Genomic DNA, 57,671 nt, shown 5'->3' on the forward strand with positions numbered 1-57,671 from the left:
ATAATACTTCAACCTAGTGTTTTTGATTTCATAAAAAGAATCTTGGGCTAAGTTATGCAGTTAAGGTTCTCTTGACTGCTTAAACAATCTACAAAATCTACAAAAAACAATAAATTTCCCCACACTTTTAAATAATCTTTCTTAAGTTATTAGAATCTTTCTTTTTTTCTTAGTTTGAGCTTTAAAAAAATGTTAAATGGGGTTTATCGTTATAAAATGAATAATATTAATAAAAGAGAATATGACTTGAGACAAGTTTTATTTAGCTTCAAAGAAGCTTTAAAAAGTATAGAGGAAGTAAAGGTTGAGTTGCCTAAATTAGAAAAAAGACTAAAAGAAATTTTAGAAAATTCTAAAGATATGGTTACTCTTGATGAATTTCAAAAAAAATATTGCAAGACTAGCAAGGATGTTCCACACTTTGCACACAATGTAAGTGGGTTTATCAGTGAGTTTATAGATTGTATATATTATTTTAGTGATGATATATAAGGAGTAAAAATGGGTAACAGGTGTTTAATTACAAATAAAGATAAAAAAATAGCTATTTATCAATCTTGGAATGGCGGTAGAGATTCTATTGAGCCTTTGTTGAGAGTAGCTAAATATGAATATAAAAAGAATCCACACAAATTTGGATTTGAAGAGTTCAAAGCCATACTTGATATATCAAAAAAAGTTTTTGATGGTGAAATATGCGATTATAAAAGCAATCAATATATTGCAAGCGATAATGGTGTATATGTCATTGAAAACTTTCAAATTATAGAAAGGCTAAATAATAGATATTCCGAACAAAGAGGACACAATCCTTTGCAAATGGAACTCTATATCAGCCTTGGATATAATTTAGGTAAAGAGGAGGCTGAAAGACTAATGGAAAAAATAGAAGATTTCTCAATGAAAGAGGAGTTATCTCAGCTCTATGAGATTTCTATTTACAACATTATAAAAACCTTTAATGCCACAAATAAAAAAGAAGAATTTGTTTTCTATTATTCAAGTGATTCTGAAAACAAATTGTCTTTATGTGTAGATTATGAAGACAAAAAACAAGAAGCGGTTGTATTCAAAATATTTATATATGAATATAGCCCAGAAAATCAAGATTGGAATATTGTCCAACAAAAAAGAGTTGGGCGATATGATAAAGCAGAACAAAATATCCAAATGATTAAAGAAAAGATGATGAAAGAAGTTTATCATCTTAAAGAAATTAAAAAATAAAAATAAGGATAGAAAATGAAAATTGAAGCTTTAAAGAATATTTGGGACAAAGCTTTTTTAGATACTTTGTCTGAAGAAAGTGTAAAAAGTTTGGGCGATAGAAGTCTTTATATCGGAAGTTCTGATATAGGCTCTTGTCCTAGAAGAGTCTTCTTAACTAAAACACAGCCAAATGCTCATTCTATCGAGCAAGGGATTGTGTTTCAAAGAGGACACTTAGCAGAGAAAATTGTCAAAAAGGGATTGATGGGGCTAAACTTCAAAGAGCAATTTGAAGTGCAAGATCAAAGTGGCTTTTTAAAAAGTCATATTGATTTTTTAATTGAAAATGAGGATTCTATTAACATTGTTGAATGTAAGAGCATTCAATCTCCAATAGAAAATCCTTATGATTCTTGGATTTTGCAGGTTCAGTTTCAACTCTTTTTGTTGGAAAAATGTTTAGGTGATAAAAAACCTTTAAAAGCTTTTGTCTTTGCTGTAAATGTTAATACAGGATTTCATAAAATCTTTGAGATTGAAAAGAATCCTTTATTGCAAAATATGGCATTAGAAAAAGCTAGGATTTTATATAAAGCTTTAAAAACAGGTGTTGAGCCTGAGGCAGAAGAACAATATTGCTCAAGTTGTGCTTATAAAAACTCTTGCCCACTTATGCAAAAAGGTGTATCCAATGATATTGCCCCTGTAGAAATGCTAAAATTAGGCGAGCAAGTCGTTTTATTACAAAAAGAAATAAAACCTCTTGAAGTCAAATTAAAAGCGTGGAAAGAGAAACTTTTAGAGGAAATGCGAACTTCACAAATTCGTAAAATACAAGTTGGTGATAATTTTGTATCTGCCTTAAGTGGCACTAGCTATGCGTCACTAGATACAAAGACTTTTAAAGAAACAGAGCCTGATTTATATGCAGAAGTTTTTGAAAAATATCAAAAAACAACCAATAAATCAGGTTCAATTCTAATTAAATAAGGAGTAAGATGAGCTTAAAACTTGAGAAAAAACTTGTAGAAACTGTCTATAAGTTTTGGAATGAACAAGAGATGGAATCCTTTGTTATTAAGGATTCCTATTGGGATTCTCAATTAAAGTCAGATAGGATATATACTCTATCTTTCAACGCTAATACATTGAGCTTTAATTATAGTGTTGGTGCTAAGGATAGAGTAAATTATTCTTGCTCTAATTTGAGAGTAGATAAATGCGGTGGGCTTCTTTATACTCTCTCTTATTTGCATAATAAGATAGAAAGCACAAATAATACCTTTGTATTTTATCTATCAAAAGGCAAAGATATGGAAAAAAAAAGATAAATAAAAGTATGGTATAATTGCCATACTTTTAGAAATAAAGAGCAAAAATGGAGGCTGTTAAAATAACTTTTAATGCAGATTCAGATTTCAGACAAATGCTTGATGAAATTAAGCGTGATTATGGAATGAAATCAGTTTCTGAGATTATTAGAAAAGCGGTTAGAGAGTATAAATATAAATTGGAATTAGAAAATTGGCATAATGCTATAAAAATTGTAGATAATGACCCCAAACTGAGCTCCATTCTTTATGAGGACTTAGAAACAGGAGAATTATTGGTTAATTAAAATACAACCAAATACCACAAATGGACTAGCTAATATATCAGGTTTTAATATCCAACAAGCAAGATATTCATCTACAAATCGCTTTCAAAATAAAATTGGCATTATAGATGATGTTACACTTATAACAGTCCAAAAAGCATTAATCAAATTTATTAACCCTAATCTCCATAAACTTATCTAATCGCTTCATTATTTTTTAAAGGAGCTAAATGAAAATTTTACTTTACTTTATATCCATATATTTAATATTATCCTTAATTTGTGGAAGCATAATTATAGGCATAATGATTAAAAAAGGCTATAAAGTTCCAAAAAGCCTCTTAGAACTTGCAAAAGTCTTTTTTCTTTCACCTATTATATGGTGCAAAGAAATTATTTCTGTTCTCTTGGAGGAATTAAAAAAATAGTTTAGCCTTTAGCTTTAAAGGTTTCAATGTTCTCTACAATATACAATAAATCCCCCCTCTTTTTTCTTTTTTAAAATTTTTTTAAATTTTTAGAATCAAAATACTTAAAAGGGGCGATTACTATCTATTTTAAAGGAAAATCAATGAATACACATTTAACAACAAATAACACAAATAAAAGTTTAAGCACAACAAGTGCTTTAGATTTAGAGTTCATCAAAAAACAATTCTTTCCTATTGGTGCGACAGCACAAGATATGGAGTATTGCTTAAAAGTGGCTAACATTTATGAGCTAAATCCAATTACACGAGAGATATTCTTCGTGGAAAGAAATGCCAAAATTAATGGGCAATGGGTCACCAAAGTTGATCCTCTAGTAAGTAGGGATGGACTATTAAGTATTGCCCATAAAAGTAGCAAGTTTGGAGGGATTAAATCAGAATCCTTCTTAAAAGAAACACCCATCTTAGTTAATGGACAATGGGAAGTTAAAAAAGACTTATGTGCTATTGCACAAGTGTATAGGACAGATACAAAAGAAGTCTTTTCTTCTGAAGTCTATTATTCTGAGTATGTTCAGAAGACTAAGCAGGGAGAAATAACAAGGTTTTGGGCTGAAAAGCCTAATACAATGTTAAAAAAGGTTGCAGAGTCACAAGCTTTGAGAAAAGCTTTTAACATTAATGGAATGTATATACCTGAGGAAATAGGAGTTGTTAATTCTGTTGGCGGAGGCTCTGAAAATCTAGGTGATATTGATATTGTAATTGCTGATGATGAAAGTATTGAAGCTGAAATTCCTGAAAGTTTTAATGATGTTGAAGTTCCAAACAATTTAAAAATGGAACTCAAGGCAATAGAGGCTTTAGGATTAAAAGCTATAGAAAAAAATGGCTTTTTGAAAATTGAGGGCAATACTTTCAAAAAAGAAAAGCAAATACAAACCTTAGGTTTCTCTTTGCATACTAGTGCAGATGGAGAAAAAATTTGGGTTAAAAAAATCGCATAAAGGAATAAAAAATGAATAATATCTATGAAATCAAAAAACTATATGCACTCATCATTTATTGTGACAACTATTTAGAAAATCATTACAGATTAAGGGTATTTAATACCCTCAATCAAGCAAAAAACTTCTGCAAAAAAACTTTTAAAACTCCTAATGGACAATATGAGTTTTTTGAAGTAAATAAAGGCAGATTTGCTTTTTACCCTGAAGAAAATGATTATGAAATTGAATCAATTGATAGGGTTGGGCAAAAAGTTATGAATGTTTTTGATGTTAGAGAAGTTGAAATCAGGCAAGAAACTTTTATTATTAATAATGAGGGACAAATTGCAAAATTTGATAACTTCTCTGATAGGGAATCAATAAAAAATTTAAAAGAAGTTATTTAAAAGGAGTTAAAGTGGTAAAAATTATTCCCACAAAGCATTTCTTAGAAAGATGCGAAGAAAGAAAATTAGAGCTAACTCTCATTCCTCAAATTTTAAATGAAATCAAAAATAAGCCCAACATTAGAACATTTGAGGTTACTAATGGGGCTATGAGCATTATTGCCCAATATGACAAGGAAAGTAGCACTTGTATTCTTGTTACAGGTTGGACAGGAAATAGAAGTAAAAAAGAATATAAGGAGTGATAATGAAAAATTTGGCAGAAGAGATTGTTCATTTTCTTTATAATGCAAAATTACCGATAGAAAATCGTAATTTTTATCAATACTACTACAAGCAAAATCGTGATTTTTGTTGCAATTATAGTGAGCCAATTAAGGCTTTTATTGAATTTTTGGAATCTCTTGGGGGTTCGACATATCAAATTATATGTTGTGTTAAACTGTCATATCCGCCTACCTTTTTTATCTATATTGTCGATATTGATGAACACTCCAAATATAATATATCAATAGGTAGCATTGATTCTCCACAATCAAATGTTACAAGAGAAAGATTTTTTTATGATGAAATCGTAATAGTTCAAAGGGATATAGAGAAAAGAATAGGCTATGGAGAGATAATTGTTCAATATTATGCACTTAAAGAAAATAAAGTAGGCATTAAGTTTGCAAAAAAGTTTTGTAAGCTTGTAAAGCAGAAGATTTTTAAGCCCATAAAAAAATAATAAAAGGAATAAAAAGATGGAAAGAGATTATATAACTATTGCAGGGTTGCGATTTAGATTAAGAGGGGCAGAATCTTTGCCCTCCCATAAGCCTTTTAAAGATAGCGATGAGCTGTTTTCATTTTTAGTAAATGTGGTGAATAGGCATTTCGCAGATTTTAGAAGCTATGAACAAACAGAATATGGCGAAGAACCCGCCTTACAATTACATTATTCAAAGGCTTTCGATTTTATTTCTTGCCTAAAAGCAGAGCTTTATAATGGAAGTAATCCAAAACAACACGCCTTTAAAATCTCAAAGAATGAAGCTAAGATTATTTTGAAAATCCCATACTATAAAGCAAAAATCGAAATAGGATTTTTTGAATCTAAATGTAATGGTGAAAGTTTTAAATATTTAAGCCATACAGAAGCAGCCAAGATTATTAAGAAAATAAAAGATTGAATTTAAATATTTAAAGCCTTAAACCCTAAGGCTTTAAAATATTATTTTTAGTCACAATGTGACTTTATTAACACTCCATAAGGGGATAAACCTTTATCCCTTTGTGGATAATGCTGTTTGTTCTCTTGTGGATTGCCACGATAAAAGGAGAACAAATGGCAATAAATATTAAAGAAATTTTGGAAGTAAGTGCAGTTAAAACTGCAAAGGCATTGGCTTCAAAAGAAGCTAAAAAAACAAAGCAAAATGAGGATTTTGTAAGAAATTTACTTACAAGGCAAATCTCTGCTGGCTTGAAAGCTACAGAACATTTTGCAGAAAGATTCATTCAGCGTTTTACTGCCAATGAATCAGAAAGCCTCAGCTCTGCTATTAGTAGAGCTATTAGAAAAACGCAACCTCAAGAAAATGGTTGCAACCACAAAACGATTTCCCAAAAAATTGTTGATGAACCAACAGGAATTGTTACTATTTTAGAGCGTCAAGGAAGATTTGGGGCAGTTTTAGTCACAACTTATAAACTTGGTTGTGAAAATCTATTAAGCGATTCTGAGCTTAGAGATTTAAAACTAAGGGGGTTGTTATGAAAAGTGCTAACAATCGTTTTGCGGAATTATTGCTCCAAAACAACATATCCCCCAAAAAAATCAAACTCCATAAAAAGATAAATGCTTATGTTGCCTTTAATGAGATTAATAAGGTGTGGTGGAAATATTATAAGAATACTGACATTCTTTCCTTGTCTCATTATGCGGTGGATTATTTGGGTGATTGTTATGAAAAAAGCTTGAAAGAACAGCTTTATAAAATTTCAACTGATAGCTATGGGAACATAGTTGCAGTCAATAAAATTTAAAAAGGAATAATAATGGACAATATAAGCTATGAGCTTTGCTTGTATTGCGAATATGAAAATCCATTAGTTAATGGATTTGTTGCTCATATTTGCAAAAGTTGTGGTGAGGAAATATTGCCTTGCAGTATTTGCCCTGTATTAAAAAATGAAAACAATTGCACCAATTGTCCTTTTGAAATTAAAGGGGTTGTTGGCAATAAGGAGTAAATATGGAGTTAATTTTGGGTTCTATGAAATCAGGCAAATCTGCATTGCTCTTAGAAGTTGCTAATGATCTATCAAAAACTAAAGGGCAAAATGAAAAACTCATATTTATTCGCCCTAGTTGCGATAATAGAGATTTTATTTCAAGGGGTAGAGAGCCCGATATTCATTTAAAATTTGGAGATGAAAGGACTAATCTACAAAATTACGATTATATTTTTATTGACGAAATTCAATTCTTTAATAAACAATATATTCAATATTTAATTGGTCTTGAAAATAAAAAAGTATTAATGCTGGCAGGATTAAATGCCAACATTCATAATCAAACTTGGAGCAACATTACAACATTAATTCCCTATGCCTCTGCTATTGAATTTCTAAAAGCTAATTGTGATATTTGTGGTGCTAAAGAATCCGCAATTCATCACATTGGAGATGACAAGGTTGGAGATAATTATGTAGTAGTTTGCCCTAAATGTTATAAAAAATAAATAATAAAAAGGAGTAAAAATGGGTTATAGAGCCTATACCATAAAAAAATATGAAATTGAGTATGGAAATTGTTTAGGTTTCAATTATGACTATGAAGGTTGTATTAATTTTCTGCAATCTTTTGGTTTAGAAACTTATATTGACGAATCAGAGAGCTACATTGAAGTCAATAGCCAAAGCCTGATTGATTTAAATATTAAAGAGTTAAAGGCTTCAGATGAGAATAAAGTTCGTTTAATGGCTTTAAAAAGGGTTGCTTTAGAAAGCGATTATGCCAAAAATGGATATGTCCGAATCGAATGGCTGTAATTGATTTTTATTTTTCCTAACAGCAATGATTGCACTTATAGTTATTGTTTTTGTTTGTTTTGTTTCTATACTTTTTATTGTTAAAGCTATTGAAACTGCATTTTGTGATTTTTATAGTTCCATTCAAAATTTAATTAAGGAGTAAAAATGGCAACAAGAAGTTTGATAGGCTTTGTTGAAAATGGGAACATTGTGGCTAGTTATTGCCACTTTGATGGGTATTTAGAACATAATGGTAGAATCTTACTTGAATTCTATAATGATTATGCTTTAGCAAAAGAGCTAGTTTTAGGTGGTTGTATGTCTTCTATTGATCCAAATATCAAAGAAGTGAATTATTATAAACCCTATGAAGCTCCAAATACCTTTCCTTATGCCGAAGCCTCCAAGTCTTTTAAAAAAAACTATCTCAAAAAGAGTTCTGAACCTCCCTATATAGATATAGAATACATCTATTATCACAATGAAGAAAAATGGCTGTATAGGGAAGTCACTTATACTTACATAAGTAATAGAATCTCTTTTAGTGAGGAAAAAATTCTCCAAAACAATATTGCCCTAGATAAAAAAACTCAAGGCATATTGTTTTGATTATAATTTAGAGACTATGCCTCTTTGTAAAATTAAAATAAAAATAAAAAGGATAAATTATGAAAAAAAGAGATCTAAATATAGTTAAAAACTATAAGAGAGAGATTTCTCTGCAAACTAAGGTTGTCAGAGATAGGACTAAATACACCAGAAAGCAAAAGCACAAAAAAGTCAATCTTCATTATTAAATGGCATTTTAAGTCGCTTTGCGAATGTAATTAGTGGAAAAAAGTGTATTCCTTATATCAAAAAGAGGGATACTACAAAAAGGCACTCTAGCCTTAAATGTTTTTAAAAAAAAACAATATAAAGAAAACAATATGACAAATTTAGCACAAAAAGAAATTTTAATTGAAGTAGAGTTAGATGAGTTATTGGAAAATCCTTGGACTTATTTTGACTGCAATCTTTTAGTAAATGGAAAAGAGGTTAGAATCTCTGTTGATGAGTTCGCAGAGAATCCTCTTGAGTGGGATTGCAATCCAACATTGTTATCTCTTTTAAGAAGATATAACATTGGGGTTAAAACAATCATTGATAAAAATGGAGAGAAGGAATTTAGTGTTCCTGATGATTTCGAATCTATTGATGATATAGAAGCATTCTTAAGCAAGAATGACTATGTCTATAAAAAGGTTTATGCTTACATTCACAGTAACATTAGCCTTGCTTTAGAGGGAAATTGCTCTCCATTATTTAATTGCCCCTTTGATAGCGGTGTGGCAGGTTTCTTATTTGCTAGTAAAGCCAATATTAGAGAGTGGTATGGGGTTGATAGAATTACAAAAAAACTCAAAGATAAAATATTTCATAATTGGAATATTCTTATCAATGAGGTAACCAATTGGGCTAATGGAGAAGTTTATCGTGTGGAAATCAATGGAGATATTTATAGTTGCTATGGATATAGCTCCTTTGAAAAAACATTAAAGGAATATCTCTCAAACCAATCCCTCCTTACTTCTTTCTTTCTTGCAAATTAAAAATCCACTAAAAATTATTAAAAATTGTTTAAGAATAAAATAGCATATAAAGGACTATGGATATTCTTTTGTGTAAATTAGCTTTTTTTACAAAAAGGGCTTTAATAAAAAACAATAAAGGATAAAAATGGAAACTATGAATTTCCAAGAATTTTTAACTAACAATGCTGATACCATCAAGAATCAGCTAAACAAAATCGTAAATCCTGATTTTAAGGGGTTTGAAAATCCAAAGGCTTATAAAAAAGATTTAGAAAACCTTTTAAAATTAAAAAGAAATCCTTTTCCAACTCAAGCAACTATCATTTCAGCAGGCATACAACACCTAAGAAAGAATAAATCGTTGCTTGTTAGCAGTGAAATGGGAACAGGTAAAACCATTATGGGTATTGCAATGTCCTATTTGCTCTATAAGGAAAATGGAGGTAATGTTTTCTTGATGTCGCCTTCTCATCTAGTTCCAAAATGGGCAGATGAAATAGAAAAAACATTAGGAAAAGGGGATAACAAAATTGTGAATTACGAAATTGTTATTGTTAAAAACTATTTAACAATGACATATTTCAAAAACATAAAAAAAGAAAAAGGATTAATTCGTTTTTTTATATGCTCTAAGGAAACCGCTAAACTCTCTTATCCTAGAGAGGAAGCAAGTTTGCTTCACAATTATATTGTGGTTAAAACAGCTACAAATTGGCAAATAAAATGTGCGTCTTGTGGTGGTGTTTTAAAAGAGTTTGAAGAAATACCTAATGATTTAATCAAATCAGAACCTCAATCTTTAAAATTAATGATTAAGGTTGATGGTGACTACATTCTCTCAGACGATCAGAATTTTTTACAATCAAGAGTAAAAAGTGCTGAAATATTTGGAGAAAGTTTTGACCCTATTGAAAAGTGCAAAAAGTGTAGAAAAGTCTATATTCCAAAAGAGAGACAACACACTTTTGGCAGTTGGTATAGTGGGACAAAAAAAGAAGCTCTAAAGGGTGTCAATATCCGAATAGGTGTTGCTGAATACATTAAAAAGCAATTACCAAAAGGCTTCATTAATCTTTTAATTCTTGATGAAATACACGAACTTAAAGGAGGCGATACTGCTCAAGGATATGCTTTTGGACAATTAGCCTCTTGTAGTAAGAAAGTTGTGGGATTGACAGGAACATTACTAAATGGCTATGCTTCCTCATTGTTTTATATTCTTTATAGAATGAATCCACAATTAATGTTGTCTCTAGGGTTTTCATATAATGATACAAGCCTTTTTGTTGAAAAATATGGAGCATTTGAGATTAATTATAGTGATTCTCAAGAGTTAGAGGAAAATGAAGGTGTTGTTACTCGAAAGGGTAGAAAGGGTAAAAAAATAAAAGAACTGCCTAAAATACACCCATTGATGATAAAAGATTTATTATCAATGACATTATTTTTAAGGCTTGATGAGATGAACTTTAAACTGCCAAACTACGAGGAGGAAGTTATTCCTGTCTCTCTTGATGATGAGTTTGGGTTTACTTATCTAAAATATATTTCTGATTTATCACAAAGTATAATAGAAGACAAAGGATTACTTGGGGCTTTGGCAAATGATTCTTTATCTATCCCTGATTTGCCTCACTTATCAAAAAATGCAATAGGTAGAAATAGAATCTGTTATGCCCATTATAAAGCTCCTGTTAGTGATGACTTTGTTACCAATAAGGACAAGGTATTAATTTCAGAAATTGAAAAGGAACTAAACCTAGATAGAAATTGCCTTGTTTATGTAACTTTTTCTAATTTAGGAGTTGCTGAACGAATTGTTGGCATTCTTAAAGCAAATTTCCCTGATAAAAAAATTAATTTCCTCGATTCTAAAATTAAAGCAGATAAGCGAGATGTTTGGATTAAAGAAAATCCCTGCGATGTTTTAGTGTGCAATCCTGAACTTGTTAAAACAGGACTTGATTTACTTGGTTTTCCAACAATCATTTTCTATGAAACAGGTTACAATGTAAGCACATTAAAACAGGCTTCACGCAGAGCTTGGAGAATAGGACAAAAAGAAACTTGCAAAGTTAAATTTTTAACCTATGCTAACACTCCACAACAAACTGCTTTAGCTCTAATGAGCAAAAAAATCAAAGCCTTAAATAGTTTAGATGGGCGTTTAGTTACTACTGAACGAGAACTTGCTTCATTTGCAGGAGAATGCTCGATACAAGAACAAATAGCACAATCTATCCTAAGAGGCAACAACACTAGCAGTGATGAAATCCAAACAAATGGTTGGAGTTTCATAGCTAGAGAGTGGAATAGCTATGAAGCGTTTTATCTTGATTTACAACAAAATAATTCTCTAAAAGAGAATAAATCTATTGTAATCACACAAGAAAAAACAACTTCTAAAAAAGATTACCTAAAGACACATTTTGAGGAAATTCAAAGCTCTTTAGTTAATGTAACTTTTATAGAAAATGGGAAAAGGAAATCAGCAATGATGACACAAAAAGATATTTTAGAAATGCTTGAAACTGATAAAGATAATAGCAAGAAAAACTATCAACTCTCATTGCCTCTTTTTTAGTATTTAAGCAGTTTCTGCTTTTATATACTCTCATTTCTCTTTACTTCTAAAAACTTTCAAATACAAATCAAATCAATTCAAAACTAATTTATTTCAAGGAGATTAAATGTCTATTCAAAAAGCATATATAGACAATAAACAAATATTTTTGATTAATGGGCTAGTAGATTCTTGTCATTGGTATTATTTAGAGTTGTTTGGCAAAAGCCAAATTATTCAATCTATCTCTGCCTCTGTTATTAGTGGCAAGGCAGGTTATATCAATATCCCAAAAGATAAACTTCCACAAAAAGAAAACAAAATCGAATCTGAATTTCTTTCTTTTTGGGGAGAAGGCAAAATCAAGCGAGAGATTACTCAGCTTGAAAATGGATACGCTCATTGTATCTTGCACTCTAATATCATCACTGATGGAGTGTTTGCCTTTGTATCTCTTAATAAAAACAAGGGAGATGATTTGGAGCTTTTTAGGCAATGGCTTATGGGGCTACCAATTCCAATTCCAAATGATGCGGAATTAATAGTTTCCCTGTATGAGACATTTTTGTTTCAAGGGCTTTTATTTTGCTTTGAAAGTTGGGATAAACAGTCAAAATTGTGGCTTTGTAAAAAAATAAAAGACAATGATTACAATATTTTGACTGAGGCGGTGGAGTATTTTTACTTCCATAAATCATTAAAGAAAACTGCATAAGGAGGATTAATGTCAAGATTAGCCAATCAAATAGCAATGGGATTTTTCCCAACAGACAATAAAGCGGTTGAGGCTATTTTAGACAGTCTCTCAAGCAAACAAATTCCTAGTGATTTTAATGTTTGTGATCCTTGTTGTGGAGAGGGTGAAGCACTAAGTCGATTTAAAAGATTTGCAGGTGTTACAACCTATGGAGTTGAGCTAGATGAAGAGAGAGCTAAAAAAGCTTTTGAGAAATTAGATAATCTAATTTGCTCTGACGCTTTATTTGGTATTAATAAGAGCCGAAATGCGTTCTCTTTCCTTTTTTTAAATCCTCCCTATTTGGATATAAAAGTTGGAGGGAAGCAAACAAGGGCTGAAACAGAGTTTGTTTTAAGGTGGACAAAAACTTTGGTAAGAGAGGGGATTATGCTTTTAATCATTAATCCTACCTCAACTGCTAATATGAAAATGACTAAAATTTTAAAGCTTAATGGAATGGAGGTGATACATAACTTCTACTTTAATAATGCAGATAGAAAGAATTATAAACAATACTTTCTTTTACTTAAAAAAGTGGATAAGGTAGAAATGAGAGAAGAAGATTATCATCGAGCCATTTCACCTGAAGCTTCTGTTCCATTTAATGAGGTTGATTTGGGGGATATTGTTATTCCTCAAAAAACTAAAAGAAAAATATTATTTAATCACATAGGGAATCCTAAAATTTGGCAGATTGAAGCAATGCTTCAAAAGTCAAATATGGCTAAGAATTTCTTTAAAAGAGTTACTCTTCCTAAAAGCGATAAAGTGGTGTCTATTATGCCTCCAAATGAGGGGCAATCCTCTTTGCTTTTAGGTTCAGGATTCTTTAATGATGAGATTAGCGGATTTCTTATTAAAGGGAGCTTCTCTAAAAAAGAAATGCTTATAAGTAAAGATGAGAATAGTGCTAAAACACAAGAGCAATTTGTTTCAAATATTTATGCGTTTAGCACCATAGAGAAAAAATACTATAAACTCCAATAACTAAAAAAGGAATTTTATATGCGATACAAATTTAATTTAGAGGCATTAAAGAATATTCCTATTTTAGAAGTTCTTTCCTCCTTTGGAATAAATCAGATTAAAGGCAAATTTACCACTTGCTTAAATTACAAGAGTCACAATAACAACGATCATAAACCATCAATGTATGTTAATATGAAGCAAAACACTTGTAAATGTTTTGCTTGTAATCTAGGCGGAAATAGCATTGAAATTGCCAAGTTTGCCTTTAATGGAGATTTTAAAAAGGCTTGCGAGTTTCTCCATAGCCAATTTAACATTCCTTTTTTAGATGATAGCATTATTACTAGCGGTTTTACTGCTCCAAGTTTTAAAGCTCCCAAAAAAGAAGTTCAATATATGAACTTTCTAAGGGATAAGCAATACCAAAGCTTAAAGGTTGCAGAACTAATGCCAAAATATAAGCAAGAGAATAGATTAGGAAAATTAAAGATTCTATATTCTTTTGTTTATAGATATAGTCTAATGACTAATCAAGCCAAAAAGGAAGAATATTATAAAAATAGAGGAATACAAGCCCCATTGGATAAAATAGGTTTTCTATCCTATGCAGATGTTAAAAGTCTTGAAAAAAGCCTAATTAGCTTCTTTCCTTTGGAGGATTTAACTTCCTTTAAAATCTTTAATAAAAATAGAGTGGGTTGGAATTATGGTTATGACATAGCTATTGTTCCTTGCTTTGATTTATACTCCGATTTAATTACAGGATTTTCAGTTCGTTCATTAAATCCTAATAATAGAGGTGCAAAAGAACTTAATGTCTTTTGTAGTGATATTGTCTATCCTATGCCTTTTAATCTTACAAATGAGAATCTTAGAAATAAGGATTTTATTTGGATTTGTGAGGGGCATATTGACGCTCTTAGTGGTATAAGCTCAAGTAAGAGAGAGGATGTGTGTTTTATTTCTTTTGCAGGTGTATATACATACAAAGATGAAATTTTAGGATTATTAAGAGGCAAAAATGTAATGATTTGCTTTGATAATGATACGGCTGGTAAGCAAGGTGGAATGGAGTTAGGAGATAAATTAAAGAAGCTAGGCGTTAATACCTTCATCGCAAGTTGGGATAATAATTATAACGATTTGAATGATTTATTAAAAGCTAATGCACTAGCAGATATTAAACTAAACAAAGTAGCTTAAGGAGTAAATATGAAAACAATTACAATGATAGGTCAAAATTATTGCGTTGGAATCAATCCTGAAAAAATCTTTTCTTTTTCTATTAAAAGGGAAGATGGTTGGATTAGCCTTAATATAAATAGGGGCGAAGTCTTAATCCCTATTTTATATATTGAGAACGCTAAGCTCAGAGAACTAGGATATGCAGAATTTAATACAAATGAATTTTGGCATATCAGTAGCGAGGAATTCAATGATTTATCTGTCATAAGCTATATAGGGCGACTTTTTGATAATTCAAAAATAAGTTATTTAGTTGATTTAACAGATAGTTTCCTTAGGGATTTGCTTCTTACTTGCATTGATAGATACCATAGGAGTATAAAATGAAAATCACAAAAGAAATGGCAAAAAATGCAGTGGCATATATAAACGAACATTCATTTTCTGCCTCAGCTTATAGCTATGAGGATAGCAATGGAGAAATCAAAGTCTATTTACAAATTGATGATTTTGATTTTGAGCTTTCAAAAGATGAAATCATAAATAGAAGCATTCTTTGGCTTGAAGAGCAAAAAGAATTGCTCTGTGAGGAGTAAAAATGGAGAAAGAGGAAACCTCAGAATATAAAGTGATTGAGAATTTTTATTTGAAATTGCTTGAAAAAGAGGTTAATAAAAATTTAAAAAATGGATACGAGGTTTTAGGTGGAATTTCTATCTGTCAATATGATGGAATATTCCCTAATCATAAAATCTTATATGCTCAAGCAATGATAAAAAGGATTAAAAATGGAAATGAGTAGTTATATTTATGAGCATAAAGGATTTAGAGTTGTGATTGTCCGAAATAATCATTTTTATTTGGGATATATCTTAGCACACAAAACTCATTATCTAAATGGACTTCCACAAGCCCTATTAGATAAAGAAAGAGAAAAAAGAAATATCTATGCAAAGCATATATGCGGTAATGTTTCATTCTTTAAAAGTGTTTCCAAAGCAAAATATGGAGCTTTTTTAATTGAGGACTATCTAACAAATAGAGATGGTTTTATTATCGGATATGATAACAATTGGAGAAATGCCAATAAAACACTAGAAGAAATGGAGTCTTTACTTCGGTGTGCTTTAGATAATGAAATGGATTTAATGGAAAAGCGAAAAATTAACTTTACTTTTATTGAATACATTTTAGGATATTGCAAAACTTTAAGAGATATTGATGAGAAATTTTTAGAAAATTTTAATATTGAATGCAAAGTTTTTGCAGACTTTTTTAAAAGTAATGGGCTTCATTATAAAGACTATGGCTTTACTTTTGATGATTCATCTGATTTGCTTTCTTTAATTAGAGAGCTAAAAGATACAGGTAGTTATATCCCTGATTGCTTTAATAGCCTATTAAATGTGGATATAAAAAACTTCCTTTCGTTTATTGAATTAAAAAAGTAAAGCTGTTAAAATGTTAGTTGAAGCATTTAAAACTATCGGCTTTGGGCTATAATAACTTTATGTCTTGCAATTCTTCTTTACAAAATCTATAAACTAAGAAAAGAATAGCAAGTTACACAAAAAAGGCAAAACAGAATAGTTATGCTTTAAGTAAAAAATAGATAGGATTTTTCCTATCGCCCTATTATCCATTTATATCTATTATAAAAGACTAGAGGATAGTCCTTTATAATAGATACTGCAAACTTTAGAAAGTGTGCTTTATGTTTTTTATCAAACTCCAGACAAGAAAACTCTTACTTGTTTAAGTAAGAGATGAATTGCCTACCGCCATTTTAGCAGTTAAGATTTTCTGTATAACTTTCATTACCAAAAAAATAGTAGTAACCTAATCAAACTTAAATTCACTATTGACACAATAAGTTATTTTAAATATACCAAGCCAATGAAAGCAATATATGCAGAAAATCAGGGCATAGAGGATAATCTTTCCTAAAAAAATATATTAATATTGTATATAATGCAATATTATATTTTGATTAAGTTCTATGAAACAGTGTAAAGCCTCTTTATGATATAATCACTTTTATTCAATCAAAAAAATGTTAGAATCTTTAAGCAATAAAGATATACAGGAGGCTTTAAGTGATAAGCAAATATATATCAAGCTATGTAGCATTGGTTGCCATTCTTTCTGCTTACTTTGTAAAATGGACATCAAACACGAGAATCCTTTATGAATCTCTACAACCAAAAAATCAATGAAATTAAGACTTTAGAAACTAAGGACACACAATGCAAATAGAATCTTTAAACAATGCTTCTTTATGTAATACCAATACTATGGCTTTTATGGAGGAATTGCTAAACTTAGAGTATTTGCAAGATACTACCAATGAAGTAGGAAATTTTCTCACACAGCATATCGCAAAGGATTATGGATTTAGTGTGAATCTAAATATTATGTGGCGACTTATGGAGTGAATTGCGAGGTTATAAATGGATAAGAATATGACAAAAGATTTAGAGTGGCAAAATGAAAGAAATATAGATTTTTGGAATTTCTTTAGTCATTTTATATATCCATTTGGACTTGTTTTGCTTATGCTTGTAGCAGGTTACATTGCGTTTTATTATCATATTTTATTTGGTAGCATACTAATTTGTATTGTGGGATTTTTTATATATAAAGTGTTTTATTATTATTTTAATCTCAAGGCAATGCTTTTAACGAATAAAGGTTTAGAGCTGCATACTCGTTTTAGTGGAGGAATAGTCTCATATCCTTATGGCACTTTTACCATAAAGAAAAATGTTGAAAGAGGAACTTATGGAATCTCTGCAAGTGATATAATCACTATTGCTTCCACACATCAAAGAGGGATTATGTTTTATTCTCCTGTGCAATATCTAGGAATAGATAAGAGCAGTGCTATTTTATCCAAGCACACGCAACAAGCCTTAGAATCTATACCTATACAAGATATTGCCGAGATTTATTTGCTTTATCAAGACAACATAGAATATATTTTTAACGAAACAAGAAACCATAATGTTTTTACAATCGACTTTAGTCCTTATAAAGAATCGCTTAAGAAGCTTTTTGCAAAAGAGATACAAGAGACCCTAAGTCATCTATCCATACAAGAGCAAGCAAAAATTTACCAATCTTATCAAAAAGCTTATAGGCACAAAAGTGGCTTAAGTTTAGAATATGACCTTAGCTATTTTGACCCATACAAAGCAGAAATAGAATCTTATCTAAAGGATAAAAATGAGTGAAAATAAAAATATCTACGCTTCTTTAAATATTTGTCAATGTGAATTTCATAATGGCTTACCACAACCCAAAAAGCAACTAAATGATTTGGGAGGCTTTACAAGTGATTTTCTAAATATTTATCTCCCTGCAAACTCTGCGTTTGCGGGTGCTATGAGTGATAAATATTACCCTAGCAATAAACTTTTTAATGTCCCTACAATCACTCTAGGTGTAAATTATGGTGTGATAGCGTATTTGTTTAAAAAAGCAGAGGGAAAAGATGATAAATAATAATGATATTATATGGAAGTATAGGGAAAATCAAGTGGGTTTTTGGGTTACATTTATTCATTTACTAATTGCGACAATATTTTTTTGCTACCTATTGATTGAAGGGATAAATAAATATTTAAGTAAAAGTGATACAAGTTTTTTTATGACTCTATTACTTCTTTTGGCTGCTACTGCCTGTCTCTATCCGTCATATAGACTTATTAAGCTATTAAATCAAAAGGCACTTTATCTCACAAAAAAAGATATTGTTTTTGAAAAATACATAGGGAAAACCATAATAGCACCTTTAGGAGTCTCATATATCAGCACTTACTCATCGATGTGGGGAGCTATCATACTTGGTATGAGTAGTGTGCTAACTTTTAATAGGATTGACTCTAAAAATCACAAGAAAATATCGTTTATCTTAGCCTTTGGAAGCGGTAATTTAGAGGAACTTTATTCGTATTTATTGCCAAAGATTGAGACTTATTTGATAGGGCTACAAGAAAAAGAGTATATAGAATGCAAAATATCTCTTAATATTGATGGTAAAATGGATTCTAAAATAGATTTTGATAAAATAGAGAGATTACGAAAGGAAAAAGAAAATGCCAAATAATACACAAACTCAATCTCCTTATATTTCATTAGATTTTTGTTCTTGTCAGCAAGACTTTTCACAGATTCCAATTACTCGCAGAGATTTAGGAAATACAGGAACTTTTATTAATTATTCTATGGTTGTTGTAGGGACAGGCTCAAGTGAGTTATTGAGTAAATATATGGATTCTCAAGAAGTTTCAAAAAGAGTAAATACGCTATATAAATACAAACTAATGGGAAATTTTGGCATTTTTTCTTATCTTTTCAAAAAGGTAGAGGGAAAGGATAATGAAAGAGCCATTAAAGAGGTTGTATTTGAAACAGCTGCAACCGAAATTGGTGGCACTGCCTTTCGAAAGGTTATTGCAAGTCAAACCACTAAAACACTTGCTACCAAAACAGCCTCAAGACTTGGCATTACTATGGCAGGTAGAATATTAGGGGGCTATGTTGGTTCTGTGATACCCATTGCAGGGACGATAATAGGTGCTGTTGTAGGAGCTTGGTTGGCAGGTAAGGTTGAGGAATGGTGGTTTAGTGAGGAAGACAAAGCCTTAGCAGAAGACAAAGCAGAAAATGAGAGAATTGCAAAGCTACAATCCCAATACCAAGATAAAATCAATCAAATCACTTCCTATCTGACAAACAACCACTATATAGAGCTAAGAGAACTTACAGAATTAGAAGCTGAAATGCTTTGTAAAAATCTTAGTAATTTAGATATGGATTCTAAGAGTGGCATTGCCCTAATGCTTAGTTTCCCCCACTACCTCAAAAAAGAATCCAAACAAGAAGTTTATACCCCCCTATCCCCTCAAGGTATTTCTTTCCCCTATTCCTCTATTATTTATTTAACCACTATTAAAGCTTTAAAAGATACTCTTAAAGAATATCTCCCTAAAGCTAAAAAGATTGTTCTTTATACTCCTAATCCTTTTGTTTCTCTTTATACTTCTAGTTCCTCTTATATTTTCAACTCTAATCTTTCTTTTTTCAATCCTCATTTGCAATATCTTTTAACTTCCAAAGATACACAACAATGGCTGTATGACACTCTCTTTAATCTAGCTAGGGATAATAGAGAGATTATTGTGTATGAATGGGGAGGGAGTATAGAGGATTTACAAGAGAAAGAGGAATTGGATTCTAAAGAATCTCAAGCAAATAAAAAGGATTTAGATTCTAAAGATACTAATCAATCAACAAACACTCAAAAACAAACAAACTTAAAAGATTTAGATTCTAATTTTGACTCTGCTTTAAGGGTGGCGTGATGAACGACAATATAAAAATTGATTCTAATGGTGATGAGATAGTGTATGAGGTGAGGCATAATATTTATATTTTAGACACCATTTTTCAAGCTTTCTTATTGCTGTTTAGCATAATTTTGCTATGTATTGTTTTTAATCCCAGTGGAGATATGATTATAAATTCACTTATATTTTTATTCGGTCTTTGGGGAGTTATGCACTACTCAAATATTCTTTTTTATAGACATAAAAATAGATTCTATGTTACAAATAGTGGTATAGGCTTTGAACGTAGACATTGGTTTAGAATGCAAAAAAGATTCTTTAAGTTTGGGGAAGTGGGATTAGCAATTTTTTATTTTGGTGTAACTTATCAAAATGCTGAAATTTTTATTATATATCCACTAGAGTCGAAGCCCCCAAAGCGATTTAATTTACTTCCAAAGAAATACCAAAAGATAACCATACAAACCACAATATATAAGGATAAAATGTATAATCTTATTACCTTTATTCGCCAAAGAACCAAAGAAATGTTAGAATCCAAAGATATTACTATCACAGATAGAGAACTTAAAGATAAAATTAAAAGCTTGACTTATAAGGACATTTAATGCCACAAAATATTACCACACTAACAATACCAAGAATTGTTGTCTATTCTGACCCTAATTATCCTGAAAAAGAGTATAAAAGACTAAAAATATTGCTTGATAATGGTAAAAGAGAAGAGGTTATTGATGAATTAAGGATTCTTTATCCTAAAGATTCTTATTTGGCTGATTTATTAGCAAATCGCTTGAGCATTGACTTAGAAAAAGAGTTAGGCATTATCTATCACTATCAAGACACAGATTCCACTACAACTGCACAAATTACGCAAGATAATACTATTGAAATCACTACACAATACGATAACTTCCACGATACTTTACAGACAATTAAAAATGCTACACAATATAAAGGCAATCTCGCTGATACGCTAATGGCAATGGTAAGTGGAGCATTTGGGGCTATGGAAAAAGGAGCAGAGGAAATAACAAAACTTGCTGGAGGCAAATACCAAATTGCAAAATATATTTTTAAAGCAGAGGGTATTTCTGTATCTGCTACTTATGGATATGGAAATAATGATGGGGATATAGTGAAAACAGGAATTGGCTTGGTATTTGAAGCTTTGTTGAGTTCTGGGATTTCTATTGCCCTTGTCGGTGCTTTAAGCATTACTTATGTTCCTTATCTTGTCATAATAGCAGGAATTTCCGCCCTAGTTGCAGCCCTTTTACTCAACACCCGAGCAGGTAAAAGTCTTGTCAATTCTCTTGCTGATGATATTATCAAGCCTCTCATAGATTCCCTACAATCCAAACTCCAATCTTTCTTTTCCCTTTTTGATTCTAATCCTAGCAATTATGAATTAGTTTCTAATCCTAGCTTAGAATCTAATGATTACAAATCTCTTATAGAATTGCTTTTAGATTCTAACTCCACCGCTAAAGATATAGATTCTCTTTTGCATTCTTTCCCCCACTACCTCAAAAAAGAATCCAAACAAGAAGTTTATACCCCCCTATCCCCTCAAGGTATCTCTTTCCCCTATTCCTCTATTACCTATTTGACCAGCATTAAAGCTTTAAAAGATACTCTTAAAGAATATCTCCCTAAAGCTAAAAAGATTGTTCTTTATACTCCTAATCCTTTTGTTTCCCTTTATACTTCTAGTCCCTCTTATGTTTTCAACTCTAATCTTTCTTTTTTCAATCCTCATTTGCAATATCTTTTAACTTCCAAAGATACACAACAATGGCTGTATGACACTCTCTTTAATCTAGCTAGGGATAATAGAGAGATTATTGTGTATGAATGGGGAGGGAGTATAGAGAAATTGGATTCTAAAGAATCTCAAGCAAATAAAAAGGATTTAGATTCTAAAGATACTAATCAATCAACAAACACTCAAAAACAAACAAAGACTTACTACCTCTCCCCACAAGGACAAAGATTAAAAGAGAAGCAACCCTATTGTATTAAGGTTATCGCTAAAGAAAGTAAAGTTTTTACTATTCTTAGAGATTTTATCACTTCCTTTAATACCACTAAAGAACAAGAAGTTTTTAGAACTTTAGAAATACTGCTCAAAGATAAAGAGAGTTTAGAGCATTTAAGACAATGTATTATAAAATCTTTAAAAGAACCCATTATAGAGAGTATCTATTCATTAAAAGAAACCAAAGATTTAAACAAAGAAGAATTAAAAGAGAATGTAGAAGAAGTGTTTAATAATCTCTTAGGGGTAATAGAAAAGATTTACAAAGAAGGGAGTGCATATTTATACAAACAAGTGTTATTATTCTTTTTGGAAATCTTTAACCTCTTTAATATCCAAAGTGTTTTTAAAAAGAGCAATGCTTTGAACTTTGGAGAAAGTTTAGCATTAAGTAGCAATCAAACTCTTTTGAATGTTTTAAAATGGGCTAACTCTAAATATAATTATGCACTAATACACCCTATTCTTAAAATCTTTACTCAAGATTTAGTCCCACTCTTTGCTTTAATAGAGAATACAATGTGCCACAATACTCTTATCTTAGATGATAAGATGCTTATAGAACTCTCTAGCTTCAATCTTAATAGCTATCCTAAGATAAAAGCAAACTTAGAACAAAACCTAGCAATCTGTATAAAAAGCAAAGAGGCAGTGTTTGGACATTTGGAAGATAGCCATCAAGCAAATCAAAAAACAGCGAATTTGGAGAGTACAGAAAGCAAAGAAGATAAACAAGATTCATTAAAAGTGGATTTAAGGGATTTAGAAGTTTTGAGCTTAAAGGGAATTTCCAAAGGCGAAAATATTCAAATTTATAACCAAGATTTTATTACAAAAGCTCTTGCTCATCAAATGAATTTAGATAATAATCGGTTATTTTATATTGAAAGTCCCTTTTTTAATTCAAGGCAGTTAGCAGAACTTATCAATAATACTAAACACAAAACCAACAATACCTCTTATAATTCTAAAAATTATCTTATCATTACCAATGCACCCAAAGAATATAATGCAGGATTGCATAAGGAACTATTGGAAAATATTTTAGGTAATAAGATTAATTATCCAAATGTAAGCTCAAAAGATACATTGCTAAAAAGCGATAAACTCCATAAAGCCCCAAAAGATTATAATCCCATCATAGATTATAGCCAATATAGTATTACCATAAAAGATAACGAACAAGACGCATTTGTGCTTTCTTTAAGTCCTTTTCTTTTTTTAGATAAAGAGGTATATGATGAGCTTAAATTAACACACAAGGAATATGAGAGATTGTTTTTGGATTTATCTAATGATGATGGCAATACTGCCTCTAAATATGCCGATTTTATCCATAAACCAAATACCATTCCCAATCTACTCAGCTATTATTCCATTCAAGAACACTTCAGAGCTTTAAAAAATAAAGAAGAGATTTTAGAAAAAGAAATGGAATACTTTAAAGAAAGTATGAAATTCTTACAAGAATATTTAGATTCCCTGACAAGAGAGAATACAATAAAATATACCACAATCACTAATATGCCACATAATCAATCCACTAACAAACTTCAATACACCTGCTTTGAAGTGCTTTTGCTTTCTTTAACCTATTATGTTATCAAGCATTTTTATAGGAATATACAAACAGATTGCCAAAAGTGGTGGGAGATAGTATCAAACTATGAAAATATTAACATTGAAGGAGAGATAATTAGAATATTGCCAAAAGAATCCTTTATAAAGGTTGGCAACAATAGGATTTCTTTATGCTTTTCTAAACAAGAAAAACAAAGGTTATCCCAAGAAAAACGAGAGGTTTTTTGCATAGAAGAATTAGTAGAATATTTAGAAGAAACTAATGCCAATACGCTAACTAATGATGAGATTGCTAAAGCTTTAGATGAGTATTTTTCTTCGATGCAAAATTTACAAAAAGATATAACAGACAATCAAAATGACATTTCAATCCACAAGGAAACAAATAGCTCTTTTGAGAGTATGGAAGATAATATCGAAGAATTATCAAAAGCACTTTGTGAAATGAATAATAAAATCTCTAATCTGCAAAATGAGCTAGAAGATAAAGAAGAAAAAGGGGATTTAAGACAAGAAGCTTTGGTGTTAAGTATAGATGCTATTATTAAAGAATATTTTCCTTTTGTAGATTATTTTAATGGAGATAGATTTCAGATAGCCAAAAAACTAACCAAAACCATTATTAGTTTTTTAAGTGTTGAATTTAGAGAGTTTCTTTTTAATGAATTGGGCGCAATTTATATGCTTGGTATTGCAGCCATTTCAAAAATAGATATTAAGCAAACCAGACAATACAGACATTTAAAAACCGCCATCATAAAAGAAAGAATCCTCAAACAACAAGCTTTTATGCAATTAATGCAAATGGAAAAAATAAAAGAACAATATCAATTAATGCTAACTTGCAATACTGATCTTAAAAATTTAAAGACACAAGACATTTCAAAATATAAAACCATCTTAAATATAAAAACTATCCAAAGTCTCAATATAGACCTTCTTAAATCTCTTCCACAAACCATTATTCAAAATTTTATTGAAAGATTTTGGATAACCCAATATGAAAAGAGCAAAAAAGATTATGAAAAAATAAAATTTTTAAAATTAACACAAAAATACTTAGCACCTTATGCTACTAAAAGAATAGATTCTTCTATGCAAGAGGAAATTTCTTATCCTATGCCAATCAATAATGCCCTCTTTTCCTCCAATTTTGCTAATATCATTATAGGAAATAAATTACAAATAGGAGAGTTTGAGGGAAAAGAATCTCTATTCATTCAACACAAAGACACAAGTTTGCAAGGAATGAGAACTTACCTTCTAAATAAGCTTTTAGCCTATTTATGCCTTGATGAATTAAGAGGAATGAATGAGCAATTAATCTCTATTGATGACATTTCTTTTTTCTACAATAGGGATTATACAAGAGAATTACCCACTAGACCAAGATTGCTAAAACTCAAACACACTTCAGGCGATATTCAATCTCCAAATAATTCTACCAAACAAGAAAAAGAAGCACAAGCTAACTTTAATCAATCACAAGAAAACATCAATCAAAATAAATCCAAAGAAGCATTGTATAATGAATATAAAAAAATGGAACAAGCAAGTAATAATAAAAGTGATGAGGATATTCCACTAGCCATAGAAGCTTACCATAGAGTAATGGACTATTTAGATAATTTAGCACAAGGAGATTTTAATACTTATCTACAAAATGATAAAATAAATTCCTCTAAACATAGAGATTTTTTAAAAGATTTAGAGATTATAGGGAATAACAATCTTAAAGCATTGTATTTAGGAATCAATGAAAAACAAGAAAGAAAAGACAAAGGAATGATAGAAGCTGATTTTAAAGAAAATAAAAAGAAAGATAGTAGAGAAAGAAACAATAATAATGAAAATAAAGACAATCAAACAAATAACAGAAGCAGTATTAACAATCAAAACAACAAAACCAACACTAAACAATCTCGCCCTAAACTTATAGGGAGATTGGCAACTACGATTGTGGATACAATGATGGGGGATGGTGGGGGTGGAGAGGAAAGGAAAGAGGGAGAGTATAAAGCAAGCAATGAAATTATATTTCCTCTTAAAGTAAAACCATTGAATGACAAGGGGTTGCCTTATGATTGGAGTATTAAAAATCCAACAGACAAAAACGCCACCCAAACAATTTATGGACGAAATAGAAATGGAGGAAAAAGAAAACACGCAGCAAGGGATTTATATACAGATTTGCTTGAAAGAAGCATTAAGAATCCAAAATCTAATACAGAAATTGTTGCTATTGCTAACGGAAAAGTGTTAGATACAAAAGATTTTTATCTCGATACCCATCAAGTTACCATTTTGCACGAAACTACTAAATATGGAAAATTTATTGTAAGATACGGAGAATTAGATAGTGGTAGAATTTTGATTAAAGCAGGGGATAAAGTGAGTAAGGGGCAGGTGATAGGCTATGCTGGTCTAATGTTAAATAAAGGCATTCACCCAAATATTGTTCCAAATAAGCAAGTAATGATGCTTCATTTTGAATTATATAAAGATGGCACTAGAGATAATGTTAGAGGTAAAGATATTTTAACCATAAAAGGCGAAAATGATTTTAGTAGAAGAAAAGATATAGCTGACCCTTTAGAGATTCTACAAGAGGGCTATAAAAATACTTTTGGTGAAAATTAATTTATAAGGAGAGGAAATGAAAGGGTTAGTTGTTGTTTTACTCAGCGTTATGTGTGTGTATGCAAATCCTGCCACTACTATTACCAAAAGCTGCGATGAAAGCTACAATGAGAAGTTCTGTGGAGAGGATTACCACTGTGGAGCAAGCAGATGTTTTTACAAAAATCTTTCAAACATTGAAGAGGCTTTTAGATTCTATATAAATGAAGCAATACAGGCGTATGAATCTAGCGATGAACCAAAATCTCAAAACATATACTGGCTTGTGTATGAATATATGCTCAACACGCCTTTGCCAAAGGTAAATGAGAGTAGCAAATATACTGCCAATCTTAGCGAAAATGCTCGTGTGTGCGAATTTGAGTTTAAACGCACAAAGGATAGACTAATAATAGAATTTAATGCCTGTCAAGAAGAAGACGACTCCATTACCTTTATACAAAGACCTGATTACATTGAGATTTTAAGCACAACGGTGGCTATGTAAGCCAATGGAGATTCTAAAGCAGTAGAGAATTATAAAAAGATAATAGAAGTTTTAAAGCAATATCAAAATAAATAATATTAATCTTAAATAAAAAAGTATAAAAGGCTATTGAACAGATTAAATCTCGTATAATAGATAAAATTAAAGGGGGCAACACACAATGAAAAAACTATCTATAATCTTTATTTTATTCATAAGCTTAGGATACGCACAAGAAGCCAAATTAACACAGGTATATTTTGATGAGAATCTTACCAATTTGCAGTGCGTCAAGATTTTTGTCAATCTTGTCAGAAGTAGCAATTTTAATTTCAAAGCTTGGAGTGAGGATAAAAGTGTAGAATGGGTAAAAGAACATATCTCATTTGAATTTGACACTTGGGATAAGCACACAATTCTTGCAAGATTGTTTTTTGATTGGCAAGATTCTGGTGGCGATGAATTTCAAGGCACAGGGACAATAGGTTTTGTAAAATACGACAGAGGAACACAACAATTACAAGATAGCATATTAGAAACACCATTAAGATTTGATACAAGCCTAGCAAAAAAGTTAGAATCTTGTGAGTAATATAAAATATATCTTATAAATAATGTTAAAATAACAGCATACCAAGGAATTATATGGAGGATAAATTATGGATAGAATAAAAAACAATAACGAATTTTACTCTATTAAGCTTCTAAATTCTGTCAAAATAAAAGTCAATAAAAATACTAATGAAGTGTATTTTATAGATAGAGGGGATAGTGATATTGGTAAATACACCCAAGAATACTCCAAAGCCATATTAAAAGCTTGGGATATTATGGAAACTTCTCCCAACAAATCTTATCAGCCCACCTATTTAGACCCTAATCTTTATGTAGGGCAAGCTTCTACACTCTTAGAATTTAATGGCTGGAGAGATTTATATCTACAAGACCCACCAAAATGTGCAATAGCCCCTTGGACAAAAAAGGAAAAAGCCTATTATGAATCTTTAAAGACAAAAAGAGAGAGGTATAAGTATTTAGTCATTAGAAGTGGATTAAGAAGTAGTGTGATAGACATACCCCTTGATGCTATTGCTGGAGTAGATGAGAATGGAAAATTGATTAATCCAAAATATGAAGAATTGTATAAAGAAGTAGAAGCCAACAGAGGTTTAGCTCATTTAAGTGATGGTTCTTTGATGATGAGTGAATGGAATTTGGCTGCTGGAATGCTTGGAGATATTAAGGGATTTTATCAATCTGGGACTTTAGGATTTAATGCAAGGTATTGGCAAATTTATTTTTTAGTATTACAGCTCAATGGGGGAGGAAAGAAAAAAGCACGCTATGATTATATCCCTGTAACTTTTTTGGATTATATTGATAAGATAAGATATGGATTTAATGGAATCCACAAAGATACAACAAAAGCCCAAATACTTACAAATATAGCAAAGAATATTAAACCCGATGAATATGGTATGCTTCCTTATTTAGATGAACTAATAGGGGTAAATTGGGTAATGGATTTTAATAAAACTCATACAACCAATGAAAATAAATATGTAATAGATAGTAGCGGTGATATTACTCGTGATTTGGAGGACAAAATCACTCAAGGTTTAATCAAAGATCCAAGAGATAGAGATTCTACTAAAGAAAGTAGAATAGCTTTCTCTCAAGGAGTTCAAGAATCTATATGGGATTATCGAGATAGATATGAACAAGATCTACCAAACAAATGGGATGAACAAACAGCAAAACGCTATATCAATACTATGCTTTTAGCAGCCAAAATTGCAAGCATTACTCCACCTCAAGGCTATCCTAATGCACCAACCTACTTCATTCCTGAAGAATTAGAAAACATTTATCAAGAACACAAGCTTGATAAGAAACTCAATCCTACAATTCCTGCGATGTATCGTTATGATTTTCCTGAATATTTAAGAGAAGAAATAGAAGCTTATGCAAAAAAGCATAATATCAAGGAGTGAATCACTCTTGCTTAAAGAAGTGAAAGATTTTCTAAAAAGCCAAGCAATCTTAGCTAACTCAAAAGGTTTTTGAGTTTATAGCCATCAAGGATAATTCCTAACCCAAACAACTCTAATCCTTTTTGTAAGATACTTATGCTTGTATTTGTGTTTCTGTGGATTTCATTATTGCATACACTGCAAATATACACACAAACATTCATCAATCCACCTTTATATTTATAGGCATTGATAATGGATAGGCTTGTATATCTTTGAATGTAGGAGTTACAATCCTAAAGTCTAAACCTAAGTTGAAATTCTTTTGTGTTTGTTGGTAGTCGTGGTTGTAAATGGGATAAATATTTTGTCTCTTGTAATTCTCGTATTTTTCTATATTTATGGCTGATTTTAAAAATAGTGCAGCACCAGCATTTGTTGTGCTAATTATCCCGCTTTTTTCTGCGTATTTATTCATCTGACTCTCTGATACATTTTTATCAAACTTCATTTCATTATAATCCCAAGCACCCACGGGTTGCCCTAGCTCTTTTATACTGCCATCATCATTAAAAGTATGGTCTTGGTCTCTAAAATCAAAGCTATCATCAATATAAGCCTTTATCTGTGTGGGATATATGGATATTTCTTTTTCTAAGGTTTTCATATAGATAATACCATTTCCAAAAAAATAAGGACTATCGTGGGAAACAATAGAGCAAAAAGAAAATTTAAACCTAATAAAAAATACTTTTCTTTTTTGCCTAAAAAAGCATTTTGTTTATTGTTGGAAAAAAACTTAAATAACACAAGATATATAGTAGAATAAATATTAAAAATTACTGCTCCAAGAAGCACTAAATACATAGAATCTATGTCAATTTTAAAAAAAAATGCCACAAAATGAACTACAATATAAATGATATAAGAAATAAAACCACCAATAATCCAATAAACAATACTTCCATTTTTGAGCAACATTCTATGTATTTTGGGAATAAATGTTGTAAAAATAAAAGGCAACATTGCAGGAATCACGAGCCAAAACATAGCAACACTATAAAGAAATGCTGTCAAAATCCCCTTTGATAGAATTATAAATGAATCTACAACATTCATCAATTTAGCTTTATTTGGATTGGCATTGATAAGGGATAGACTTTTATGCTTTTGAATGTAGGAGTTACAATCCTAAAGTCTAAACCTAAGTTGAAATATTTTTGTGTGTTTTGGTAGTCATGGTTGTAAATAGAGTAGATGTTCATAATGTTATTCTTCCTGTAATTTTAAAATTCCAAAAACAATATAACACTGTATACAATACAAGAGAAAAGGATATAAATCCAATTGTTATACTTTTTATATTATTGCTTGCTACCTGCCTATTGATATAACTAAAAATTAATGTCATAATCCAACTAGGGATTAAAAACACAATATTGAATATGCAAAACATAGCAAATCCTCCTGCATTATGCCATAGCACTATATACGCTACAAAAAAACTCAATATATACCCTATGATAGAGCCTAAAATAAAAAATAGATTCACTAGCTTCCTATATTTAAGGATTAGCACAATAGGCACAAGGTTTAAAAGACATACTATTGTTATTTGTATGATGATGTCAAATACGGCATCTAGGTCAAGACGACAATCAGGTGTTCCCCAACTATAATCGCATACATAGAGACTATTCATTGATATTCTCCCAATGTTATAACAATCTTAAACAGATTCTTGAATTTTAAATCCTTTGGAATCTTAATGTTTTTAAATGTGGGGCTAGTAACGAGAAAATCTAAGCCTAAGTTACAATATTTTTGTGTGTTTTGGTAGTCATGGTTTTGGATTTTAAGCTTTAACATTATGACTTCCTTTTGCCCCTCATTTTAGCAATCACAAGAATAAGAACAGAGCCAAATATACTAGCAAGAATGACAAAAGCAATATTGCCGCTATTTGTCATTCTCGCATAGATATACGCAAAGCCTAGCAGCAAAAGCTCTGTTGCGTATAATAAGACTCCATATAGAAAGCTTTTTCTTTTAAACTCTTTGGGTATAGCTTTTATAGATATTGCTATGTCATATCGTATTAAAGCTATAATACACATAGCTATCCAAACAAGAGAAGTTACCATTAGCACCATTATCAAAGGATAGGCAAAAAAGTCTAAAAAGACATTTAAGTATGTGTAGCAGTGCATTATCCCCAAGCTAATATCAGGCTCGTTTTGAGGGGGTGTGCAGCCGAGTTTGTCTATCAAGCGATAAAACGCCTCATCGACAAAAAAGGAATACATATAATAACAAATAAGCACAAAGCTAAGTGTCGCCAAAGCCCCATATATAAAATAACGATTAACATATCGCTTTAATAAACCCATACACGCCACTATAACAAAACTCGGACTACCAATACAAAAAGCAGCATAGAGAAAAATTAATAGAGCCATTTCCATTACTTTATTTTAACTCCACCAATATCTTAAATAGATTCTTTATATCCAAAGTATTTGGAATCGTAATGTTTTTGAATGTAGGACTTGTTACAAGAAAATCTAAACCTAAGTTGAAATTCTTTTGTGTTTGTTGGTAGTCGTGGTTGTAAATGGGATAAATATTTTGTCTCTTGTAATTCTCGTATTTTTCTATATTTATGGCTGATTTTAAAAATAGTGCAGCACCAGCATTTGTTGTGCTAATTATCCCGCTTTTTTCTGCGTATTTATTCATCTGACTCTCTGATACATTTTTATCAAACTTCATTTCATTATAATCCCAAGCACCCACGGGTTGCCCTAGCTCTTTTATACTGCCATCATCATTAAAAGTATGGTCTTGGTCTCTAAAATCAAAGCTATCATCAATATAAGCCTTTATCTGTGTGGGATAGATAGCTATTTCTTTTTCATTGATTCTCTCTACTTCAAAACTATCTAGCACATAATAGATTTGGAATTTACCAGAGAGGGCATAAAGAGCTATGGCTTGATTAGACTTTTCCTCAAAGCTTAGTTTATACTCTAGCCCAAAGTCTATATCAGAGATACTATAATATTGCATATGGTGTCGTCCTAAATCACTAGGCTTTATATCACTAAGTAGCTTTTCACATTCTTGGAGTTTGATAGAATCATTTGCAATAGAAAAGATTCTATTATTAGCATTAGGGATATTAGCCTCCTTTGGATTCTTTGCTATTTCTAAAAGATTGGCAGTTACTTGCATAGATTCTGTCTTTTGTGTGTTTTTTAGAATCTCTTTTTTGCTACACATAAAGCTTTGCATTGAATGTAAAAAGTTTAATGTGAGAATCTTGCTTTTATTTTTATATTCTCCTGTCGGCATACCTGTTGTTTGGATATATATTGGCTCTATTTGAAGATTTAACATTTCTTTTTCTAAGTTTTTCATCAAAGGAAACTGCATATAGAATCTATCCCAATCAAGCTCTACATAGAATCTAAGATTGTTATCTTTTATCTCTTGTATTTGTGATTTTATAGCAGGGCATTTGTTATTGCTATCCTTACTAAACTCTTTTAGTGTGATTCTAGGCAATACCTCTTTAACTATACTTTGCATTGTGGCATTAGGGATAGATTCTATAAAGTCTGGGGAGTGAGAATCTATATAGATAAGCTTGCTTAATTCTTTAGCATCGCTTGGATTATCGTGCCATAGTCTCTGACACACATAGCTTACTCCCCAGCCTAGTGTGGCTATATTATCTTGTCTTGTGTATGCCCTTAGAGTTTCAGCTAGGGTGCAATCAATGGTAATTTGTGGGTAGTCGTTTAGGCGTATGAGTTGAGAAGCTCTATAATTTGGAGTATTTTTATAGGCAAAGATGAGTAATGTTTGTTGGTGGGTAGTCTTTGGCAGTGTTATTTGGATTGTTTTACCGCAATAGGCTTGTGGATTATCTTGCATCATATCAATTGGTGTACCAGACAATATTGCAATATCATCTCTCTTTTCAATGTGGTAACAAGTTGTTGAAATTTTATCATCAAATAAACTACTATCCTTTTTATCATTAGTAAGTTGATTTTTATTGAGTGTATCTAAATTTTTAGAATGCTCCTGCGATGATGCGGTTAATAAGGTGTAACCCCATTTGATTTCATCTTCTTGAATTTTTGTAACATCATAAAACGCTTCAAGCTCTACAATATCTCCACCCGCATAGAATTTAAGAATAATTTTTTCGTTATTATCAAGCAAATATTCTTTTGGTTTTAAAGTTACTTTTTCTATGGAAGCATCATCGGCTTTTTTAGCAAATTTTACCTCACACAGATACCCGTATTCATAATTTCTTAGCAAATATCTATGATTATATATTGGCTTCCTCTTGTAGCATAGTGTATTATGTAAGCCTATTTCAAAGCTTTGCGTTCCCTCTTTAAAGACTTCTTTGGCATTGAAAAAAGCCTCTCCATTTTCATTGGAAGTAAAGATGGTATTAATTATGGAGCGTCTGCCATTTTGCACTTCAAATAATCTAAATTCTTGATTTTTTAAAGGATTGCTATGTGAATCTAGCAACCTTATACTTAAACTTTCTTTTGTTTTATCCACTTTTACCTCTCTATTGCATATTAACTTACATTTCTTACATTATGTTTTAGATTTTGATTTTCAACATTATATCTTATTTGATATTTACTCTTTAATCTTTATTTATATTCTTTTGCCTACTCTTAACTCTCTAGTGATTATCAATATATTTGCCTCACTCTACCCTAACCTCCCCACCTTTGACTACTAAACCTTTAGAATCTATGACTACTTCCACACCTCCTGCTTTAAAGATTATTTCATTCCCACCATAGTATCTTTAGATAAAGCCACATTGGTTAGGTATTCCCCTCCTACATTGACATTTTTTGCTAAATCTATGGTTTGGGTATGGGCTTTTTTAATTCTTTGCATATTAAAACCTATAATACATATCAAGAGCAAAAAAGCCAGCCCCTATGAAAGCAGTGATAGGACACAAACCAGCCAAAATAGCATTTCTCATATTAAAAATCCATTTAAGAAAAAGCCATACACAAATTAGATATATAACCCCAATACAAAGAGGAACAAAATAGCTGATAACCTCAAGTCTATAATGCTCCAAAATAGCTTGTAACAACAAAATAATCATCATTTGTGTAAATCCCAACAAAATCGGAAAAACAATGGACAAAGAAGCCAATAGCAATAATTTTAACGCATTCACTGAAATGTCCTATATTTCGTTATAAGTTCAATCCCATAGTCTATGCCTTGCTTATTGGCTTTTAAGTCATCTGTATCAAATCCTGTGCTTTCTATTTTTGTTCTCCTGCCAAACAGCTTTTCTGTTCTTTCTATTTGTTGAGCTAGAAGATCTCCTATTTCAACGCCCATACCACCAACAAATGACAAAGTTGGTCCTTTCATAAAACACAACCTTGCACTATATGTAAAATGCTTAACCTTATCTAGCCCATTCTCATCACCATTATATTTAGGCACATAGTTTTCATAGAGATGAAATATAGCCGCTCCCCCTTCACCAACTAATGCAATACATTCAAAAACTATTATGTGGATAATGTATGTAACATACCGCTTTTTTAAGCAGGAGCGATTCAAATTACTCTGCCTTAACCTCTCCACCTTTAACGATAAAGCCTTTAGAATCTAAAGTAGCCTCTACTCCTCCCGCCTTAAAGATTATTTTATCACTCTGCATACAAATAGTAGTCTCTCCTACTTGACAAAGGATTTGATTGCCTGCTTGTATTTCATAATCTGTTGTGGCTTGAGATAAAGAGTTTTCAGATATAAAAGTGTTATTTTTATCTGTTTCAAATCCCATAGAGGCATTAGAGGTAAAAAGTAAATTGCTTTTACTTCTTATATGAGTTTCTTTTTCTATGTGGGTTTTAAAAGCTTCTTTTATATTTATTTCTAAATGTCCCTCCACCACTTCACTTTTATTTCCCTTTATATTTCTACTCTCATCTTTATGAATAGTAATGTTTTGATTGCCTCCTATTTCTACACTTTTATTTTCCCCTATGTATTCGTGTGAGTTTTTCCCTACTCTTAGTTTATTGTCTAGCCCTACATTAAGCGTATTACTTATTCCCACCATAGTATCCCTAGATAAAGCCACATTGGTTAGGTATTCCCCTCCTACATTGACATTTTTTGCTAAATCTATGGTTTGGGTATGGGCTTTTTTAATCCTTTCTGTATAAAAGCCATCTACAATAGAATCTTTATTGTTTAAAATGTGTTGGGAAGAATTGTGTTGAATGAGTTCTTTATAATCTTTCTCTGCTTTAAGATAGATTTCTTCTTCATCCTTTACATTAGAGAAAGTTAATTCATTTCTACCATTTTCTTTTGTGCCTATGGTTTTAGAGCTTAAAGAAGTAATATGATTATTATTAGGCAAAGATGGGAGGCTAGGATTGGTATTATTATAAAGACTACCTGATATATAGGGTTTATCTATATCATTATCCAAATAAGAAATGATGACTTCATCCCCTACTCTTGGAGTGTGGTAAAATCCTGAATGATCAGAGGCTATGGGCGTTGAAACTCGTAAAAAAGGAGAGTAAGAATAGATATATCTTTGATTGGATTGATCATCTTTGTTAGAATGATTATCTATGGCTTCTTGATTGGCAAAACAATTAATTCTTACTTTCACTCTGCCATATTCATCAGAGTAGATAGTATTGCTTTCTTCTTGTATATTAGTGCTTTGCCCTATGATGATGCCTTGAGTGCTATAAGGAGGTATGGGTTTAGATTTGAAGTTTGGAGCAAAAGAAACAATACTAGGAACAATGGTTAAGATATTAGTGTATGAGCGTATAAAAGAAGTATCTTGTATATTGTCATTAGGATTAATGGTATTAGCAAGTAAGGCTGTATCAATTAAAGTTTGCTCTAAAGCGATAATAGCATAATCTTTTAAAGTTTCTTTATTTAAACCTTTATTTAAATCAATATTAATTCTCTCGCCTAGTTTTAAATGATAAACATTGCTCTTAGCCAAAACACTTTCTTTAAAGAGCGTATAATGCTTTTCTTTTAATTTCAAAGGCGTTTCTAAATCAGCTTGTAAAGTAAAGCTATTTTGAGAATCATATTCGTGTTGGTTGTAAAAGATATAATTAGAATCCATAGACATATTGTGGTTTAGAGATTGTAAATTTAAAGGATACGCACCATTTTCTGAACTCTGAGTAAAACTATTAGCCAAAATATTCTCTTGTTTAAAAAAAGAATTGATACATAATTCATTTAAGGAATTATTAGGATTTGGATTATAAGGGATTGTTTTAGATAATGGTTCTTTATAATCATCGCAAAAATAAATTGTGTTATCATCTTCATAGAAATGTATTCCATTATTATGAGCCAATCTTGTAACAAAAGCCAAATCAGATTCTTGATATTGAGTAATAAGTTCTTTGACTTCATATGAATAACGCAAATGGGAAAAATCAACTTCTTTATGGATTCTACCTGTATAGAAGTTAAGAATAGTTTTAATAACCTCTATAATGTTTGTGTTAGTATAGATTCGATTAGCCTTGTTGTAATTTAATCGTATTAGAGGGGAAGTAAGAGTAAATTTAAAGAAATGTTTAGTTAAAATAGTAGTGCCTGATGATTGTAAAAGATGGTTACTACTTTCTTGATTTAGCCCCAAATAATTAACAGCAGAAATAATCCCTTTATAGCTTTTATCGGCAGAATCAATGAAATTAAGAGTATTGTTATTATAGGGATTTGTTATTTTAAAAGTAGCAAGAGCATCTATAAGGAATTTAGGGTGTATGTTTAAAGTATTTTGTGAAAAAGAAATAAGTTGCTCTTGCATACTCTCAATGTATCCCTCACATTCTACTGCAAATAATTCTTCTAGAGATTCTTTAATATGGGCTTTGGTAATTTTAAAAGTAATAGGAGAAGTAGTAGAACTAGAATCATTAGAATCTTTAGGGAAATTATTGGGAGCAATGGTTAAAGAGAGGTAGGAGGTGTTAAAATAGTCTTGGATAGCAGAATAAGCAAAATCAGCAGTTTTTTCAGCAATTTCATTTCCAATCCAATTGCCACCAAATGCTCCAGTGGCAGCACCTACTATCATTCCAGCAGGACCACCACCAAAAAAACCTATTGCCGCACCGCCAATAGCCCCTCCAAGTCCAGACCCAACTGTGCTTGTACTCCATTTATAAACTTCAGTGAATTTACCTTTTTCAGTAGGGGCTTTAGCTACTTTATCAGTAAGCAACATTCCATCTACAATTTTTGCAGGAGTTCCTAAAACAGATTTGCCAACATTTGGAATATCAATCTTTTTTAACCCTTCTTTTAATGCTCCATCAAGAGTGGTATTAATATCACCGATTGTATCTGTAATGTTTCTTTCTTTATTAGCCATTATCTTCTCCTCTTGTCTAAAATATTATGTTTAAAAACATCGAAAAATACAAAATTAGATAATATTGTCAAAATAATTCCTAAAATAAACATAAATCCTATTTCTTTCATTGAATAATACCACATTTCAAACGAATCATAAATAAAATATTCATCTCTATCTCTCATTCTAAGATAACCAACAGAATCTCCACTCAAGAAGTCAAGCATATACCAAATCATCATAATATCAAAAACTATAAATAACAATAAATATCTCTTTGGTTTTGCTATGGCTTGTGCTATTTTAGTTTTATGATTGTTGTTTGCATTGGGATACATAATTCTTTTAATAGCAAAAATAAATAGCTCTCTAAATAGCAACAAAAACACAATTACTCCCACCACAAACATATAACTTGCATACAACTTACACATTTCAGGAGCATAGGTTTTAATCTCCATTCGCTTAATAGCAGGGATAAAGTCCATAAAGTCAGTGAAGTATTTGAGATAAGGATATTGGGTTAGGACATTGTGGGGAAGTAAGAATAAAGTTAAAGAACAAAGAATATAAAAAGCAATGATTAAAAATACTCTTGTTTTACTAAAAGACTTATTCTTTAGCTTGATTCTTAGATAGGCTCTAAAGCGATTGTAAGTGAGGGGTTTATGATTCAAACGGTATTCCTAGATTCTATATTGGATTGTATATTGTTTGGGTATTTTAGCATAAATAGATTTTTTGAAGATTCTTTAATATGAGCTTTGGTAATTTTAAAAGCAATAGGAGAAGTAGTAGAACTAGAATCATTAGAATCTTTAGGGAAATTATTGGGAGCAATGGTTAAAGAGAGGTAGGAATTATTAAGATTTAAAGGGATGTTGAAATCTTGATTGGGATTGGGTAGCCAATTTGGCGTGATAGAATCTGCTAAAGCTTCCGACATTTTATCTTGTAGCTCATCTGAAAAAAACATATCTGTATGTTCGTTTTCGCCGAGTTTATCTTTTACAACATCTTGCAAAAACTTTTTAACATTTTCTCTGCTGGGTAAAAATCTATCCATAATTCACTCCTTTATATTATAATCCTCAATCTTCATTAATTGACTAAGACAAATTTTGAATTCCTGTATTTCACTTTCTATTTTTATTGGCTCCAAGAGCAAATTATCTTCATTTACTTTTAAGACTTCGTAATTATTATACTTATACTTTAACATTCCATTTCTCTGAAAAATATAAAAATAATCAATTATCTCCCCATCTTTAAGATTACCTTGCAATGCAATTTTACCATTCTCATAATACACAATAATATTCCCATTATATTTTTTATTAACCAAAGGAATCATAAAATGCAAATTCCCATTTTCATATCGTGAAGTATAAAAGACTATTTCATCATCTTTCAGGATTAACTCTGCCTTGATATTTCCATTAGGATAATAATTAATCATTTTGGTAATTTTTCCATTGTCAATAATATTTTTGTATTTAAGTGTATTATTTTCTTTTCCAATTGATTCTCCACTAAATAACTCAAAATTATAAATATCATAAGAGACATCGTTAAAAACAAATATTTTTGTCTCTTGACCATTGGCAGTAGTAGCTTCATAAGTATTTTTATAAACAAAGATAAAGCTTCCAATTACAAGAATAAGAAGCAAGACGATAAAGAAAATTCTCTTTTTATTTACAACTTCCATACAATACTCTTAAATATTTTTTTAACCTTTTCATTACTAGGAATTCCTATAAAATTCCCATTCTCATCAAACTCTCTAGCTATAGCATAATTATTATCAATTTCATACAATAATGTTCCATTCTCTCTAAAAATAAGTTCTGTTCCCATAAGCCTTCCTTGTTTCATTTCTGCTTGCACTTTCATATTTCCATTTTCATACAAAATCACTTGACTCCCATCTTGCTTACCATTTTTATAGCAAAAATAGTGAGATAAATTTCCATTTTGATAGTAAAAAGAGGCACAGCCATTTGCCATTTGATTATTATAGTAATCACCTATAAATTTAATAATTCCATTGCTATAATATTCTGTAATAGTTCCATTTAATTTACCTTTTCTTATTTTAAGAATCATTTTTTTATTTCCATTATCATATACATTTATAAATTCTCCACTAAATAACTCAAAATTATAAATATCATAAGAAATATTATTAAGTGTAATTATTTTGGTTGATTCTCCATTTAGAGTAGTGGCAGTATGGATATTTTTATAAGAAAAATAGAAAATGCCACATAAAAAAACAAATAACAGACTTAAAGTAAGTATTTTTTTATTTATCATAGCTTAACCATTCTCCTAACTCCATAATAAAATATCCTATTGAGGATTTGTAACAATAACAATATCGCCAATATTGCATTCAGAAAAATTCAAAGAAGGTTGCCCCAAAAAACATTGGATAGCCTTTTCAACTTCTTTATTGCTACTTGTTAACTGATTTTCTTTATCGTTAATAATCAATAAAGGTATACCTGCTTTTCTCAGCATCAAAGCTTTAATGGAATCTCTAATTGCAGTTTTATTATCCTTATAATGCCCTCCACCAAAATATTCTATTATAGCATAAGGTGAATCATTTAATTTAGCAATCAAAAAATCTACATACCAATAACCATACTTAAAAAATAATTCTTTATTATCAGAGGTAGTATTTATAAAAGAAGAAAAGGGAGTTTGTGGGTGATAAAGCCAATCTGCTTGCGAATCTTTTTTAATTTGCGAAAGAATCTTACATACTTCTTTTTCTTTATCGTTAATAAATGTAGCTTTAGCTTTAATGTCAGTATCTTTAACCAACTCTAGCAAGCTTTCTTCGTATTTTAATTGATTAAGTTGTTTGCTAATAGACTTGAGTTTTTCTTTTATTTGTTCATTAGTTTCCATTCTAAATAACCTCATTCATCTTGTGAAATAAAATTTTCAATTGTTCCATTAATATTTTTTTGCATTTTTGCATTATTTGTTTCCAACTCTAATAATGCGTATAGAAATACTGCAACAATAATAACAATAGGCAGAATAATGAGAACTTTTTTGAGGTGTAATCTCAAAAACCTTTCCCACCAAGTTTCTTGGTTGGATATTTTATAAGCTTTCATAAAGGCAGTTTCTTCATCGCCATTTAAGAGCGGAGTGATAGCTGCAGCAATATTATTACAAAGATGAATGATTCTTTCTTTTACATCTTTCCTTTCAATGTATTTCCCTTGATAACCAAGTATAAGACATACATAGATAAATTCTAAAAAATCTTTGTATTTTGCAGGATTGTTTAGCCAAAATGCAGCAATATCATAAAAGTTAGTTCCACCTAAAGTTTCGTCAAACAGCCTAACAGTAAGAGTATTACTAGCCCAAGCACTATTAATAAATAGCTCATTCCTCATTAGACTCTCATCAATAAAAACACTAAGACAATATTGCGATCTTAAAATATCTTTTTCATCATACTGTTTTAAAGCATTTAATTTTGCATTTAAAGCAAGTATATCATTAACCAAATCTTCTTTAAGGTTATTGATAGTGCTAGTCTCTATTGAACTTACTTTAGAAAGCCTAAAAGTAAGCAAAAGAATCTCTAAGTATGAATCTATGATTTTATTTTTTTCCAATCCACTTAAACTAGATAAGCGAAGTAAACTTGAATGCTCCTCTTCTTTTCTTATTTCTTGTTTAGTCATTTAACACCGCCCACATTTTTATATCTGGGTTTTTAATACTGCTCGTAATATAAATGCTGATGATATTTTCATTTTGAAAATCTTTAAAAAGTTCATCTTTTTTGTCTAATTTATAATAAATATACCCATTGAGATAGGGTATTGATGATGGAATATTGACTATTTGATTAATATTTAATCCCTTTAATTGTGTTGCAACAATATTTTTAATCTTGCTTTGAGTATGTATTTTGCTATGAATCTTAAAGTTTTGCAATAAATCTTCATAATTAATATCGGCACTTACTGCTAGATATAACTCAGATTCTTGTAGAATATTAGCATTATCAAACAATAAATCATAAAATCCATTGCCATTATTGATAATTTGAGGCATACTATATCTTGGACTTGTAATTTTAGAGAATAAAATTTTCAAATGATTGATAAGAGGCAAAAAAGTTTCACTAAGATTATAGTGTTTATATTCAATAAACTCTAAAAATGTATCTTGAACGCTAAAAGCCGCAAGCTCCCCTTGAAATTCTAACAATTTTTCATAAAAAAATTCAGGATGTAATTTATCCTTCTTTATAAGGTGAGAAAAAATTAAATGCCATTTTTTAAGGAGATTTAGTGATAAGAAAGTGCTAAAATCAAGAGTGTTTTTTGTTTGATCAATACCCTTAAAAATATCCGACAAAACTTTTTTATGCTGTCCTATGGAATAAATCATTTCTTCTATAAAAGATCGAATTATAGGAATCTTGGCAACATTAAGGCAGGTGGGTATAAAATTATTGTCAAGTTCTATTTTTCTATTAGAGTCAATATTTTTAATCTTGGCAATAGGGATTTCCACCTCATCAAGTGTAGCATTTCCTAAAATACCTAATTTCATTCTTAAACTTGCCAGCATTAAACTTCTTGTCTCTTGTGTAAGTGCGAGAGTATCAAAATCATTCTGATTACTTCCATCACTTTGTGTGTCTAATTGTCTAGTAATATCTGTATCAATGTCATTATAATTTCTTAAGGCAATAAGACTCCTTAAGCTAATATATTTTGAATTAGGAATTTTGTTTTGCAAAGAAAGATCTGCAATGTTAGATAAACCTGTTGGAATTTTTAATACGATAATAGAATTAATCAAAGAATCATAACTAACTTCCAATGGCTCTGGAAGCAAATCCTGTTCAGGTGCTTGAAAAATACTTCCATCTTTTGATATTCCTAAAATATTTTTAAGGGCTATTTTACCCTCCAAAAGCATTTCTTTAGAGAACTCTACACTTAACACGCCATATAAATTACTAGTTGTATGAATAGTTTTTAAATCAATATTTCTCTCAATGTATCTTTCTTGTTGCTCAAAATGAGCTTGATTAATGCTAATGCCATCGCACCAAGCAATCTTAAGTTTATCTGCCATTTCGTTCCCTATTTACTTCTTTTTTATCAATAAAACTAATACCTTCTTTAGTAATTTTAAAATGAAGAGTTTTATCACCAAAAATTCCATAAGCCTTGCTAGTTTCTATCCATATTTTATTGTTCTTATTCATTTTATTAGCAAAGATTGCTAAAACTCCTATGTATGGCACTTCTTCTTCATCAACTTTTACAGCTACAACATTAACTTTTGGGGCAATTTGCAATTTAATAGAATCAATTTTGTCTTTCCCAAGAACACTATCGTCTCTAGTCAGCAAATCTGTATCATTTGCTTCTTCAAATTTTTTAATATCTTTCAACTGATAAACCATAATAGTTAAAGGGACATCATCCATTCTATTATTAAGATTAGAATTTTCAATATTATCAATTTTAACATTAACAGTATTGGAGCAAGCACCCAAAAAGAACATTATTTGAAGAGCTAGAAAAAAAGCCAATATTTTTTTATTCATATTTGTGTTCCTTATAAGAATAATTATGGTAAAAAACCATTTTATTTTATTATTTTTTTAGATTACGAATTAATGTAAATTTAACACAATATTTTTTAAAGTTTAATTATATTTTAATAAAATTAAGGGGAGAAAGTGAATTTTTATGATTATTTGAAATTGGAAAGCAATTTAGAGTCTCTACAAGATTATCATTTATTAGAAGCAGAAATGGCAAAATATAAAACATTAAACCACAGTAACATTCAATGGGAAATAGTTTATGAACTTTCCTTGGAAATTTTACAATCCCACTCTCTTGATATGAAATTTTGTTTGTATCTCACCCTTGCTTGCATTCAATTAAATAATGAAGAGAAATTTGGAGTATTACTTGAATTTTTGAAATATGCAAAAGAATTTTTATGGCAGGAAAATACTACAACTATATCCAAAAAAGAAAAGGAAGCACAAAAAAAGAAATTAAAAAATATCATCATAACTTTTACAGAAGCTGGTAATTCCCATCTTAATATTGCCTCACACATTGATAATTTCAATAATTTATTAATCGATTTTGAAAATCTTTTATCGTGCCAATTTACTCGTTTTGAGAAACAACACAATAACAAGGCTGATACAAGCATACCATCAGAGTTTAGTCTCCATAAATCTCGCCAAGCAACAGACGCAAACACTTTAGATGATAGAGGGTATAGGGATTATTATCAGCAACTAGCTTGCACCATTTTAGAAAATGATATAGACAATATAAATGCTTATGCTTTATTGCTAGAAGCAATGTGGGGAAGAATTAAAACATTGCCTATTCACGATAATTTTCTTACGCAGATTAGAAAACCCGATAAGCAACTTGTGGATTTCTTATTAACAAATAAAAATAGTGAATTAGAATATATACAACATTTTATTAAAAATTTGTCTCTTAATCCTTTTTGGCTAGAAGGCTTAAAAATATTTTGCGAATTTTTAGAAAAACACAATAGGATAGAAGCAAAAAATATTATAAGCATATCTGTCAATCATTTTATTAATAAATTTTACGAAAATATAATAAAGCTTAAATTTGAAAATGGAGAATTATTTTGCAAAGAAGAGATATTAAACTACTTTTTAGAAAAAAATTCTCAACCTTCTCAACAAGTTGAACCACCAAAAGAAACTAATCCAAAAAATAATAAAAAAATAAAAAAAGATTTTGAAAAGATTTTCGCTGATATTAATGAAAAAAATAATGGGGATTCTATTTTCCACAACATTAATATCTTAAGAGAAATGGCAAAAACTTTTGAAGAAAAAGGTATGCAAAAAAATGCAGAGGTTATTTATACTCAATTGATTAATATAATGGAACAAACTCCTCTCAAAGATTATTTATTAGAAGACTATATGAAAGCAAAAGAAAAAACAAATAGAGTCCAACTAAGCTAATATTCATATTTTATATACTAAAATGTAAAAATATTTTATCATAAATCCAATTAATAAGGAATGTATATGTCTGATGGTTCATATGCTCCAAAAGAGCGTATTAATATAACTTATAAAGCTAAAACAAATGGACAAAATGCCGATGTTGAATTACCATTAAAATTAATGGTAATGTCTGATTTGACAGGAGGAAGTGAAACTCCTTTAGAGGAAAGAGAAATTCTTTCAATTAACAAGAATAATTTTAACCAAATTATGCAAAAAATGGATATTAATGCTAATTTTAGTGTTAAAAATACTCTTGGAACAGGTGCGGAAGAATTAGATGTAAATTTAAAAATTTCTAGTATGAAAGATTTTTCACCCGATAATATTATTAAACAAGTCCCTGAATTAAACAAATTATTGCAATTAAGAGAAGCTTTAGTAGCCTTAAAAGGACCAATGGGGAATATTCCTAATTTCAGAAAAGCTGTTGCAGAAGCTTTAAAAGACGAAAAATCCAAAGCCCAATTGCTCTTAGAAATTAAACAAGAAGAAAATCAAAGCGAGTGAGGAAAATATGGCAACTGACAAAACAGTGAAAATGCCTATTATTGAAGGCATTATGAAACAAGGGAAATACTCCCAAGGAGATGAAAGTTATAGCATTGCTAAAAGAGGTGTTGTGGAATTTATTTCAGCAATTGTAAAAGATGATAATGCTGAGAATAAAGTTAATAAATTTTCTCTTGATGAGATGATTTCTCACATTGATACTCTCCTATCTCAACAAATGGATGAGATTTTGCACGATCCTGTCTTACAGAAATTGGAGTCTACTTGGAGGGGCTTACAATTTTTAGTAGAAAGAACCGATTTTAATGAAAATATTAAAATTAATCTTTTCAATGTAACACAAGAAGAGGCATTAGAGGATTTTGATAATAACCTTGATATTACGCAAAGTGTAATTTACAAGAATATTTATTCTTCAGAGTATGGACAATTTGGTGGAGAACCTGTAGGTGCTATCATAGGGGATTATCAGTTAGGAAATTCAAATCCCGATATGACTTTTTTAAATAAGATGGCAAGCATAGCTGCAATGAGCCACGCCCCATTTTTAACTTCTTGTGGACCAAGCTTTTTTAGACTCAATAATTATGCTGAGTTGGCAAATATACAGGATTTAAATAGCCTCTTAGAAGGACCTCAATACACAAGATGGCACACTTTTAGAGAAAGTGAAGATGCCAAATACACTGGATTAATGGTAACAAGATTTTTAACAAGAAGTCCTTATGATCCAAAGGAAAATCCAATTAAAACTTTCAATTATAAGGAAAATGTTCATACCTCGCACGACCATTTATTGTGGGGGAATTCAGCATATACTTTTGCAACGAGATTAACAGAAAGTTTTGCAAAATACAGGTGGTGTGGTAGCATTATAGGACCTAGAAGTGGAGGAACTGTAAAAGATTTACCCACTTATGTTTTTGAAAGTTTTGGAACAATGCAATCAAAGATTCCAACAGAAGTTTTAATCACAGACAGAAGAGAATATGAGTTGGCAGAAGCTGGCTTTATTGCTTTAACTTTAAGAAGAGACAGCAATAATGCTGCTTTTTTCTCTGCTAACTCAGCTTTAAAGCCAAAAGTTTTTGCAAATACACCTGAGGGCAAAGAAGCAGAAACAAACTATCGCTTAGGAACCCAGCTACCATATATTTTCCTCGTATCACGCTTGGCACATTATCTTAAAGTTTTGCAAAGGGAAGAAATAGGAAGCTGGAAAGAAAAAAGCGATATAGAGAATGGATTAAACGAATGGATAAGACAATACATATCAGACCAAGAAAACCCACCTTCAGAGGTTAGAAGTCGAAGACCTTTTAGAGGAGCAAAGATCAATGTCGAAGAGGTGGCTGGAGAAGCTGGCTGGTATAAAATAAGCTTAAATGTAAGACCGCATTTCAAATATATGGGAGGCAATTTTGAGCTTTCCTTAGTAGGGAAGCTTGATAGAGAATAATGCTGCTTGATAAGATAATTCATAAATTAGATGATCAAAATGCAAGTGTGCCATTCCATCAAGATCATCTATATGATATTAAGAATAATGTCAAGATTCTTTTAAATTCCAAATTAGATGATTGTCTAACTTTTAATGATTTAGGTTCTTTCAGCAATGCTGTAGAACTGAATTTCAATTCTAGCGATCTATGTCAAATTATGGCAAAAGAGATTGCTAGAATAATCCAACAGTATGAGAAAAGAATTGAAATACTCTCAATTAGTTATGATAATTCTTTAACCCCTTGGAGACTTACCTTTTTACTAAGATTTACTATGCGTGACGATAATTTCCAAGAATGCAATTTAGAAATTATTTTTAAAAATAATAGATATTGTGAGGTTGTATGAAAGACAATATTTTTTATTTTCAACAAGAACTTTCCCACCTCTATGCAGAAAGAGAAAAATTCGTAAAAAAATTTCCAAAATTAGCACCATTTCTAGCCTATGATAGTAAAGATCCAGATATTGAACGAATGATAGAAAATTTTGCCATATTAACTGCTAGAATTCATCAAGAAATGGACCAAAATATACCACATATTGCAGAATCTCTAATTAATATTGTTGCTCCTAATTACACTAATGCTTTACCTTCATTTTGTTTGCAGGAATTCTCCTTTGATAAGGACAATAAAGAGACAAAAGTATTTATTCCAAAAGGGAGTAGCGTAAAATCTATCCCGATAGGAAAATGTATCTGCGAATTTAAAACAGTATATGATATTTATTTATATCCCTTAATAATAAACGACATTCTTCTTGGTAGCGATAGACAATATTATACTATGGATTTAAAATTTGAAGTAGACAGAAAAGATTTAACAATTAAAGATTTAAACCTTGATAAAATCCATCTTTATTTGGGAGATGACATTTACACTTCCTCTACATTATTGTTATACATTCACCTCTATTTAAAAGAATTAAAACTAGTCTGCTTAGATACCAAAGAGACTTTTTACCTTAACCCACACAATATCAAACCTATGGGACTTAATTCTCAAGAAAGTATGCTATCCTACAATGATTTAGGTTTCGAAGCTTTTTCTTTGCTTAGAGAATATTTCTTTTTGCCTGAAAAATTTAATTTTGTTATCATAGAGGGATTAGATGTTTTAGAAAATTGCGAAGGAAAATGTTTTGAATTAGAATTCAAATTTTCTAAAGCATTTCCTAAAAATTGTATATTTAGAAAAGAAATGTTTTCTCTAAGTATGACGCCAATCGTCAATATTTTTGAAAAAAGCGCAGAACCTCTAATCAATAAACACGATAAAGATTCATATAGAATATTTATCGATAGAATGCAGTTAGAATCTTATGAGATAATACAAGTTAAACAAGTTAAAGCCCATAATAGTAATGGAGAAAGACGCATACTCAAAAACTATGATAGTTTTGAGAGATTTGGATTTCTCCAAGAAGAAAAGGAAGAATTTTATTCTATTTCCAATCGAACAAATTCTAAAGGAGAAACCTACAAAGAAATAGAATTTTTCTCCAAAACTTCTTATGAGGAAACCATTACTATTGATACTATATGTTGCAATAAAAATTTACCTTCAAAATTAAAAATTGGAGACATTAATAGTTGTGATGTTAAATCTGTAAAAACAAAAAATGTTAAAACTCCAAGCATTATGAGAGAAGTTTTGGTAAATGGCAATTTGTTGTGGAAACTTGTTTCTATGCTTTCTTTTAGCTATAAAACAATGTTAGATAAAACTTCATTTTTAAGCGTTTTGGAAAGTTATAGTTTTGTAAATGATGCGGAAAATAATGAAGTTATTAAATTATTCAAAAAAGCAATTGTGGACATAAAAGGAAGAGATACTTATTTGGTTGATGGAATTGTTACCAAAAGAGGTATTATAACCACCATTAGCATTAAAGATTCTGAGTTCTATTCTTTAGGATTAGGAGAAATTTATCGATTTGGGCTAGTAATGTCTCGTTTTTTTGCCTCCTTTGCAAGCGTTAATTCATTTTGCGAAGTAGAAGTGAAATGTTTAGATTCCAATGAGACATTGCACTATCCTGCTTCTTTCGGTAAAAAAGACTTAATATGAACAACTTTGCGTCTTATGATTTTTATAAATTACTAAGCAAGCTTCTTAAAACATACAATAAAAATGAAATTTTTCTTAGAACAAACAAAGAATTAAAACATCCGCACAGAGAAATTGAATCTGTCAATATTAATATGGACACTTTCAATCAAGAACTTGCTGTGCAGATAATGACAAATTTTATGGGGTTGCACGGAAATACTTCACAACTCCCCTCATATATGTTGGATAAATTATCAAGGAATGAAGATGGCAATGAGGGTTGGACTCTATTTTTTGATTTTTTCAATAATTATATATTGTGGATATTCTTTGAAAGCCTTAGTATAAGAAATTATCCTCGTTCTTTTAAAAGTGACTTTACCGATTCTATTTCATATATTTTATTTAAAATGTTAGGGATCAATGACAGCAAAATTGCAAAAAAATATTTACCTTTTGCTCCATTGCTTTTAAGTCTTAGAAAACCAAAAAATTACATAGAAAGAGTTTTATGTAGCAATTTTAATTTACACAATAGGCTTCATATTCTTGAAAATCTTCCACATCAAATATTAATTGCCTCATCACAAATCAATAAATTAGGCATTAAAAATAATATTTTAGGAAAAAATTGTATTTTAGGAACTAAATTTCTTTCATTTCAAAATAAAATAGCTATCTACATTCACGATATAGATTATTTAGCAGCCATTGAATATTTGCCAGGTAGAAATAAATACCAAGATCTTAAAGATAGCATTACATTTCTTACAAATAGTGAATTTTGTGTTGATTTGTATCTCAAAATTAATCTCAGTGAGAAAATGATTGTTAAATTGGGTGATGAGAGCGTTGCTAAGCTTGGATGGGGAACTATACTTGGAAAAGCCAAAAAAGATTACTTGATTATGCGTGTAGATCTATGCAAATAGAGTAGATATAGTTCTTAGTCTATTACAAAATCTAAGAAATAGAAGTTATCACTGGGAAAATATTTTAAAAACAACAGAAAAAAATGGCAAAAGTTTTCCAAGATTAACCACAAAAATTGAAAACACTTACATAGGAATTAATCCACAAAAGATAGAAATGTTTTTAGATGATTTAATTAAAACATTTGATAAAGAAATTTTAGAATATTGTTAAGATGAGAAAGGTGGGACACAAGGAGTCCCTCGAATTTCGTTTGCAATTATACCAACATAACATTAAAGGAAATTAAAAGGATACACAATGCCACAGAAAAGAGTTTATCTTTATATTCCTTTCAAAGACAAAGAGAAAGCAAGACTATTAGGAGCAATGTGGAATGATAAATCAAAACAAAAAGAAATAAAATCAATTTTTGATAGAAATATTGAAACTCTTTCTAAAGACTACCAAAAAGAATATAAAATTTTTGAATACAAAGGCTTACTCATTAGCGGAGAAAAAACATCACTAAACACACTTAGTTTCTATATTTCAACTTTGGATGGGAAAATTTTTGTAGAACCTGAAAATTTAGTATATAAGCAAGATAATCAGCTTTTATCTTTAGCAAATGAAGTAAGTTTTAGAAGTTTTATAACAAAAGTCAATAACTTTTATAATAATTTAGATAAATTTATATCTCAACAAAATGCACAAATCCAAAAATTAGAGCTAGAAATTACAGAGCTAAAAGTATTACAGGAGATAACACTCCAAAATACACAAGAAAAGATTATTTAGAAGCATTAAGGGAAGATAATGGGATTGTTATGGAAGAAATAGAAAAGATGAGTAAGCAAAAAGATTATAAAAGAAAATGAGTTACTTATCTAAACAAATATTTATATCATAAGCTCTTATTAATGTTTTTGTGATAGAATTACAACATCATTAGCACATAGAGGGGTCTTTTTAGCATAATATTTTTAAATTGACGACTCATTGTGCCTTCAAAGTTTTAGTAAATAGGACTACATATTATGGATTCACTTAATCAAAATACAGAATTTTCTATAATTCAACCAAAAAAGACTGCTGTGCTTGTAGATCTTTCTTTTTTTATTGAAAGATACAATACACACAAAAGCATTAAAACAATGGACGCCACAGAATTGGCTAAAAGATTAAAAGACTATGTGTGGGAAACCCTTAGAAGAAGTCAAGACTATTTATATAGAGTTTATATTTATGATTGCGAACCGTTAGACAAAAATGTTCCTATGCCTCCTATAGAAAAATCTGATAAATCTAAAAATTTAAGCAAAACTGCGACTTATAAATTTAGAAGTGAATTATTAAAACATCTAAGAAGGCAACCGTATTTTGCTGTAAGATTAGGCGAAATTGATGAAAATTCATTTCAATGGAAATTCAAAAATTATGATAAATTTAAAAAAATTCTACGCAAAGAAATTGATGTTAGCGAACTAAGCAATGAAGATTTTGTTTTAGACATTAAACAAAAAGGTGTAGATATGAAAATAGGGCTTGATATTGCAACTTTGGCAAATAAACACCAAGTAGAAAAAATCATTTTAATTACAGCAGATAGCGATTTTGTTCCTGCTGTAAAACACGCCAGAAAAGAAGGGCTTATTGTGCAATTAGATCCTATGAGATTTCCAGAAACCCAAATCAAAAAAGGTTTATTAGAGCATATTGATATTCTCTCATCTGTTTTTATCAATAAAAATAAAAATGGCAATTAATTATTGTTTTTTATTTTGCTAAATAGATAACTAAAAAAATCAATGCTATTAGAAGAAAAAACATAAGCTTATTCCTTGCACGAAGGGTATCATTCTTACTGTTTGCTTCATATAAATCATTTTTATAACATTTTAAAAGCTTATCGCTTTTTTCTTTTTCATATTGTAATTTTCCTAGCTGATAACATACATCAAGCATACAAACTTCTTGAATATAATCAAAATCTTTTCTTATTTTTAAAACACTAATGCTATCTATACTAAAACCTGTATTGCTTTCATTAAATACAAAACCTAATTTTTTATACATCCTGTCTCTTCTTATATGATTTTCTAATTTTACTTCATCAACTTCACTTAATTTACCACTAAGTCTTGCTGTTGGTATATAATTTAAAGCAATTTCTAGCATTTTATTTATCACAAATGTTCCTATCCCTAAAGATCTATAATCCTGATGGAGCATTATGGAAGAATGAAAATTCCAACTATTAAAATCATACTCCAATGTCCAATAGTTTCTATTTTTATTAGTATTTGGAATAACACCTCCTTCATCTTTTAAGTATTGATAATCTATAATTGCAGATATATCAACATAGTAAATTTTTTGTCTTTCTTTACATATTTTTATTTCAAAATCCAATTTAAAACAAACCTCCTTCCCATTTCTTTTGGAAATATAAAATTTGCTCGTATAAATTTCTTGTTTCATTATATTTATTCCTTTCTTTTATAAATTACTTATCTCTTGTAATCTCATTATACCTAACACTTGTCCATCGCAAGATATTATCGGTTCTTTGCTCTCCCTGCTGTAGCCAATTGAGTGCATTGAAGGAAATGTAAAAATTGATAAAATTATAAGGATTATATTGCTATTAATCTTTATTATTGTGCGTCATATTTGCAATATTAATTAAAAATATCGACAATATAATAAAATTTTAAATAAACTCTCATTAGATAAATATATGCAGTAAAGTGATATATAGCAAAAATGGTTTTAGCATTTTTGCTATCAAGAAGTTATTAAAGGGAGATTAAGCTTTATTTTCTCTCCAATCATCGCTTCCGCTTGTTCCAGCTGCAGTATGTTCCCAAATTATTTTTCTATAATTCAAGGATACTCTAAACAATTCTGTCTTGTTGTGGTTATCAGCATCTTGTGCATTAGGAGATACAAGATCAATATCTGTAATAATTGCATCTTCCAATTTTGTAGTAAAATAGTGTTCTTGCCCTCCACTAGTTGAAGTTCTAAACCAATAAATCTCTACAGTAGGTAATCTTTCCCCTTTTGTCAGGGCATTATAAAGCAACGGGGTTGCTTTATTGAGTGAGCAAGTAAATATAAAAGGTTTGTGGACTCTTTGTCCGCTTGGTTGCCCACTTTGTTGATCCACTGGAACTGTAACTTTATGAGACACTTCTTGAGCCATAATTTCATCTTCGTGTCCAGCTTGATAACGATTGCCTATACTTGCTTCTGTCGAAGCCCCACTTGAAATAAGCCCTTGAGTTGCACCTTCTATTTTAATATACACTGGTTGTGCCATTTTTACTCCTTACTTTAAAATTATTTAAAATCTTAATTTAATAACTTAGATTATGGCGTTAATTCTTTTTACAGAATTATATTTGGCAACACCCAAATCTAATGTCTTTAATTATACCAATTTTTGAGCCATTTTATCTTAAATTTTGATAATTTTCTATAAAATATACATAAATATAAAACTTTTATTAAAAATAAGGATACATATGTGGCTTCAGAAAATATTTAATTTCATAAAATCCAAAACTTTTATTCTCATTATGCTGTTTATTGCTCTTGTGGTAATGAGTTTATCATTTTGGTTTTGGGGACCTCTTATTGCTTTTAACGAGGTTTATATATTCGGCAGTGGATATTTACGATTTGGCATCATTTTAATTGTTTGGGTTATTATATTCTTTTCATTCTTAATGAAGCCGATTATTAACTTTTTTGCTTCGCTCAAAAGCAAGAAAAGACTAAAGTTAAAAGAGTTCAAAAAAGAAGCTAATGAATTTCTTTTTAGAGCCAAAAGGAATTTTTCTATCTCTTTACAAGACGCAAAGAATACTTGGAAAAAAGATATAAAAATGAAAAATTTGCCATTATTTATTATTATAGGAAATGAGGGTGCAGGTAAAAGCACTTTTATTAATTATTCTAACATAGAATATCCCCTTAGTGATAGTTTGGAATCTTATAAGAAATTACATAAATCTACTACAAATTTTGCTCTTTATGTTTCCAAAAAAGGAGCTTTATTAGATACAGAGGGAAATTATTTCTCACAAGAGGACTTTTTTAATCCCTCTAATAGCGATGAATTACCAGAAGATGATTTAGAAAAAAATAAAGATTTCTTGATTAAAAAGAATATTTGGCAAAACTTTTTAACTTTCTTAAATAAGAATTTCTTTCATAGCAAACTTAATGGAATTATTTTGGTTATAGACACAACTTCTTTCTTAAATAATCCCAAAGAGTATTCTCAAAGTTTAATTCGACATTTAACAAAAAGAGTTAATGATTGTGAGCATTTTTTAAATCTTAAATTACCCATTTATATTGTCTTTTCCAAGTTAGATCTAATTGAAGGAATGAAAGAATATTTTGATATTTTTAATGACAAAATTGCCAATAAAATTTTGGGTATTTCTTTTCAAGATAAAATCAATGAAAATAACTTATATAAAGAATTTCAGGAAATCAGTGAATCGTTACAACTTTCTTTTATGCAAAAAAATAGCAACATTTATTCTTTGGAAGAAAAAAATAGAATTTATCTATTTTTAAAGCAACTAGACAACCTATTTGCCTTGGTGGTAAAATTTATTATAGAAATGCAACAAGAAAATGCTTTAAAAAATAATTCTTATATTCGTGGAGTTTATTTCGTAAGTGCTTATCAAGAAAATATTCCTAGAAATTTTTTATTAGACGCCGTGTGTGATAAGTATGCATTAAAAAAATCTCTTGCTAAGGTTAAACCTTTATATAGCAAACAAAGCTATTTTGTCAAATCTCTGTTGGAGGATATTATTTTTAAAGATTATTCTCTGAGTAAAACAAAAGGTTTATTGAAAAAAACTGCTTTATTATCTACTATTTTAATTATAAGTCTATGCACATACTTTGTATCATTCTATCTTATAAATAAAACTAATTTGGAGGTTTCTAAAAGTGTAACCACCTCAAAAGCTTTAGAATCTTTATTAGATGGGTTGCACTATGAAGAATTAACCATTAAAGAAAAGGCTGATTTACTTGCTGGTATGAAAAATATTCTTAGCGTATATCCTGAATTAGCACAAAATCAACATATTATGCAATATTTTAGTCTAAATCTTTCCTATAAAGGTTTCAAGAAGGCACGAGAGATCTATCAAATGCTTAATGAAGATGTTTTAAAAAATACCCTTTTAAAAGAGATGGAAACAATTTTACAAACTGACAATGACAAAAATAATTTAATTAAAACACTTTATATCTATCAATCTCTATTTGAGCAAAAATACTTGAATAAAGAATTGTTAAAAATTTGGATTAATGAAAATTGGGGCTTTTTAGAGAAATATCAAATCACTAAGGGAGATTTTTTAAGTGGTATTGATGAATTAAAAGAGATTGATGTACAAAATTTTGCAATCGATGAGGAAAGTATTGAAATTGGGATAAATAAATTAACAACAGTTAGCAGAGTGCAAAGAATCTATATTCTGTTTAATTTTTTAAATAGCAATAAACCAAAGGAAAAATATTTCATTAAAGAGGAATTAGGCTTCTTGGCAAATAATGTTTTTTCCGAAAAATCAAAAATTAACTTTGTAGATAAAATATATACAAAACAAGGGATGTCAAGTTTTCTAAAGGAATTAAATCAACAAATTGGTAATGTTATTCATATTGAAGAATGGATGTTGCGTGGTGGAATTTCTAAAGAATCTGAGAGCGTAATTACACTAGGTATATTAAAACTTTATTTAGCTGAATATCAACAAAAATGGCTAGAAATCCTCGCTTCAATCTCTCCTCAGAAATATAATACTAAGAGTTCTATGATTAATGAGCTTGAAATATTATCCAAAAAAGGCAATCCCATCCTTTTGTTAATAGGAATTGTTAGTGCAAATACCAATTTAAATGACGCCTCATTATTAAGTGAAGCTTATAGCTTAGGACTTAATGCCACTGAAATTAAGAGTAACTTTATAAGTATCACTAATGCTTTTGAACCTTACCACATCATTGCTAAAGAAAATTCATTTTTAATGACTGGGGCTGCCGCTGTTGGAATTAACTCTAGCGACAACGAAAAAATTATGGAAACCATTAATGCTAATATATCAAATATGCAAAATAAAATAGTAAATTTCTCTGCAGATAATATGCAAAATACAGAGGAAAAGATTGCATATAGTCTTGGCAAAATAAAGGAAGTCGATGATCCTTTTGTTGTATTTGCCAATAATATAAGAAAGTTACCAAAAGATTTAGAGAGATATTACAATGAATTATCCCAATACGCTTGGAATCTTATAGAAAGCTATGGAGTTTCATTGTTTAATAGAGCTTGGATAAATGAGATATACACTCCTTTTATTAATAACATTACGCCATATTATCCTTTCAACAAAGAAAGCACAAGCGAACTTAGTTTAGATAGCTTTAAACAATTCTTTGGCAAAAATGGTTCTCTTAATAATTTTTACAAAAAATATTTAAGTGATGTTCTATTAAGAAAAAAGGATCATTATGTTGTCAATGCAGAATTATCCACCAAACTTAGCTTCTCTAAAGAATTTTTAGATTTCTATACAAAAGCAATGAGTTTGTCCTATTTAATGCTTAATGATAATGACAATATTAAGGTAATTTTCACTTTGCATAGTCTTGATTTAAGTGCAGATTTTGCATATATAGAATTAAAATATCAAGACAAAACAATGAGATATGATCATACTTTAAATTCAAACTTGCAAATAGTTGGAGAACAATTCATTAATGGAGCAAGCTTGGTTTTAACTGCATACAATTATCATAATCCTGATGTAATCCACAATAAGACATACGAAGGAGAATGGGGATGGTATAAATTCATTATGGATAGTAGCAGAAATAATAATGGATATAGCATAATATTTAATGGAAATAAAAAACTCTACTTTGATTTTAGTATTATAAATGGTGCAAAAAACTTAAATCAAATCATTACTATATTAGATGATTTTAAAATCGTAGAAAATATTACAAGGAATTAATGATGAACGAAGAAATAGGAATTATAATTGAAAACTTAGAGGATTGTATAACTGCAAAAAAAGTTCATATTTTTAATACTTTAGGTGGAATTATAGGTAGTGATCCTCAATGTGCTTTTTGTGTGCAAAATAAAAGAGAAGAAATACAAAAGCAACACATCAAAATATCATTTGAAGAGGGATTTTTTACTATTTCCCCTATGCAAGGTGCAAGTGTCTTTTATGGCGATTCTTTTTCAGAAATGAAAGGGGATTATGAAACCGTAATTAATATTGGTGATACCTTTAGAGCTGGCGATATTACATTTCGCTTTGCCTCTATAAAAGAAGTAAATGAATTACTAGCAAGTAATAGAGTAGAGATTAAAGATATTCCAAATGATACAGGTATGGATGAGATTGAAATCAAACCTAGAGGACAAGTAAAAACCTCCGATTTTCAGGAAAAACAAAACATTAAAGAAAAGCTTTTAGGTGAAAAAAAATATGATATTATGGAAAATAATACTGATTATACAGAGATTATAAACATTAATAAACAGCAAACTCAAGACTTTCAATATGCAAATATATTAAAAGCCTTGCAACAATCACTATTTAAAATCAAAACAAATCAAGAGAGTGCAACGCTTAATGAATATGCAAATATAAACATTAAGGATTTTGAAAGTATCATAGAAAATATTCCATTGATTAAATCTACAAGATTGATGAATACCTTAGTTCTATCTTTGATTGCCAAAGAATTATATAGTCCTATTTTCGAAGAAATGGAAGAAGATATTTTCATTAAATATTTACAGTCAGCCATACAAGGAAATATTAAGGAAGATAAAATATTATTTGAAAATTTGGCAATCAAGGCATTAGAGAACTACATTAAAAAATTGTAAATTATTTTCACTTTAAAAATAAAAATAATTCACTTATAATTTTTGTGGCAACATACAAAACAAGCAAGGAGTTCTAAATGAAAGTATCAATCAATAATCTAAAAGGCTACGCAGAATTAGAAAAAATTTTAGAGATTGCAGAAATAACTTTAGAATACATCAATACAGATGATAATATTAAAATTATTAGAAAGGTAGCTTAAACAAATATGAGATTCTATAAACAAAAAAGATTCTATATTCCATTACTTGTATTATTGCTTTTGCTTATTGTGGTTACTGCATTACTTTATAAACCTTTGAAACTTGTATATTGGGCTAATGAGGTATATCCCAAAGAAATACAAATGCTAGAAAAATATGATACCCTCATTGCCAATCCCTCTACCTTTTTTGCTAACTACACTGAATTTCAACCTAAACTAAAAGATTTCCAAGACTTAAATAAACAGATACAGACTATCAAAAGAGACTT

General features: G+C 30.0%; 67 protein-coding genes and 2 pseudogenes (1 of these 69 running past the window's edge). 50 read left to right on the forward strand and 19 right to left on the reverse strand.

Annotated features, from left to right (window positions below):
• Nucleotides 1-216 precede the first annotated feature (216 nt).
• The 37 genes from JJQ98_RS07155 (at nt 217) to JJQ98_RS07330 (ending at nt 28,754) form a co-directional block, all read left to right on the forward strand.
• Complete coding sequence (locus JJQ98_RS07155) at nt 217-492, forward strand: hypothetical protein (protein ID WP_210670805.1); 276 nt, start codon at nt 217-219, stop codon at nt 490-492.
• A 9-nt stretch (nt 493-501) separates the two neighbouring features.
• Nucleotides 502-1,227, forward strand: coding sequence for a hypothetical protein (locus tag JJQ98_RS07160; protein ID WP_210670806.1), 726 nt, complete (start codon nt 502-504; stop codon nt 1,225-1,227).
• 15 nt (nt 1,228-1,242) lie between these two features.
• On the forward strand, nt 1,243-2,199 hold the full coding sequence (locus JJQ98_RS07165) for a PD-(D/E)XK nuclease family protein (RefSeq protein WP_151105311.1): 957 nt from the start codon (nt 1,243-1,245) through the stop codon (nt 2,197-2,199).
• Nucleotides 2,200-2,207: 8 nt separating this feature from the next.
• Nucleotides 2,208-2,540 (forward strand): hypothetical protein, encoded by a 333-nt coding sequence (locus JJQ98_RS07170; protein ID WP_151105310.1) that lies wholly within the window; start codon nt 2,208-2,210, stop codon nt 2,538-2,540.
• A gap of 47 nt (nt 2,541-2,587) precedes the next feature.
• Complete coding sequence (locus tag JJQ98_RS07175; protein WP_134043126.1) at nt 2,588-2,827, forward strand: ribbon-helix-helix protein, CopG family; 240 nt, start codon at nt 2,588-2,590, stop codon at nt 2,825-2,827.
• Between the two features lie 209 nt (nt 2,828-3,036).
• Nucleotides 3,037-3,234, forward strand: a complete 198-nt coding sequence (locus JJQ98_RS07180) for a hypothetical protein (RefSeq protein ID WP_134043129.1) — start codon at nt 3,037-3,039, stop codon at nt 3,232-3,234.
• Between the two features lie 143 nt (nt 3,235-3,377).
• Nucleotides 3,378-4,244 carry a phage recombination protein Bet gene (gene bet, locus JJQ98_RS07185; protein ID WP_060660948.1) on the forward strand — a complete coding sequence of 289 codons (867 nt, stop codon included), beginning with the start codon at nt 3,378-3,380 and terminating at the stop codon, nt 4,242-4,244.
• 11 nt (nt 4,245-4,255) lie between these two features.
• Nucleotides 4,256-4,633, forward strand: a complete 378-nt coding sequence (locus tag JJQ98_RS07190) for a hypothetical protein (protein ID WP_134043132.1) — start codon at nt 4,256-4,258, stop codon at nt 4,631-4,633.
• A gap of 11 nt (nt 4,634-4,644) precedes the next feature.
• Nucleotides 4,645-4,878, forward strand: a complete 234-nt coding sequence (locus JJQ98_RS07195) for a hypothetical protein (RefSeq protein ID WP_060660946.1) — start codon at nt 4,645-4,647, stop codon at nt 4,876-4,878.
• A 2-nt stretch (nt 4,879-4,880) separates the two neighbouring features.
• Nucleotides 4,881-5,360, forward strand: a complete 480-nt coding sequence (locus JJQ98_RS07200) for a hypothetical protein (protein WP_060660945.1) — start codon at nt 4,881-4,883, stop codon at nt 5,358-5,360.
• Between the two features lie 16 nt (nt 5,361-5,376).
• Nucleotides 5,377-5,805: a hypothetical protein gene (locus JJQ98_RS07205; RefSeq protein WP_134043135.1), complete on the forward strand. Its 429-nt coding sequence runs from the start codon at nt 5,377-5,379 to the stop codon at nt 5,803-5,805.
• A gap of 155 nt (nt 5,806-5,960) precedes the next feature.
• A complete protein-coding gene (locus JJQ98_RS07210) occupies nt 5,961-6,392 on the forward strand; it encodes a hypothetical protein (RefSeq protein WP_060660944.1) in 432 nt (143 codons plus the stop codon).
• On the forward strand, nt 6,389-6,661 hold the full coding sequence (locus JJQ98_RS07215; RefSeq protein WP_005020502.1) for a hypothetical protein: 273 nt from the start codon (nt 6,389-6,391) through the stop codon (nt 6,659-6,661). The genes JJQ98_RS07210 and JJQ98_RS07215 overlap by 4 nt, the downstream gene beginning before the upstream one ends.
• Before the next feature lie 12 nt (nt 6,662-6,673).
• Nucleotides 6,674-6,868: a hypothetical protein gene (locus JJQ98_RS07220; RefSeq protein WP_054197499.1), complete on the forward strand. Its 195-nt coding sequence runs from the start codon at nt 6,674-6,676 to the stop codon at nt 6,866-6,868.
• Nucleotides 6,869-6,870: 2 nt separating this feature from the next.
• Nucleotides 6,871-7,359 carry a thymidine kinase gene (locus tag JJQ98_RS07225; protein WP_134043138.1) on the forward strand — a complete coding sequence of 163 codons (489 nt, stop codon included), beginning with the start codon at nt 6,871-6,873 and terminating at the stop codon, nt 7,357-7,359.
• A gap of 19 nt (nt 7,360-7,378) precedes the next feature.
• Entirely contained in the window at nt 7,379-7,669 is a 291-nt protein-coding gene (locus JJQ98_RS07230) for a hypothetical protein (protein WP_134043141.1), read from the forward strand.
• 147 nt (nt 7,670-7,816) lie between these two features.
• Nucleotides 7,817-8,260 carry a hypothetical protein gene (locus JJQ98_RS07235; RefSeq protein WP_005020497.1) on the forward strand — a complete coding sequence of 148 codons (444 nt, stop codon included), beginning with the start codon at nt 7,817-7,819 and terminating at the stop codon, nt 8,258-8,260.
• Between the two features lie 59 nt (nt 8,261-8,319).
• Nucleotides 8,320-8,448 (forward strand): DUF7230 family protein, encoded by a 129-nt coding sequence (locus JJQ98_RS08905; RefSeq protein ID WP_257005446.1) that lies wholly within the window; start codon nt 8,320-8,322, stop codon nt 8,446-8,448.
• A gap of 132 nt (nt 8,449-8,580) precedes the next feature.
• On the forward strand, nt 8,581-9,243 hold the full coding sequence (locus JJQ98_RS07240) for a hypothetical protein (protein ID WP_134043144.1): 663 nt from the start codon (nt 8,581-8,583) through the stop codon (nt 9,241-9,243).
• Nucleotides 9,244-9,370: 127 nt separating this feature from the next.
• Nucleotides 9,371-11,809 (forward strand): DEAD/DEAH box helicase family protein, encoded by a 2,439-nt coding sequence (locus JJQ98_RS07245; protein ID WP_151105309.1) that lies wholly within the window; start codon nt 9,371-9,373, stop codon nt 11,807-11,809.
• Between the two features lie 106 nt (nt 11,810-11,915).
• Nucleotides 11,916-12,503, forward strand: coding sequence for a hypothetical protein (locus JJQ98_RS07250; protein ID WP_005020493.1), 588 nt, complete (start codon nt 11,916-11,918; stop codon nt 12,501-12,503).
• 9 nt (nt 12,504-12,512) lie between these two features.
• Nucleotides 12,513-13,514 carry a DUF6094 domain-containing protein gene (locus tag JJQ98_RS07255; protein WP_151105308.1) on the forward strand — a complete coding sequence of 334 codons (1,002 nt, stop codon included), beginning with the start codon at nt 12,513-12,515 and terminating at the stop codon, nt 13,512-13,514.
• An 18-nt stretch (nt 13,515-13,532) separates the two neighbouring features.
• A complete protein-coding gene (locus tag JJQ98_RS07260) occupies nt 13,533-14,699 on the forward strand; it encodes a toprim domain-containing protein (RefSeq protein ID WP_134043152.1) in 1,167 nt (388 codons plus the stop codon).
• A gap of 9 nt (nt 14,700-14,708) precedes the next feature.
• A complete protein-coding gene (locus JJQ98_RS07265) occupies nt 14,709-15,068 on the forward strand; it encodes a hypothetical protein (RefSeq protein ID WP_054197492.1) in 360 nt (119 codons plus the stop codon).
• The gene (locus JJQ98_RS07270; protein WP_005020489.1) at nt 15,065-15,277 is read left to right on the forward strand and encodes a hypothetical protein; all 213 of its coding nucleotides are present in this window, start codon (nt 15,065-15,067) and stop codon (nt 15,275-15,277) included. The genes JJQ98_RS07265 and JJQ98_RS07270 overlap by 4 nt, the downstream gene beginning before the upstream one ends.
• A gap of 2 nt (nt 15,278-15,279) precedes the next feature.
• On the forward strand, nt 15,280-15,483 hold the full coding sequence (locus JJQ98_RS07275; protein WP_065837509.1) for a hypothetical protein: 204 nt from the start codon (nt 15,280-15,282) through the stop codon (nt 15,481-15,483).
• Nucleotides 15,470-16,132 carry a hypothetical protein gene (locus JJQ98_RS07280; protein WP_134043156.1) on the forward strand — a complete coding sequence of 221 codons (663 nt, stop codon included), beginning with the start codon at nt 15,470-15,472 and terminating at the stop codon, nt 16,130-16,132. Before JJQ98_RS07275 ends, JJQ98_RS07280 begins: the two co-directional genes overlap by 14 nt.
• A 795-nt stretch (nt 16,133-16,927) precedes the next feature.
• A complete protein-coding gene (locus tag JJQ98_RS07285) occupies nt 16,928-17,116 on the forward strand; it encodes a hypothetical protein (RefSeq protein ID WP_065837121.1) in 189 nt (62 codons plus the stop codon).
• A 15-nt stretch (nt 17,117-17,131) separates the two neighbouring features.
• Nucleotides 17,132-17,914: a hypothetical protein gene (locus JJQ98_RS07290; RefSeq protein ID WP_151105307.1), complete on the forward strand. Its 783-nt coding sequence runs from the start codon at nt 17,132-17,134 to the stop codon at nt 17,912-17,914.
• Nucleotides 17,907-18,185 carry a hypothetical protein gene (locus tag JJQ98_RS07295; protein ID WP_054198820.1) on the forward strand — a complete coding sequence of 93 codons (279 nt, stop codon included), beginning with the start codon at nt 17,907-17,909 and terminating at the stop codon, nt 18,183-18,185. The genes JJQ98_RS07290 and JJQ98_RS07295 overlap by 8 nt, the downstream gene beginning before the upstream one ends.
• 145 nt (nt 18,186-18,330) lie before the next feature.
• Nucleotides 18,331-18,789, forward strand: a complete 459-nt coding sequence (locus JJQ98_RS07300) for a hypothetical protein (RefSeq protein ID WP_134043162.1) — start codon at nt 18,331-18,333, stop codon at nt 18,787-18,789.
• Nucleotides 18,779-20,047 carry a glycine zipper 2TM domain-containing protein gene (locus JJQ98_RS07305; protein WP_151105306.1) on the forward strand — a complete coding sequence of 423 codons (1,269 nt, stop codon included), beginning with the start codon at nt 18,779-18,781 and terminating at the stop codon, nt 20,045-20,047. Before JJQ98_RS07300 ends, JJQ98_RS07305 begins: the two co-directional genes overlap by 11 nt.
• Entirely contained in the window at nt 20,047-20,640 is a 594-nt protein-coding gene (locus tag JJQ98_RS07310) for a hypothetical protein (protein ID WP_060661947.1), read from the forward strand. The genes JJQ98_RS07305 and JJQ98_RS07310 overlap by 1 nt, the downstream gene beginning before the upstream one ends.
• Entirely contained in the window at nt 20,640-26,294 is a 5,655-nt protein-coding gene (locus JJQ98_RS08855) for a M23 family metallopeptidase (protein WP_247596718.1), read from the forward strand. The genes JJQ98_RS07310 and JJQ98_RS08855 overlap by 1 nt, the downstream gene beginning before the upstream one ends.
• Before the next feature lie 16 nt (nt 26,295-26,310).
• Nucleotides 26,311-26,781 (forward strand): hypothetical protein, encoded by a 471-nt coding sequence (locus JJQ98_RS07320; protein ID WP_151105332.1) that lies wholly within the window; start codon nt 26,311-26,313, stop codon nt 26,779-26,781.
• 160 nt (nt 26,782-26,941) lie between these two features.
• Nucleotides 26,942-27,352, forward strand: a complete 411-nt coding sequence (locus JJQ98_RS07325) for a hypothetical protein (RefSeq protein ID WP_054197470.1) — start codon at nt 26,942-26,944, stop codon at nt 27,350-27,352.
• Between the two features lie 67 nt (nt 27,353-27,419).
• Nucleotides 27,420-28,754, forward strand: coding sequence for a hypothetical protein (locus JJQ98_RS07330; protein WP_151105331.1), 1,335 nt, complete (start codon nt 27,420-27,422; stop codon nt 28,752-28,754).
• Between the two features lie 53 nt (nt 28,755-28,807).
• Here JJQ98_RS07330 and JJQ98_RS07335 read toward each other — a convergent pair whose 3' ends face one another.
• The 17 genes from JJQ98_RS07335 to tssJ all read right to left on the reverse strand — a co-directional run bounded on the left by JJQ98_RS07335 (nt 28,808) and on the right by tssJ (nt 42,781).
• Entirely contained in the window at nt 28,808-28,957 is a 150-nt protein-coding gene (locus JJQ98_RS07335; protein WP_155462916.1) for a hypothetical protein, read from the reverse strand.
• The gene (locus tag JJQ98_RS07340) at nt 28,957-29,400 is read right to left on the reverse strand and encodes a DUF6402 family protein (RefSeq protein ID WP_151105330.1); all 444 of its coding nucleotides are present in this window, start codon (nt 29,398-29,400) and stop codon (nt 28,957-28,959) included. The genes JJQ98_RS07335 and JJQ98_RS07340 overlap by 1 nt, the downstream gene beginning before the upstream one ends.
• Entirely contained in the window at nt 29,397-29,810 is a 414-nt protein-coding gene (locus JJQ98_RS07345; RefSeq protein ID WP_015453625.1) for a hypothetical protein, read from the reverse strand. The genes JJQ98_RS07340 and JJQ98_RS07345 overlap by 4 nt, the downstream gene beginning before the upstream one ends.
• Nucleotides 29,811-30,431: 621 nt before the next feature.
• Nucleotides 30,432-30,602, reverse strand: a complete 171-nt coding sequence (locus JJQ98_RS07350; protein ID WP_170252240.1) for a hypothetical protein — start codon at nt 30,600-30,602, stop codon at nt 30,432-30,434.
• Nucleotides 30,602-31,192 carry a hypothetical protein gene (locus tag JJQ98_RS07355; RefSeq protein ID WP_151105329.1) on the reverse strand — a complete coding sequence of 197 codons (591 nt, stop codon included), beginning with the start codon at nt 31,190-31,192 and terminating at the stop codon, nt 30,602-30,604. Before JJQ98_RS07355 ends, JJQ98_RS07350 begins: the two co-directional genes overlap by 1 nt.
• 10 nt (nt 31,193-31,202) lie before the next feature.
• Complete coding sequence (locus JJQ98_RS07360) at nt 31,203-33,323, reverse strand: DUF6402 family protein (RefSeq protein WP_210670808.1); 2,121 nt, start codon at nt 33,321-33,323, stop codon at nt 31,203-31,205.
• A 355-nt stretch (nt 33,324-33,678) separates the two neighbouring features.
• A complete protein-coding gene (locus tag JJQ98_RS07370) occupies nt 33,679-33,972 on the reverse strand; it encodes a hypothetical protein (RefSeq protein WP_005020463.1) in 294 nt (97 codons plus the stop codon).
• Complete coding sequence (locus JJQ98_RS07375; protein WP_210670807.1) at nt 33,969-34,370, reverse strand: hypothetical protein; 402 nt, start codon at nt 34,368-34,370, stop codon at nt 33,969-33,971. Before JJQ98_RS07375 ends, JJQ98_RS07370 begins: the two co-directional genes overlap by 4 nt.
• Before the next feature lies 1 nt (nt 34,371).
• A complete protein-coding gene (gene tssI, locus JJQ98_RS07380; RefSeq protein WP_247596719.1) occupies nt 34,372-37,191 on the reverse strand; it encodes a type VI secretion system tip protein TssI/VgrG in 2,820 nt (939 codons plus the stop codon).
• A complete protein-coding gene (locus tag JJQ98_RS07385; protein WP_151105304.1) occupies nt 37,191-37,850 on the reverse strand; it encodes a hypothetical protein in 660 nt (219 codons plus the stop codon). The genes tssI and JJQ98_RS07385 overlap by 1 nt, the downstream gene beginning before the upstream one ends.
• Nucleotides 37,847-38,239 (reverse strand): hypothetical protein, encoded by a 393-nt coding sequence (locus JJQ98_RS07390; RefSeq protein WP_151105303.1) that lies wholly within the window; start codon nt 38,237-38,239, stop codon nt 37,847-37,849. The genes JJQ98_RS07385 and JJQ98_RS07390 overlap by 4 nt, the downstream gene beginning before the upstream one ends.
• 3 nt (nt 38,240-38,242) lie before the next feature.
• On the reverse strand, nt 38,243-38,884 hold the full coding sequence (locus tag JJQ98_RS07395; protein WP_005020452.1) for a toxin-antitoxin system YwqK family antitoxin: 642 nt from the start codon (nt 38,882-38,884) through the stop codon (nt 38,243-38,245).
• Nucleotides 38,872-39,492 carry a toxin-antitoxin system YwqK family antitoxin gene (locus tag JJQ98_RS07400; protein ID WP_005020450.1) on the reverse strand — a complete coding sequence of 207 codons (621 nt, stop codon included), beginning with the start codon at nt 39,490-39,492 and terminating at the stop codon, nt 38,872-38,874. The genes JJQ98_RS07395 and JJQ98_RS07400 overlap by 13 nt, the downstream gene beginning before the upstream one ends.
• 36 nt (nt 39,493-39,528) lie before the next feature.
• On the reverse strand, nt 39,529-40,095 hold the full coding sequence (locus tag JJQ98_RS07405; protein WP_166666929.1) for a DUF2726 domain-containing protein: 567 nt from the start codon (nt 40,093-40,095) through the stop codon (nt 39,529-39,531).
• 11 nt (nt 40,096-40,106) lie between these two features.
• Nucleotides 40,107-40,892, reverse strand: a complete 786-nt coding sequence (gene icmH, locus JJQ98_RS07410; protein ID WP_060660922.1) for a type IVB secretion system protein IcmH/DotU — start codon at nt 40,890-40,892, stop codon at nt 40,107-40,109.
• Nucleotides 40,885-42,303, reverse strand: coding sequence for a type VI secretion system baseplate subunit TssK (gene tssK, locus JJQ98_RS07415; protein WP_054197455.1), 1,419 nt, complete (start codon nt 42,301-42,303; stop codon nt 40,885-40,887). The genes icmH and tssK overlap by 8 nt, the downstream gene beginning before the upstream one ends.
• Nucleotides 42,293-42,781 (reverse strand): type VI secretion system lipoprotein TssJ, encoded by a 489-nt coding sequence (gene tssJ / locus JJQ98_RS07420; RefSeq protein WP_054197454.1) that lies wholly within the window; start codon nt 42,779-42,781, stop codon nt 42,293-42,295. Before tssJ ends, tssK begins: the two co-directional genes overlap by 11 nt.
• Nucleotides 42,782-42,916: 135 nt before the next feature.
• On the opposite strand from tssJ, the gene JJQ98_RS07425 reads away from it, so the two are divergent.
• The 9 genes and pseudogenes from JJQ98_RS07425 (at nt 42,917) to JJQ98_RS07460 (ending at nt 51,008) form a co-directional block, all read left to right on the forward strand.
• Nucleotides 42,917-44,212, forward strand: coding sequence for a type VI secretion system domain-containing protein (locus tag JJQ98_RS07425; RefSeq protein WP_054197453.1), 1,296 nt, complete (start codon nt 42,917-42,919; stop codon nt 44,210-44,212).
• A 66-nt stretch (nt 44,213-44,278) separates the two neighbouring features.
• Entirely contained in the window at nt 44,279-44,767 is a 489-nt protein-coding gene (tssB, locus tag JJQ98_RS07430) for a type VI secretion system contractile sheath small subunit (protein ID WP_065836881.1), read from the forward strand.
• A 7-nt stretch (nt 44,768-44,774) separates the two neighbouring features.
• Nucleotides 44,775-46,229 carry a type VI secretion system contractile sheath large subunit gene (tssC, locus tag JJQ98_RS07435; RefSeq protein WP_065836880.1) on the forward strand — a complete coding sequence of 485 codons (1,455 nt, stop codon included), beginning with the start codon at nt 44,775-44,777 and terminating at the stop codon, nt 46,227-46,229.
• Entirely contained in the window at nt 46,229-46,621 is a 393-nt protein-coding gene (locus JJQ98_RS07440) for a GPW/gp25 family protein (RefSeq protein WP_240723852.1), read from the forward strand. The genes tssC and JJQ98_RS07440 overlap by 1 nt, the downstream gene beginning before the upstream one ends.
• Nucleotides 46,618-48,345, forward strand: a complete 1,728-nt coding sequence (gene tssF / locus JJQ98_RS07445; protein ID WP_054197452.1) for a type VI secretion system baseplate subunit TssF — start codon at nt 46,618-46,620, stop codon at nt 48,343-48,345. The genes JJQ98_RS07440 and tssF overlap by 4 nt, the downstream gene beginning before the upstream one ends.
• Nucleotides 48,342-49,259, forward strand: a complete 918-nt coding sequence (locus JJQ98_RS07450) for a type VI secretion system baseplate subunit TssG (RefSeq protein ID WP_054197451.1) — start codon at nt 48,342-48,344, stop codon at nt 49,257-49,259. The genes tssF and JJQ98_RS07450 overlap by 4 nt, the downstream gene beginning before the upstream one ends.
• Nucleotides 49,260-49,560: 301 nt before the next feature.
• A pseudogene (locus JJQ98_RS08860) lies at nt 49,561-49,614 on the forward strand (hypothetical protein); the annotation flags it as partial.
• Nucleotides 49,615-49,638: 24 nt separating this feature from the next.
• Nucleotides 49,639-50,111 (forward strand): annotated as a pseudogene (locus JJQ98_RS07455) (hypothetical protein); the annotation flags it as partial.
• Between the two features lie 285 nt (nt 50,112-50,396).
• A complete protein-coding gene (locus tag JJQ98_RS07460) occupies nt 50,397-51,008 on the forward strand; it encodes an NYN domain-containing protein (RefSeq protein WP_040499606.1) in 612 nt (203 codons plus the stop codon).
• Nucleotides 51,009-51,018: 10 nt separating this feature from the next.
• Here JJQ98_RS07460 and JJQ98_RS07465 read toward each other — a convergent pair whose 3' ends face one another.
• The gene (locus JJQ98_RS07465) at nt 51,019-51,723 is read right to left on the reverse strand and encodes a GNAT family N-acetyltransferase (RefSeq protein ID WP_060660916.1); all 705 of its coding nucleotides are present in this window, start codon (nt 51,721-51,723) and stop codon (nt 51,019-51,021) included.
• Nucleotides 51,724-52,051: 328 nt separating this feature from the next.
• On the reverse strand, nt 52,052-52,567 hold the full coding sequence (locus JJQ98_RS07470) for an Hcp family type VI secretion system effector (RefSeq protein ID WP_005020432.1): 516 nt from the start codon (nt 52,565-52,567) through the stop codon (nt 52,052-52,054).
• A 205-nt stretch (nt 52,568-52,772) separates the two neighbouring features.
• On the opposite strand from JJQ98_RS07470, the gene tssM reads away from it, so the two are divergent.
• From tssM to JJQ98_RS07485, 4 genes are all read left to right on the forward strand, one after another.
• A complete protein-coding gene (gene tssM / locus JJQ98_RS07475) occupies nt 52,773-56,303 on the forward strand; it encodes a type VI secretion system membrane subunit TssM (RefSeq protein WP_134043208.1) in 3,531 nt (1,176 codons plus the stop codon).
• A gap of 2 nt (nt 56,304-56,305) precedes the next feature.
• On the forward strand, nt 56,306-57,196 hold the full coding sequence (locus JJQ98_RS07480; RefSeq protein ID WP_134043177.1) for an FHA domain-containing protein: 891 nt from the start codon (nt 56,306-56,308) through the stop codon (nt 57,194-57,196).
• 77 nt (nt 57,197-57,273) lie between these two features.
• Nucleotides 57,274-57,399, forward strand: a complete 126-nt coding sequence (locus tag JJQ98_RS08910) for a hypothetical protein (RefSeq protein ID WP_257005480.1) — start codon at nt 57,274-57,276, stop codon at nt 57,397-57,399.
• A 6-nt stretch (nt 57,400-57,405) separates the two neighbouring features.
• Nucleotides 57,406-57,671 carry the start of a hypothetical protein gene (locus tag JJQ98_RS07485; RefSeq protein ID WP_151105302.1) on the forward strand. The gene runs 550 nt beyond the window's last position, so 266 of the gene's 816 nt are visible here — the first part of the coding sequence; the start codon lies at nt 57,406-57,408; the stop codon falls past the right edge of the window.

It is taken from the genome of Helicobacter pullorum NCTC 12824 (genome assembly GCF_017979475.1).
Taxonomy (GTDB): domain Bacteria; phylum Campylobacterota; class Campylobacteria; order Campylobacterales; family Helicobacteraceae; genus Helicobacter_D; species Helicobacter_D pullorum.

Coding starts and splice junctions, on each gene's coding strand:
- JJQ98_RS07155 (WP_210670805.1), top strand. CDS start 217: ATGAATAATATTAATAAAAGAGAATATGACTTGAGACAAGTTTTATTT.
- JJQ98_RS07160 (WP_210670806.1), top strand. CDS start 502: ATGGGTAACAGGTGTTTAATTACAAATAAAGATAAAAAAATAGCTATT.
- JJQ98_RS07165 (WP_151105311.1), top strand. CDS start 1,243: ATGAAAATTGAAGCTTTAAAGAATATTTGGGACAAAGCTTTTTTAGAT.
- JJQ98_RS07170 (WP_151105310.1), top strand. CDS start 2,208: ATGAGCTTAAAACTTGAGAAAAAACTTGTAGAAACTGTCTATAAGTTT.
- JJQ98_RS07175 (WP_134043126.1), top strand. CDS start 2,588: ATGGAGGCTGTTAAAATAACTTTTAATGCAGATTCAGATTTCAGACAA.
- JJQ98_RS07180 (WP_134043129.1), top strand. CDS start 3,037: ATGAAAATTTTACTTTACTTTATATCCATATATTTAATATTATCCTTA.
- bet (WP_060660948.1), top strand. CDS start 3,378: ATGAATACACATTTAACAACAAATAACACAAATAAAAGTTTAAGCACA.
- JJQ98_RS07190 (WP_134043132.1), top strand. CDS start 4,256: ATGAATAATATCTATGAAATCAAAAAACTATATGCACTCATCATTTAT.
- JJQ98_RS07200 (WP_060660945.1), top strand. CDS start 4,881: ATGAAAAATTTGGCAGAAGAGATTGTTCATTTTCTTTATAATGCAAAA.
- JJQ98_RS07205 (WP_134043135.1), top strand. CDS start 5,377: ATGGAAAGAGATTATATAACTATTGCAGGGTTGCGATTTAGATTAAGA.
- JJQ98_RS07210 (WP_060660944.1), top strand. CDS start 5,961: ATGGCAATAAATATTAAAGAAATTTTGGAAGTAAGTGCAGTTAAAACT.
- JJQ98_RS07215 (WP_005020502.1), top strand. CDS start 6,389: ATGAAAAGTGCTAACAATCGTTTTGCGGAATTATTGCTCCAAAACAAC.
- JJQ98_RS07220 (WP_054197499.1), top strand. CDS start 6,674: ATGGACAATATAAGCTATGAGCTTTGCTTGTATTGCGAATATGAAAAT.
- JJQ98_RS07225 (WP_134043138.1), top strand. CDS start 6,871: ATGGAGTTAATTTTGGGTTCTATGAAATCAGGCAAATCTGCATTGCTC.
- JJQ98_RS07230 (WP_134043141.1), top strand. CDS start 7,379: ATGGGTTATAGAGCCTATACCATAAAAAAATATGAAATTGAGTATGGA.
- JJQ98_RS07235 (WP_005020497.1), top strand. CDS start 7,817: ATGGCAACAAGAAGTTTGATAGGCTTTGTTGAAAATGGGAACATTGTG.
- JJQ98_RS08905 (WP_257005446.1), top strand. CDS start 8,320: ATGAAAAAAAGAGATCTAAATATAGTTAAAAACTATAAGAGAGAGATT.
- JJQ98_RS07240 (WP_134043144.1), top strand. CDS start 8,581: ATGACAAATTTAGCACAAAAAGAAATTTTAATTGAAGTAGAGTTAGAT.
- JJQ98_RS07245 (WP_151105309.1), top strand. CDS start 9,371: ATGGAAACTATGAATTTCCAAGAATTTTTAACTAACAATGCTGATACC.
- JJQ98_RS07250 (WP_005020493.1), top strand. CDS start 11,916: ATGTCTATTCAAAAAGCATATATAGACAATAAACAAATATTTTTGATT.
- JJQ98_RS07255 (WP_151105308.1), top strand. CDS start 12,513: ATGTCAAGATTAGCCAATCAAATAGCAATGGGATTTTTCCCAACAGAC.
- JJQ98_RS07260 (WP_134043152.1), top strand. CDS start 13,533: ATGCGATACAAATTTAATTTAGAGGCATTAAAGAATATTCCTATTTTA.
- JJQ98_RS07265 (WP_054197492.1), top strand. CDS start 14,709: ATGAAAACAATTACAATGATAGGTCAAAATTATTGCGTTGGAATCAAT.
- JJQ98_RS07270 (WP_005020489.1), top strand. CDS start 15,065: ATGAAAATCACAAAAGAAATGGCAAAAAATGCAGTGGCATATATAAAC.
- JJQ98_RS07275 (WP_065837509.1), top strand. CDS start 15,280: ATGGAGAAAGAGGAAACCTCAGAATATAAAGTGATTGAGAATTTTTAT.
- JJQ98_RS07280 (WP_134043156.1), top strand. CDS start 15,470: ATGGAAATGAGTAGTTATATTTATGAGCATAAAGGATTTAGAGTTGTG.
- JJQ98_RS07285 (WP_065837121.1), top strand. CDS start 16,928: ATGCAAATAGAATCTTTAAACAATGCTTCTTTATGTAATACCAATACT.
- JJQ98_RS07290 (WP_151105307.1), top strand. CDS start 17,132: ATGGATAAGAATATGACAAAAGATTTAGAGTGGCAAAATGAAAGAAAT.
- JJQ98_RS07295 (WP_054198820.1), top strand. CDS start 17,907: ATGAGTGAAAATAAAAATATCTACGCTTCTTTAAATATTTGTCAATGT.
- JJQ98_RS07300 (WP_134043162.1), top strand. CDS start 18,331: ATGACTCTATTACTTCTTTTGGCTGCTACTGCCTGTCTCTATCCGTCA.
- JJQ98_RS07305 (WP_151105306.1), top strand. CDS start 18,779: ATGCCAAATAATACACAAACTCAATCTCCTTATATTTCATTAGATTTT.
- JJQ98_RS07310 (WP_060661947.1), top strand. CDS start 20,047: ATGAACGACAATATAAAAATTGATTCTAATGGTGATGAGATAGTGTAT.
- JJQ98_RS08855 (WP_247596718.1), top strand. CDS start 20,640: ATGCCACAAAATATTACCACACTAACAATACCAAGAATTGTTGTCTAT.
- JJQ98_RS07320 (WP_151105332.1), top strand. CDS start 26,311: ATGAAAGGGTTAGTTGTTGTTTTACTCAGCGTTATGTGTGTGTATGCA.
- JJQ98_RS07325 (WP_054197470.1), top strand. CDS start 26,942: ATGAAAAAACTATCTATAATCTTTATTTTATTCATAAGCTTAGGATAC.
- JJQ98_RS07330 (WP_151105331.1), top strand. CDS start 27,420: ATGGATAGAATAAAAAACAATAACGAATTTTACTCTATTAAGCTTCTA.
- JJQ98_RS07335 (WP_155462916.1), bottom strand. CDS start 28,957: ATGAATGTTTGTGTGTATATTTGCAGTGTATGCAATAATGAAATCCAC.
- JJQ98_RS07340 (WP_151105330.1), bottom strand. CDS start 29,400: ATGAAAACCTTAGAAAAAGAAATATCCATATATCCCACACAGATAAAG.
- JJQ98_RS07350 (WP_170252240.1), bottom strand. CDS start 30,602: ATGTTAAAGCTTAAAATCCAAAACCATGACTACCAAAACACACAAAAA.
- JJQ98_RS07355 (WP_151105329.1), bottom strand. CDS start 31,192: ATGGCTCTATTAATTTTTCTCTATGCTGCTTTTTGTATTGGTAGTCCG.
- tssI (WP_247596719.1), bottom strand. CDS start 37,191: ATGGCTAATAAAGAAAGAAACATTACAGATACAATCGGTGATATTAAT.
- JJQ98_RS07390 (WP_151105303.1), bottom strand. CDS start 38,239: ATGGATAGATTTTTACCCAGCAGAGAAAATGTTAAAAAGTTTTTGCAA.
- JJQ98_RS07395 (WP_005020452.1), bottom strand. CDS start 38,884: ATGGAAGTTGTAAATAAAAAGAGAATTTTCTTTATCGTCTTGCTTCTT.
- JJQ98_RS07400 (WP_005020450.1), bottom strand. CDS start 39,492: ATGATAAATAAAAAAATACTTACTTTAAGTCTGTTATTTGTTTTTTTA.
- JJQ98_RS07405 (WP_166666929.1), bottom strand. CDS start 40,095: ATGGAAACTAATGAACAAATAAAAGAAAAACTCAAGTCTATTAGCAAA.
- icmH (WP_060660922.1), bottom strand. CDS start 40,892: ATGACTAAACAAGAAATAAGAAAAGAAGAGGAGCATTCAAGTTTACTT.
- tssK (WP_054197455.1), bottom strand. CDS start 42,303: ATGGCAGATAAACTTAAGATTGCTTGGTGCGATGGCATTAGCATTAAT.
- tssJ (WP_054197454.1), bottom strand. CDS start 42,781: ATGAATAAAAAAATATTGGCTTTTTTTCTAGCTCTTCAAATAATGTTC.
- tssB (WP_065836881.1), top strand. CDS start 44,279: ATGTCTGATGGTTCATATGCTCCAAAAGAGCGTATTAATATAACTTAT.
- tssC (WP_065836880.1), top strand. CDS start 44,775: ATGGCAACTGACAAAACAGTGAAAATGCCTATTATTGAAGGCATTATG.
- JJQ98_RS07440 (WP_240723852.1), top strand. CDS start 46,229: ATGCTGCTTGATAAGATAATTCATAAATTAGATGATCAAAATGCAAGT.
- tssF (WP_054197452.1), top strand. CDS start 46,618: ATGAAAGACAATATTTTTTATTTTCAACAAGAACTTTCCCACCTCTAT.
- JJQ98_RS07450 (WP_054197451.1), top strand. CDS start 48,342: ATGAACAACTTTGCGTCTTATGATTTTTATAAATTACTAAGCAAGCTT.
- JJQ98_RS07460 (WP_040499606.1), top strand. CDS start 50,397: ATGGACGCCACAGAATTGGCTAAAAGATTAAAAGACTATGTGTGGGAA.
- JJQ98_RS07465 (WP_060660916.1), bottom strand. CDS start 51,723: ATGAAACAAGAAATTTATACGAGCAAATTTTATATTTCCAAAAGAAAT.
- JJQ98_RS07470 (WP_005020432.1), bottom strand. CDS start 52,567: ATGGCACAACCAGTGTATATTAAAATAGAAGGTGCAACTCAAGGGCTT.
- tssM (WP_134043208.1), top strand. CDS start 52,773: ATGTGGCTTCAGAAAATATTTAATTTCATAAAATCCAAAACTTTTATT.
- JJQ98_RS07480 (WP_134043177.1), top strand. CDS start 56,306: ATGAACGAAGAAATAGGAATTATAATTGAAAACTTAGAGGATTGTATA.
- JJQ98_RS08910 (WP_257005480.1), top strand. CDS start 57,274: ATGAAAGTATCAATCAATAATCTAAAAGGCTACGCAGAATTAGAAAAA.